The sequence below is a fragment of the Streptococcus gordonii genome, assembly GCF_001553855.1.
Classification (GTDB): Bacteria; Bacillota; Bacilli; order Lactobacillales; family Streptococcaceae; genus Streptococcus; species Streptococcus gordonii.
The window spans coordinates 57,672-109,123 of sequence record NZ_LQWV01000038.1 but is presented as its reverse complement, the minus strand read 5'-3'; the positions used below and the strand labels follow the sequence as shown (position 1 = coordinate 109,123).

52 protein-coding genes (1 of these 52 only partly in view) are annotated in these 51,452 nt (G+C 40.9%); 45 read left to right on the top strand and 7 right to left on the bottom strand.

Going from position 1 to position 51,452, the window contains the following annotated elements; genetic code table 11:
- Positions 1-93: 93 nt before the first annotated feature.
- Positions 94-1,746 (bottom strand): Rqc2 family fibronectin-binding protein FbpA, encoded by a 1,653-nt coding sequence (gene fbpA / locus AWH02_RS08500; protein WP_060553778.1) that lies wholly within the window; start codon positions 1,744-1,746, stop codon positions 94-96.
- Between the two features lie 566 nt (positions 1,747-2,312).
- On the opposite strand from fbpA, the gene trpX reads away from it, so the two are divergent.
- The 9 genes from trpX (at position 2,313) to AWH02_RS08455 (ending at position 12,546) form a co-directional block, all read left to right on the top strand.
- Positions 2,313-3,317 carry a tryptophan ABC transporter substrate-binding protein gene (gene trpX / locus AWH02_RS08495; RefSeq protein WP_060553777.1) on the top strand — a complete coding sequence of 335 codons (1,005 nt, stop codon included), beginning with the start codon at positions 2,313-2,315 and terminating at the stop codon, positions 3,315-3,317.
- Between the two features lie 66 nt (positions 3,318-3,383).
- A complete protein-coding gene (locus AWH02_RS08490; RefSeq protein WP_045773730.1) occupies positions 3,384-4,250 on the top strand; it encodes an ABC transporter permease in 867 nt (288 codons plus the stop codon).
- Entirely contained in the window at positions 4,247-5,005 is a 759-nt protein-coding gene (locus tag AWH02_RS08485) for an ABC transporter ATP-binding protein (protein ID WP_060553776.1), read from the top strand. The genes AWH02_RS08490 and AWH02_RS08485 overlap by 4 nt, the downstream gene beginning before the upstream one ends.
- A gap of 929 nt (positions 5,006-5,934) precedes the next feature.
- Positions 5,935-6,984 (top strand): phenylalanine--tRNA ligase subunit alpha, encoded by a 1,050-nt coding sequence (pheS, locus tag AWH02_RS08480; protein WP_048779733.1) that lies wholly within the window; start codon positions 5,935-5,937, stop codon positions 6,982-6,984.
- A 45-nt stretch (positions 6,985-7,029) separates the two neighbouring features.
- Positions 7,030-7,539, top strand: coding sequence for a GNAT family N-acetyltransferase (locus tag AWH02_RS08475; RefSeq protein ID WP_060553775.1), 510 nt, complete (start codon positions 7,030-7,032; stop codon positions 7,537-7,539).
- Between the two features lie 517 nt (positions 7,540-8,056).
- Positions 8,057-10,462 carry a phenylalanine--tRNA ligase subunit beta gene (gene pheT, locus AWH02_RS08470; protein WP_060553783.1) on the top strand — a complete coding sequence of 802 codons (2,406 nt, stop codon included), beginning with the start codon at positions 8,057-8,059 and terminating at the stop codon, positions 10,460-10,462.
- 112 nt (positions 10,463-10,574) lie between these two features.
- Entirely contained in the window at positions 10,575-11,288 is a 714-nt protein-coding gene (locus AWH02_RS08465; RefSeq protein WP_060553774.1) for a hypothetical protein, read from the top strand.
- Between the two features lie 147 nt (positions 11,289-11,435).
- Positions 11,436-11,828, top strand: coding sequence for a YbgA family protein (locus tag AWH02_RS08460; RefSeq protein ID WP_060553773.1), 393 nt, complete (start codon positions 11,436-11,438; stop codon positions 11,826-11,828).
- A gap of 259 nt (positions 11,829-12,087) precedes the next feature.
- Positions 12,088-12,546, top strand: a complete 459-nt coding sequence (locus tag AWH02_RS08455) for an SP_0198 family lipoprotein (RefSeq protein ID WP_060553772.1) — start codon at positions 12,088-12,090, stop codon at positions 12,544-12,546.
- 275 nt (positions 12,547-12,821) lie between these two features.
- Here AWH02_RS08455 and AWH02_RS08450 read toward each other — a convergent pair whose 3' ends face one another.
- Positions 12,822-13,547, bottom strand: coding sequence for a hypothetical protein (locus tag AWH02_RS08450; protein WP_060553771.1), 726 nt, complete (start codon positions 13,545-13,547; stop codon positions 12,822-12,824).
- A gap of 109 nt (positions 13,548-13,656) precedes the next feature.
- Between AWH02_RS08450 and AWH02_RS08445 the strand changes: the two genes are divergently transcribed.
- From AWH02_RS08445 to AWH02_RS08410, 8 genes are all read left to right on the top strand, one after another.
- A complete protein-coding gene (locus AWH02_RS08445) occupies positions 13,657-14,265 on the top strand; it encodes a TetR/AcrR family transcriptional regulator (protein ID WP_060553770.1) in 609 nt (202 codons plus the stop codon).
- Between the two features lie 67 nt (positions 14,266-14,332).
- Positions 14,333-15,394, top strand: a complete 1,062-nt coding sequence (locus AWH02_RS08440; protein ID WP_060553782.1) for an ABC transporter permease — start codon at positions 14,333-14,335, stop codon at positions 15,392-15,394.
- On the top strand, positions 15,395-16,060 hold the full coding sequence (locus AWH02_RS08435) for an ABC transporter ATP-binding protein (RefSeq protein WP_060553769.1): 666 nt from the start codon (positions 15,395-15,397) through the stop codon (positions 16,058-16,060).
- Between the two features lie 325 nt (positions 16,061-16,385).
- Positions 16,386-16,703, top strand: coding sequence for a hypothetical protein (locus AWH02_RS11205; RefSeq protein ID WP_223358693.1), 318 nt, complete (start codon positions 16,386-16,388; stop codon positions 16,701-16,703).
- A 225-nt stretch (positions 16,704-16,928) separates the two neighbouring features.
- Entirely contained in the window at positions 16,929-18,824 is a 1,896-nt protein-coding gene (locus tag AWH02_RS08425; protein ID WP_060553768.1) for an ABC-F family ATP-binding cassette domain-containing protein, read from the top strand.
- A 45-nt stretch (positions 18,825-18,869) separates the two neighbouring features.
- Positions 18,870-19,226 carry a hypothetical protein gene (locus AWH02_RS08420; protein WP_060553767.1) on the top strand — a complete coding sequence of 119 codons (357 nt, stop codon included), beginning with the start codon at positions 18,870-18,872 and terminating at the stop codon, positions 19,224-19,226.
- A 4-nt stretch (positions 19,227-19,230) separates the two neighbouring features.
- On the top strand, positions 19,231-20,094 hold the full coding sequence (locus tag AWH02_RS08415; protein ID WP_060553766.1) for an Rgg family transcriptional regulator: 864 nt from the start codon (positions 19,231-19,233) through the stop codon (positions 20,092-20,094).
- 78 nt (positions 20,095-20,172) lie between these two features.
- Positions 20,173-21,363, top strand: coding sequence for an MFS transporter (locus AWH02_RS08410; RefSeq protein WP_060553765.1), 1,191 nt, complete (start codon positions 20,173-20,175; stop codon positions 21,361-21,363).
- Between the two features lie 8 nt (positions 21,364-21,371).
- On the opposite strand, the gene AWH02_RS08405 is transcribed toward AWH02_RS08410, so the two are convergent.
- From AWH02_RS08405 to murT, 3 genes are read right to left on the bottom strand one after another with little or no spacing between them, the layout of a single operon-like run.
- Positions 21,372-21,629: a lipopolysaccharide assembly protein LapA domain-containing protein gene (locus AWH02_RS08405; protein WP_012000335.1), complete on the bottom strand. Its 258-nt coding sequence runs from the start codon at positions 21,627-21,629 to the stop codon at positions 21,372-21,374.
- An 18-nt stretch (positions 21,630-21,647) separates the two neighbouring features.
- Positions 21,648-22,433, bottom strand: a complete 786-nt coding sequence (gene gatD, locus AWH02_RS08400; protein ID WP_060553764.1) for a lipid II isoglutaminyl synthase subunit GatD — start codon at positions 22,431-22,433, stop codon at positions 21,648-21,650.
- Positions 22,433-23,776 (bottom strand): lipid II isoglutaminyl synthase subunit MurT, encoded by a 1,344-nt coding sequence (murT, locus tag AWH02_RS08395; RefSeq protein ID WP_060553763.1) that lies wholly within the window; start codon positions 23,774-23,776, stop codon positions 22,433-22,435. Before murT ends, gatD begins: the two co-directional genes overlap by 1 nt.
- 100 nt (positions 23,777-23,876) lie before the next feature.
- On the opposite strand from murT, the gene cdaA reads away from it, so the two are divergent.
- From cdaA to AWH02_RS08325, 16 genes are all read left to right on the top strand, one after another.
- On the top strand, positions 23,877-24,725 hold the full coding sequence (gene cdaA, locus AWH02_RS08390; RefSeq protein WP_060553762.1) for a diadenylate cyclase CdaA: 849 nt from the start codon (positions 23,877-23,879) through the stop codon (positions 24,723-24,725).
- Positions 24,722-25,468 carry a CdaR family protein gene (locus tag AWH02_RS08385; RefSeq protein WP_045502387.1) on the top strand — a complete coding sequence of 249 codons (747 nt, stop codon included), beginning with the start codon at positions 24,722-24,724 and terminating at the stop codon, positions 25,466-25,468. Before cdaA ends, AWH02_RS08385 begins: the two co-directional genes overlap by 4 nt.
- A gap of 36 nt (positions 25,469-25,504) precedes the next feature.
- Positions 25,505-26,857, top strand: a complete 1,353-nt coding sequence (gene glmM, locus AWH02_RS08380; RefSeq protein WP_045502390.1) for a phosphoglucosamine mutase — start codon at positions 25,505-25,507, stop codon at positions 26,855-26,857.
- Between the two features lie 170 nt (positions 26,858-27,027).
- A complete protein-coding gene (locus tag AWH02_RS08375) occupies positions 27,028-28,920 on the top strand; it encodes a Cna B-type domain-containing protein (protein ID WP_045502393.1) in 1,893 nt (630 codons plus the stop codon).
- A gap of 177 nt (positions 28,921-29,097) precedes the next feature.
- Complete coding sequence (locus tag AWH02_RS10750) at positions 29,098-29,229, top strand: DUF4044 domain-containing protein (protein ID WP_012000341.1); 132 nt, start codon at positions 29,098-29,100, stop codon at positions 29,227-29,229.
- A 75-nt stretch (positions 29,230-29,304) separates the two neighbouring features.
- Positions 29,305-30,615, top strand: a complete 1,311-nt coding sequence (obgE, locus tag AWH02_RS08370) for a GTPase ObgE (protein ID WP_045502396.1) — start codon at positions 29,305-29,307, stop codon at positions 30,613-30,615.
- 11 nt (positions 30,616-30,626) lie between these two features.
- Complete coding sequence (locus tag AWH02_RS11085) at positions 30,627-30,782, top strand: hypothetical protein (RefSeq protein ID WP_045502399.1); 156 nt, start codon at positions 30,627-30,629, stop codon at positions 30,780-30,782.
- A 125-nt stretch (positions 30,783-30,907) separates the two neighbouring features.
- Positions 30,908-31,489: a GrpB family protein gene (locus AWH02_RS08365; protein WP_045504782.1), complete on the top strand. Its 582-nt coding sequence runs from the start codon at positions 30,908-30,910 to the stop codon at positions 31,487-31,489.
- Entirely contained in the window at positions 31,486-32,100 is a 615-nt protein-coding gene (locus AWH02_RS08360; RefSeq protein WP_045502401.1) for a class I SAM-dependent methyltransferase, read from the top strand. The genes AWH02_RS08365 and AWH02_RS08360 overlap by 4 nt, the downstream gene beginning before the upstream one ends.
- A 12-nt stretch (positions 32,101-32,112) precedes the next feature.
- Positions 32,113-32,730 carry a Type 1 glutamine amidotransferase-like domain-containing protein gene (locus tag AWH02_RS08355; protein ID WP_060553761.1) on the top strand — a complete coding sequence of 206 codons (618 nt, stop codon included), beginning with the start codon at positions 32,113-32,115 and terminating at the stop codon, positions 32,728-32,730.
- 117 nt (positions 32,731-32,847) lie between these two features.
- On the top strand, positions 32,848-33,258 hold the full coding sequence (locus AWH02_RS08350) for a helix-turn-helix domain-containing protein (protein ID WP_060954923.1): 411 nt from the start codon (positions 32,848-32,850) through the stop codon (positions 33,256-33,258).
- 6 nt (positions 33,259-33,264) lie between these two features.
- Complete coding sequence (locus tag AWH02_RS08345; protein WP_081094152.1) at positions 33,265-33,591, top strand: AbrB/MazE/SpoVT family DNA-binding domain-containing protein; 327 nt, start codon at positions 33,265-33,267, stop codon at positions 33,589-33,591.
- A gap of 10 nt (positions 33,592-33,601) precedes the next feature.
- Positions 33,602-34,702: an alpha/beta fold hydrolase gene (locus tag AWH02_RS08340; RefSeq protein ID WP_060553760.1), complete on the top strand. Its 1,101-nt coding sequence runs from the start codon at positions 33,602-33,604 to the stop codon at positions 34,700-34,702.
- A gap of 139 nt (positions 34,703-34,841) precedes the next feature.
- Positions 34,842-35,339, top strand: a complete 498-nt coding sequence (locus AWH02_RS08335) for a GAF domain-containing protein (RefSeq protein WP_060553759.1) — start codon at positions 34,842-34,844, stop codon at positions 35,337-35,339.
- On the top strand, positions 35,339-37,009 hold the full coding sequence (gene dnaX / locus AWH02_RS08330; RefSeq protein WP_060553758.1) for a DNA polymerase III subunit gamma/tau: 1,671 nt from the start codon (positions 35,339-35,341) through the stop codon (positions 37,007-37,009). Before AWH02_RS08335 ends, dnaX begins: the two co-directional genes overlap by 1 nt.
- A 38-nt stretch (positions 37,010-37,047) precedes the next feature.
- A complete protein-coding gene (locus tag AWH02_RS08325) occupies positions 37,048-37,233 on the top strand; it encodes a DUF3272 family protein (protein ID WP_008808893.1) in 186 nt (61 codons plus the stop codon).
- A gap of 58 nt (positions 37,234-37,291) precedes the next feature.
- Here AWH02_RS08325 and birA read toward each other — a convergent pair whose 3' ends face one another.
- Complete coding sequence (birA, locus tag AWH02_RS08320) at positions 37,292-38,227, bottom strand: bifunctional biotin--[acetyl-CoA-carboxylase] ligase/biotin operon repressor BirA (protein WP_060553757.1); 936 nt, start codon at positions 38,225-38,227, stop codon at positions 37,292-37,294.
- A 16-nt stretch (positions 38,228-38,243) separates the two neighbouring features.
- The gene (locus tag AWH02_RS08315) at positions 38,244-39,245 is read right to left on the bottom strand and encodes a LacI family DNA-binding transcriptional regulator (protein ID WP_060553756.1); all 1,002 of its coding nucleotides are present in this window, start codon (positions 39,243-39,245) and stop codon (positions 38,244-38,246) included.
- Between the two features lie 165 nt (positions 39,246-39,410).
- On the opposite strand from AWH02_RS08315, the gene AWH02_RS08310 reads away from it, so the two are divergent.
- From AWH02_RS08310 to AWH02_RS08255, 12 genes are all read left to right on the top strand, one after another.
- Positions 39,411-40,067: a hypothetical protein gene (locus AWH02_RS08310; RefSeq protein WP_060553755.1), complete on the top strand. Its 657-nt coding sequence runs from the start codon at positions 39,411-39,413 to the stop codon at positions 40,065-40,067.
- A 381-nt stretch (positions 40,068-40,448) separates the two neighbouring features.
- The gene (locus AWH02_RS08305; protein ID WP_060553754.1) at positions 40,449-42,017 is read left to right on the top strand and encodes a 2-isopropylmalate synthase; all 1,569 of its coding nucleotides are present in this window, start codon (positions 40,449-40,451) and stop codon (positions 42,015-42,017) included.
- Between the two features lie 12 nt (positions 42,018-42,029).
- Positions 42,030-43,067, top strand: a complete 1,038-nt coding sequence (leuB, locus tag AWH02_RS08300) for a 3-isopropylmalate dehydrogenase (protein WP_060553753.1) — start codon at positions 42,030-42,032, stop codon at positions 43,065-43,067.
- A complete protein-coding gene (locus AWH02_RS08295) occupies positions 43,064-43,330 on the top strand; it encodes a DUF1294 domain-containing protein (RefSeq protein WP_060553752.1) in 267 nt (88 codons plus the stop codon). Before leuB ends, AWH02_RS08295 begins: the two co-directional genes overlap by 4 nt.
- A 1-nt stretch (position 43,331) precedes the next feature.
- Complete coding sequence (leuC, locus tag AWH02_RS08290; protein ID WP_060553751.1) at positions 43,332-44,714, top strand: 3-isopropylmalate dehydratase large subunit; 1,383 nt, start codon at positions 43,332-43,334, stop codon at positions 44,712-44,714.
- A gap of 9 nt (positions 44,715-44,723) precedes the next feature.
- Entirely contained in the window at positions 44,724-45,314 is a 591-nt protein-coding gene (gene leuD / locus AWH02_RS08285; protein ID WP_060553750.1) for a 3-isopropylmalate dehydratase small subunit, read from the top strand.
- A gap of 99 nt (positions 45,315-45,413) precedes the next feature.
- Entirely contained in the window at positions 45,414-46,193 is a 780-nt protein-coding gene (locus tag AWH02_RS08280; RefSeq protein ID WP_005590290.1) for an L-threonylcarbamoyladenylate synthase, read from the top strand.
- Between the two features lie 247 nt (positions 46,194-46,440).
- A complete protein-coding gene (locus AWH02_RS08275; RefSeq protein ID WP_060553749.1) occupies positions 46,441-48,114 on the top strand; it encodes an McrB family protein in 1,674 nt (557 codons plus the stop codon).
- A complete protein-coding gene (locus AWH02_RS08270; RefSeq protein WP_060553748.1) occupies positions 48,077-49,381 on the top strand; it encodes an McrC family protein in 1,305 nt (434 codons plus the stop codon). Before AWH02_RS08275 ends, AWH02_RS08270 begins: the two co-directional genes overlap by 38 nt.
- 134 nt (positions 49,382-49,515) lie before the next feature.
- Positions 49,516-49,959 (top strand): MarR family winged helix-turn-helix transcriptional regulator, encoded by a 444-nt coding sequence (locus AWH02_RS08265; protein WP_060553747.1) that lies wholly within the window; start codon positions 49,516-49,518, stop codon positions 49,957-49,959.
- 3 nt (positions 49,960-49,962) lie between these two features.
- Positions 49,963-50,727, top strand: a complete 765-nt coding sequence (locus tag AWH02_RS08260) for a nuclear transport factor 2 family protein (protein WP_060954922.1) — start codon at positions 49,963-49,965, stop codon at positions 50,725-50,727.
- Between the two features lie 14 nt (positions 50,728-50,741).
- Positions 50,742-51,452: the 5' portion of an ATP-binding cassette domain-containing protein gene (locus AWH02_RS08255; RefSeq protein WP_060553745.1), read on the top strand. 18 nt of this gene lie beyond the right edge of the window; the window shows 711 of its 729 coding nt (coding positions 1-711); it begins with the start codon at positions 50,742-50,744; the stop codon falls past the right edge of the window.

Genomic DNA, 51,452 nt, shown 5'->3' with positions numbered 1-51,452 from the left:
CTGAAGAAGATTAAGACAGAGATCAATATCTCCCCATTCGACAGATTGAGTTAAGTTTAAAAGCGATTCGGATATTCCGAATCGCTTTTTTGGTTATTGAGTTTTCATACTCTTGATTTTCTCTGCGTCAGGTGTAACGCGAAGGGTTTTCTGTCCTGTATAAGTGACAAATCCTGGCTTTCCACCAGTGGGCTTATTTAGCTTTTTAATCTCAATCATGTCTACTTGGACAAGATTGGAGAGTCTGGCCTTGGAAAAGTAGGCCGCGAGCTCGGCAGCGTCAGTCTTGACCTCATCGCTGGGCTGAAGATTGCCTGTGATGACCACATGACTACCTGGAATATCCTTGGCGTGAAACCAAAGCTCGTCCTTCTTGGCCATCTTAAACGTCAGCTCATCATTTTGTAGATTGTTGCGGCCAACCAGGATAATAGTTTGGCCATCTGTTGCCAAATATTTCTCTGGTTTCTGCCTTTTATGGATCTTCTCTCTCTGGCGCCGGCGGATAAAGCCAGTCTGGATTAGTTCCTCCCGAATTTCTGCGATTTCAGTCAGGCTGGCCTGAGCAAGGGCTGTTTCCACGCTCTCTAGGTAGAGAATCGTAGTCCGCGTCTCCTCAATCAAGCTAGTCAGGTGTTTGACGGCTTCTTTGAGCTTCTGGTAACGTTTGAAATAGCGCTGGGCATTTTGGTTGGGGGTTAGGGCCTTGTCAAGCGAGATGATAATCTTCTCACCTGTGTAGTAATTGTCCAATTCAACTTTATCTTGGTCGTTGGGAATTTGATGGAGAAAGGTGGTTAAGAGTTCCCCTTTTTGGCGGAATTCTTCTGCATTCTCCGTTGCTAGGAGTTCTTCCTCCTGCTTGCCCAACTTTTTCCGGTTCTTTTCCAACTCATTTTCTACTCGGCGGATAAGCTCGCTGGCCTGCTGGTTGACCCGATCGCGCTCAGCTTTGTCCTTGTAGAAAGTGTCTAAAAGCTCGGATAGCGTGGACATTTGGGTCTTGCTGTCGGAAAATAGCAGAGCAGAGAAGGATTTTTCGGTCAGGCTTGGCTGAGTCGGACTAGCAAAGAAAGCTCGGAAAGTTTTGAGCTTGTCAGCTGTCAGACGATCACTGAGTTCAGTAGCCGTATCCCGACCCAATCCCTGAAAAATTTGCTGCAGGCGTTTGGGCTCTAAATCCTCAGTATGTAGGATTTCAAAGAGTTTTTCATCGCCCACAGTGAAAGGGTTGAGACTGCTTGGCTGAGGTGGTGCAACATAAGTTGAACCTGGCAGGATAGTTCGGTAGCTATTTTGAGAAAATCCGACATGTTTGATGGCTTCAATAATCTTACCGCTAGCCTTGTCCAAGAGAATGATATTGCTGTGCTTGCCCATGATTTCAATAACCAGAGTCACAGCCACGCTATCGCCGATTTCGTTCTTATTGGAGACACTGATTTCCAAAATCCGGTCATTCTCCACCTGCTTGATTGCTTCAATGACAGCGCCCTGCAGGTATTTGCGCATAACCATGATAAAGGTATTTGGAACAGCTGGATTTTCAAACGTGGTATCTGTCAGCTGGACTCGCCCAAAGACCGAATGGGCTGATAGGAGCAGCTTGTGGCTTTGGCGGTTGCTACGAATCTGTAAAACCAGCTCCTGTTCAAAGGGCTGATTAATCTTCTGGATGCGGCCGCCCACTAATTCGTGGCGAAGTTCCTCAGTCATGTGATGTAAAAAAAATCCGTCGAAAGACATGCTTATCTCCTTGAAAGTTACTATAGAAAATTATAACAAAAAACTAAGGTAAAATCTCCCAATGAGATATCAAATTGTTCTAGTTTTAATTGGAAGTGGAATTGACAATCAAAATCCGAACATTTTATAAAAATCGTCAAAAAAGCCTTGACATATTATTAGGAAAAACTTACAATATAGGAAATTAGAAAAGTAGTAAATGAATTTGTTTTTAGCGAGCTTGTGGGTGGTGAAAACAAGTAGCAAATCTTTATGAATTGGGCTAATGATTAGAGTGTCTTTTAGTTAAATACAGATAATCTAGAAGAACAAACAAATGAATTCGAAACAATAAGAATTCGGTTGGCACACCTTACAGTGCAACTTGTTGGTAGACAAGACAGAGATATGGGAGAATGCTATCTATTTTTCCATAATTGAGGTGGCACCGCGATTTACGCCCTCACACAGAATACCTGTGTGAGGTTTTTTGTTGGAAAAAAGAGAAGGAGAGTTGCCCATGTTTAAACGATGGCGTCCCTAGGGATTGAAATGAAAAAGCTTAAAAATAGAAATGGAGAAAAAATATGAAGAATAAACGTTTACTCGCTGTTTTAGCAGTTTTAGTGGTCTTGGTTGGAGGATCTTTGATTTATTCCAGCTTGAATAAAGGTGGTGGGTCAAAGTCTACTACAGATAAGAAAACAGTCAAAGTCGGAGTCTTACAGTATGTCAGCCATCCTTCACTTGATTTAATCTATAAAGGCATTAAAGATGGATTAGCTGAAGAAGGTTACAAGGCCGATGATATTAAAATTGATTTTATGAATGCTGAGGGTGATCAGAGTAAGGTTGCTACCATGAGCAAGCAACTGGTGTCTAATGACAATGATGTGCTGATTGGGATTGCGACTCCGTCTGCTCAAGGACTGGCTGCAGCTACTAAGGACAAGCCAATCGTTATGGGAGCTATCACTGATCCAGTCGGAGCTAATCTAGTAAAAAATCTTGAAAAACCAGGTGGAAATATAACTGGTGTTTCTGACCACAATCCAGCCAAACAACAGCTAGAGTTGATTAAAAAATTGACGCCAAATGTGAAAACTATCGGTGCCCTCTATTCTAGCAGTGAAGATAACTCTAAAACTCAGGTGGAAGAGTTCAAAAAATTGGCCGAAGAGGCAGGTTACAAGGTGGAGGAATACTCTGTTCCATCAACCAACGAAATTGCTTCAACTATGAATGTTATGACTGGCAAGGTTGACGCTATCTGGATTCCAATTGATAATACCATCGCATCAGCGTTTGCGACTGTAGTATCTAGCAATAAAGACGCTAAAAAACCTATCTATCCAAGTGCGACTGCTATGGTAGAAGAAGGTGGACTTGCATCAGTTGTTGTTGATCAACATGACCTTGGAGTTGCAACAGGAAAAATGGCTGCTAAAATCTTGAAAGGTGCAAAACCAGAAGAAACACCAGTTGAAATTTTTAATAAAGGTAAGTCAGTCATCAATAAGAAGAATGCCAAAGAACTTGGAATTACTGTACCAGAAGATGCCCTCAAAGAAGCTGGACAAGTGATTGAGTAAGGAAGGAGACTTAAAAACTCAAGCCTTAGTTGAGTGGCAAGTTTTAATACAAAGTTAGGATAGAATATGATTATTTCGATTATTTCACAAGGTCTTTTCTGGTCCATTTTGGGTCTAGGAATTTTTATGACCTTTAGGATTTTGAATTTTCCTGATATGACGACAGAAGGCAGCTTTCCTCTGGGAGGAGCTGTCGCTGTCACCTTGATTACTAAGGGAGTCAATCCACTGTTGGCGACCTTGATTGCCATTCTAGCTGGATGTTTGGCTGGTTTTGCAACGGGTTTGCTTTATACCAAAGGAAAAATTCCGACTCTGTTGTCTGGGATTTTGGTTATGACCTCATGCCATTCCTTAATCCTTATGATCATGGGAAGAGCCAATCTGGGGCTACTAGGAGCAAAAAAAATTCAAGACTTTCTTCCTTTCTCAGAGGAAATGAATCAAATCTTTCTAGGCCTGATTTTTGTAGCTCTGGTTATTCTAGCTTTGCTTTTCTTTCTTGATACCAAGCTAGGCCAGGCCTACATTGCTACGGGGGACAATCCTGATATGGCCAGTAGCTTTGGCATCAATACTGGCCGGATGGAGCTGATGGGCTTGGTCTTGTCCAACGGAGTGATTGCCTTAGCTGGAGCTTTGATTGCCCAGCAAGAAGGTTATGCGGATGCTTCAAGAGGGATTGGAGTCATTGTTATAGGTTTGGCCAGCTTAATCATTGGAGAGGTTCTCTTTAAGAGTCTTACTTTGGCTGAAAGACTGATGACGATTGTGGTAGGAGCGATTGCTTATCAATTTCTGATTTGGGCAGTTATTGCTTTAGGCTTTAATACTAGCTATCTACGTCTCTACAGTGCGGTGATTTTGGCAATCTGCCTTATGATTCCCACGCTTAAAAATAAATTCTTTAAAGGAGTCACATTAAGCAAATGACAGTCATTGTAGAATTAAAAAATGCCACAAAAGTTGTCAGTAACGGTCTGGATGAAGAAAAAGTCATTTTGAATGATGTTTCTTTGCAGATTCATGAGCATGACTTTATTACTATTTTGGGTGGAAATGGTGCCGGAAAATCAACCCTTTTTAACGTAATTGCTGGGACCTTACCTTTAACCAGTGGCAGTATTCATCTCTTAGGTGAAGATGTGACTCATTACTCACCAGAAAAACGAGCAAAATACCTTTCTCGAGTTTTTCAAGATCCAAAGATGGGGACAGCGCCTCGTATGACTGTTGCTGAAAATCTCTTGATTGCAAAGTTTCGAGGAGAGAGAAGAGGTCTTTTTCCTCGCCGATTGAACCATTATAAAGAAGAATTCCAGGCGACTATTGATAAAATTGGCAATGGCCTAGAAAGGCATTTGGATACAGCAATTGAGTTCCTATCAGGTGGTCAAAGACAGGCCCTAAGTCTTTTAATGGCGACACTCAAACGTCCTGAACTTTTGCTACTGGATGAGCATACAGCAGCTTTGGACCCTAAGACTAGTGTGGCTTTAATGGAGTTAACAGACGATTTTGTCCAAAAAGACCGGCTGACTGCTCTTATGATTACTCATCATATGGAAGATGCGCTTAAGTACGGCAATCGCCTGATTGTTATGAAGGATGGTCAGATTATTCAGGATCTTAAGCAAGAAGAAAAAGCTCAAATGACCATTTCAGATTATTATAGTTTGTTTGAATAGAAAAATGCTGATTTGAGGCCTAAAAGGTTCTCCAATTAGCTTTTTATTTTGCAAAAAATATTATAAAAAAACAATGTAAACGCTTGCTTTTTTAAAGATAAAAGAGTACACTAATAGTGAATAAAAGATAGGTGGGAAATTAAGAATTTTGATATTCTTCTTTCCTTCTTTAAACGTTTCATTCCTTTGATAAGGAATGCATGGCTTAGCAAATAGAAAGGACTGATTCCAATGGGTTTCAGAAATTCAAATCTGTTTTAAGTTATCTATATTTTAGTTTATGTCCTTGTTTACTGATTTGTTGTTCGTCTTAGTTGGAGGTATTGTTAAAAAATATCTGAACCGAATTATCTCTTGTGACGATTGCAGATTGTTGCTATGGAAAATAAGAGTTTAAAATGAGAAAAAAACCCCAGAGAGCAACAATGAAGAGAGAAGCTTTTCAATGGTTTTCGGACTTCGAATTATACAATCGTCATTGCTTTTGTACGATAAAATATATTTTCTTATTAGATCGATATAAAAGAAAATCATTCTTTAGGGCTATAAAAGATTGAATCAATCATCAAGTAAATTGTTTGTCAGTAGCTTTTAGCTACTCAAGTTGCTTCGTTAATAATCAGTAAACAAGATGCACTCCTGGCTATTCCGTTTTAAATGGATGCCAGGAGCTTTTTATTTTTGTTGCCAAAATAGGGGAAATTTGCTAGAATATTAAGTAATTAAATAGCAATCCGCAAGACCAGTAACCTAGGGGAAGTTTAACAGGGAGGGGAGCCATCGACTGGAAGCTCTCTAGATGAAAGCTAGGCGAATTCACTTGCTCTAGGATTGATAAGTAAGGTCTGGCTTGCCAGATAAAAACGGATGGTACCGCGTGTCAACGCTCCGCTTATGGAGATTGGCGCGCTTTTTATTTTGGAGGGAAAATGACGAAAACGATTGAAGAACAACTAAAAAGCCTGCGCGAAGAGACTCTAGCTTCTCTCAAGCAGCTCAAGGCTGAGAATCAAAAGGAACTACAGGATTTGCGTGTAGCTGTCTTGGGTAAGAAGGGTTCGCTGACTGAAGTCCTGAAAGGAATGAAGGATATTTCAGCTGAAATGCGACCGATTATTGGAAAACACGTCAATGAAGCGCGAGACATTCTGACAGCAGCCTTTGAAAAGACTGCTCAAGAGATGGAAGAGCAATTAGTCGCTCTGAAACTGGCTGAGGAATCCTTGGATGTGACCCTGCCAGGCCGTCAAATTCCGGTAGGGAACCGTCATATTCTTAGCCAGACTAGTGAAGAAATCGAAGATATTTTCATCGGGATGGGTTATCAGGTCGTGGACGGCTTTGAAGTGGAAAAGGACTATTACAACTTTGAACGGATGAATCTGCCTAAGGACCACCCAGCACGGGATATGCAGGACACTTTCTACATTACAGAGGAAATCCTACTCAGAACCCACACCAGTCCGGTACAGGCGCGAGCTATGGACGCTCATGACTTTTCTAAAGGGCCACTTAAGATGATCTCACCAGGGCGCGTTTTCCGCCGGGATACCGATGATGCGACTCACTCCCACCAGTTCCATCAGATTGAAGGATTGGTGGTTGGAGAAAATATTTCCATGGCCAACCTGCAAGGAACGCTGCAACTGATTGTTCAGAAGATGTTCGGCCAAGACCGCAGTATCCGTCTGCGTCCGTCATACTTCCCATTCACAGAGCCGTCTGTTGAAGTGGATGTTTCCTGCTTTAAGTGTGGTGGTGCCGGCTGTAATGTCTGCAAGAAGACCGGCTGGATTGAGATTATGGGAGCTGGTATGGTGCATCCGCGCGTGTTGGAAATGAGCGGTATTGATGCAGATAAGTATTCTGGATTTGCTTTTGGTCTTGGTCAAGAGCGGGTAGCTATGCTTCGCTACGGTATCAACGATATTCGTGGCTTCTACCAAGGAGATATTCGTTTTTCTCAGCAGTTTAAGTAGAAACCTGTAATCATCAATGCAGCTTTTCTGAGAAAGGAGTGCAGTATGCTAGTCAGAGTCAAAAAAGAAGAAGCGAGCCTCTTGCGAGAGCTAGAGGTCGCGACTTATCAAGAAACTTTTGGTCCTTTTATCAAGGAAGCTGATATGGCTCATTATTTTGACAATGAGCTGTCGCTTGCAACTATCGAAAAGGAGCTGGAAGATCCTGAGTCAGAGACCTATTTTGTTGTCAAAGACGGTAAAATTGCTGGTTTTCTCAAGTTTAACTGGGGACAGGCTCAAACGGAGCAAGAACTACCACAAGCCTTTGAGGTTCAGCGAATCTATGTCTTAAAAGCCTATCATGGTAAAGGCTTGGGCAAGGAGATGTTTGAATTTGCCTTAGATGAAGCCGAGAAACGAGGCTTTGACTGTGTCTGGCTGGGCGTCTGGGAGAAGAACTTTAGAGCCCAAGATTTTTACTTCAAATATGGCTTTGAAAAGTTCAGCCAGCACGACTATATCACTGGTGAGACAGTAGACACAGACTGGATGCTGCGCAAGAAATTGAAATAAACAAGAAAATTTAAAGAGAGGAAATGAATACGACCTAAAAGCTTTAAATTTAGATGATTTGTCTCTGAAATTAGGATTTCAGAGACAAATCCCTAAAATTTGGCCAGTCGAGTTCCTCAGCGATAGAATTAGAGAAAGGAATTGAACCCGGGCTAAAAACTCGGAAAAAAGATAGATTTGCGATCATTCGTCGAATGCTTAGCAAATCTCCTATTTTTCAGTCGTTTTTGACGCCCTTGGTATCCTTTGTAGTAATGGCACAGCACAAGTGCAGAAAATTTAAAGAGAGGAAATGAATACGACCTAAAAGCTCGAAAATTAGATGATTTGTTTCTGAAATCAGGATTTCAGACAAATCCCTAAAATTTGGTCGGTCAAGTTCCTCAGTGATAGAATAGAGAAAGGAATTGAACCCGGGCTAAAAACTCGGAAAAAAGATAGATTTGCGAGCATTCATCGAATGCTTGAGCAAATCTCCTATTTTTCAGTCGTTTTTGACGCCCTTGGTATCTTAAATATGCTAGTAAGTTATAAGTGGTTAAAAGAGTTAGTTGACATTGATGTGGCGAGCGCTGAGCTGGCTGAGAAAATGTCAACGACAGGAATTGAAGTGGAAGGTGTGACATCACCAGCTGATGGCCTGTCGAAAATTGTTGTTGGTGAGGTGGTATCGTGTGAGGATGTTCCTGACACCCACCTGCATGTCTGTCAAGTCAATGTCGGAGAAGAGGAGAACCGTCAGATTGTCTGTGGTGCTCCAAATGTCCGCGCAGGCATCAAGGTCATGGTGGCTTTGCCAGGTGCTCGCATTGCGGACAATTATAAGATTAAAAAGGGAAAAATCCGTGGCTTGGAGTCACTGGGTATGATCTGCTCTCTCAGTGAGCTGGGTATTTCTGATTCTGTTGTGCCAAAGGAATTTGCGGATGGCATTCAAATCCTGCCTGAAGAAGCAGTGCCGGGTGAGGAAGTCTTCTCTTATCTGGACTTGGACGATGAGATTATCGAGCTTTCTATCACGCCAAACCGGGCAGATGCTCTGTCTATGAGTGGGGTGGCTCATGAAGTGGCTGCCATTTATGACAAGTCAGTACAGTTCAAGGATTTTCCGCTGGTGGAGAATGAAAAGCAAGCAGCTGACAGTCTATCAGTGGCTCTTGAAACTGACAAAGCCCCTTACTATGTGGCCCGTATCTTGGAAAATGTCACTATTGCCCCAAGTCCTCAGTGGCTGCAAAATCTCCTCATGAATGAAGGAATCCGTCCGATTAACAATGTAGTGGACGTGACCAACTACATCATGCTCTACTTTGGTCAGCCTATGCATGCCTTTGATCTGGATACGTTTGAGGGTGACCAGATTGTCGTGCGGGAAGCGCGTGCTGGTGAAAAACTGGTGACTCTGGATGGCGAAGAGCGCGAGCTGGAAGTCAGCGATTTAGTCATTACTGTGGCAGATAAGCCAGTGGCTTTGGCTGGTGTCATGGGCGGAGCAGCGACTGAAATTTCCGGTCAGTCCACTCGTGTTGTTCTGGAAGCAGCTGTCTTTGATGGAAAATCAATCCGCAAGACCAGCGGTCGTCTTAACTTGCGCTCGGAATCATCTTCCCGCTTTGAAAAAGGTATCAATGTAGCAACTGTTAATGAAGCTTTGGATGCTGCGGCAAGCATGATTGCAGACTTGGCAGGTGCAACTGTTCAGTCTGGTATCGTATCCGCTGGTAGCTTAGATACTAGAGATGTAGAAGTGGTGTCTAGTCTTGCGGATGTCAACCGTGTGCTAGGAACGGACTTGCTTTATACAGATATCGAGGATGTCTTCCGCAGACTAGGCTTTGGCCTATCAGGAAATGCTGAACAGTTCACTGTCAGTGTCCCTCGCCGTCGTTGGGATATTTCAATCGAAGCAGACCTCTATGAAGAAATTGCTCGTATTTACGGCTATGATAAATTGCCAGCTAGCCTACCAAAAGATGACGGGACTGCCGGTGAATTGACTGCAACGCAGAAACTGCGCCGCCAAGTGCGGACTTTAGCCGAGGGAGCTGGACTGACAGAAATCATTACCTATGCTTTGACGACACCAGAAAAGGCGATTGAGTTCACTCTCAATCCTAGCAACTTGACTGAGCTTATGTGGCCGATGACAGTGGATCGCTCCGTTCTTCGTCAGAACATGGTTTCTGGCATTTTGGACTCCCTAGCCTACAATGTGGCTCGTAAAAACAAGAATCTATCTCTCTATGAGATTGGAAAAGTCTTTGAGCAGACTGGCAATCCTAAGGAAGACCTGCCAAATGAAATCAATAGCTTTGCCTTTGCTTTGACAGGTCTGGTTAATGAAAAAGACTTCCAGACCAAGCCAGTAGCAGTTGATTTCTTCTACGCTAAGGGTGTAGTGGAAGCACTCTTTGCTAAGTTGGGCTTGACAGCAGAATACGCGGCTAGCAGCCAAATCAAGAGTCTACACCCTGGTCGGACTGCTTTAATCTCTATCAATGGCCAGCCTGTCGGCTTTGTCGGCCAAGTCCATCCTGCGACAGCCAAGGCTTACGATATTCCTGAAACTTATGTGGCTGAGCTCAACCTCTCTGCTATCGAAGAGCAGCTCCAGCCAGCACAGCCATTTACGGAAATCACTAAATTCCCAGCTGTCAGCCGTGATGTGGCCATCTTGCTCAAGGCTGATATCACTCACCAAGAGGTCCTTGATGCAATCCAAGAAGCTGGTGTTAAGCGCTTGACAGATATTAAGCTCTTTGATATCTTCTCTGGTGACAAGCTAGGTGTCGGTCTCAAATCCATGGCCTACAGCCTGACTTTCCAAAATCCAGAAGCCAGCCTGACTGACGAAGAAGTGGCTAAATATATGGAAAAAATCGAAAAATCTCTGACCGAAAAACTCGGTGCAGAGGTGAGATAGTACATAAAATATGAAGCAGTCTTTACAGGCTGCTTTTTTTATATAAGGAGCTTTATAAAAGGCTTGATTTATGATATTCTAGTCATATTAAAAATTTGTTAAGAGGTTTCTGATGCAGTATAAGAGAAGTTATGCAGGTGAGCTTGTTGGTATTGTCTTGATTACTATTTTTGTAATTTTTGTTGTTTGGTCGAACTCTTCTTCTACCTTTAGCGCGAGTAACTCTAAAGATCCTGAAGAGAGTTTTGATGCCAAGATGGATGAATACAAATTAGAAGAGACACCGATAACTATCCAAGATGCAAAACGATTGTTTGATTCAGAAGATGGTCCCAAAGATGAGACTCCTGAAGAAAAAGAAGCCCGGCTCCAAAGTTTTGTAGATCGTTATAATAAAGAATTAAAGCAAGAACAGGATGAAATAAAAAGGAAAAAAGAAGAGAAAAAGAAAAAAGATAATGATTTTGCTACAACTGTCTTGATTGGTTCAGCAGTTGGGATTTCTTTATTATTGATTTCTATTTTTATAAAGTCTAAACAACCTCCAGCTATGACAATCTCAGAAGGGAGACTGGATATTAAATCTTCAATTTTCCAAGATATGAATGAAATTGATCTGGACAAGGTCAAGAAGATTGAATATAAAATCAAAACCTATAGTTCTGATGATATGAAGAAAACCTATCGTTTGCTTTATTTTTATGATAAGAATGGTAGTACTCTAGACTCTATTGACTTAAATAACTTGTCTGGTGCTGATTTTAATGATATTTATAAGGAAATTAGTCGTCAGGCGCCTCATATTGAATGGATTTTCCCAGAATAAAAGAAAGACTAGTGAATCATCCTCCTTTTCAAATCATGTTGACTTTGTGGTAGAATTATATTTTGAAAATTTGAGAAGTAGGATACGACTAATGATTTGAATGAGGTTAAAAGAATTCAAAATGAAAAATCGGTAGGAAAAGTAAGTATGAAAGATTTAAACCAAATGTCTCTGTGTCAGACTCTTTGGGCTCGGAATAAATACCTAGTCCTCAGTCATTCCAGTAAGATCTATCTGGAAATTCGTCAATACTTGAAAAGTGAATCGGTAGAAGTAGCTCATGTTCAAGCCTTGATTGACCAAGCTATAGCCCTACCAGAAAACCGAGGTCAGGTCTGCAATGCCTTTCAGCATATCTGGGGCTATTTTAAGAAAAAAGCCAGCACGACTGAAAAAGAAGATTTTATGCATCTTTTGTTTCGTTACCAATCCGGTATGGCTGATCAGAAAGATTTGGTTGTGGCTGTAAAAGACCTGCTCCTCAAGTACCCCAACCCTTATCTGCAAAAATCGACTCTGTTATTTCAGCATGAAGAATGATACTCGGACATTAAGGAGACATCGCAAACCTGTTCTCTTAGTAGCTTTGTGATTTTATAGGATAAGAATATTAATCTATATCTCCAGTCAAATTAGACTGGGGATTTTTCTAATGTTTAAAAGAAAAGATCTAGATCTGATTGATTGCATCAGTAATATAGAATTCTTAATAGAAAACAAAATTCTTTCTCTTGACAAATAAAACAGACAAGTGTAGAATATAAGCATAAACTACAAATGTAGAAAAGGAGGAATCGATATGTCTATTCCGAAGAAAACAATTTTGGCAATTATATCTCTTACAGCAGCTGTCCTCTTAACAGCTTGCTCAGGAAATAACAACCAAGGGACTAATGCTAACTCTCAGTCTCCAGATGTCAAAAGTCAAAGTTCTCAGTCAGCAACTAGTTCTAATACAGAATCTTCTTCTAGTCAAGCAAACTCTTCTAAGCCAACCCAAACTTCCAATCTAGATGGTAGTTATAAGGCGACTGACCATGATGGAGATCAACATCTTCTTCAAATTAATGGAGCCTCTGGGACATGGACGGAGACAGAAGTAGATGGAAGTAAGGAAATCAAGCAAGTTCAGGTTGATACAGCTAATCAGCGTTTGATTGTTGGTGACGATGTTAAAACTTATCAACAAAATGGCAATCAGTTAACTGTTAGCGAACTGGATGACGATCCAGATACTCTAAACTTTACGAAGCAGTAAGTTAGACAACAATCTACTGTAGACATAAACGGATCTCAGGATAATTGCAAAGTGACATAAAAACAGTAGTCACAACCTATTGGAATTGTCGAAAAATAGGACTGAGGTGGACAACTGTTAAACCTGAAGATTTTGCTATTGATTCATTTACTCATGAGTAAGAGCAAGACCATTAAGATTAAGTCCATGATTATCTTTGATTAAATGTAGAAGAAAAACAGCCTTGCTGCGGTCTCTTTAAGATGGAAGTAGGCTGTTTTTGTTTGGAAGGAAATTCATTCTTTATGCTCTCTGCACCAAGCTATCCACCTTGACCATTCGGCAGCCAGGTGGAGCTGGTGTTCTTTAATAAGGCTGTCTGGACAAAGACTGGGGAATTCGACGCAGAATCGGGCTTCTAGGCCTTTTTCTGTGTCGCGAAACTGATGGCGAATACCACCTACATTGCAATCGTTCGCTAGTCTAGCGACACCGACAGATTGGAAGGGATAAGACGCATCACGAGGTTCCTCTATCTCAGCCTCACCACCAAGATCAAGAAAAAACTGTGTCGGCAGAGGACTGTTTCCTGCTGTCTCAATGACTTCAAGGATGCTACCGCGCGACTGCAAGGCATAATGGTCTGGACAGGCACCAAGATTGGCTCTTTTATGAGCATCTGTATTTTCTAACATCAACTTTTCTAGCCTTTTACTGAAAGAAGTGGCAGTCAGTCCACTTGCATAAATCGTTACAACAGCTCTTTTTCGTGGTTTCTTGGACCATTTTGCTACCCATTTCATCAAACATTGGCTCCATTTGAGTTTTGTTCCGATTTTCTGGATTAGCTCCTCGTATGTCAGCTTCATTTTTGCTTCCAGTAGGGCTTGGTCTAAAATCTCCGTCTTGTCAGTATTAGGTAGCTGCAGATTAAGCATCTTAGCTGCTTTAAGGATTCTTTGCTTTCGCCATTGCTCGATTCTTTCTTGACTGACTTCTTTTTGATTGATCATAATCTTCATCTTTTAATCCTCTTGTTCTTGTCTTCTGCTTATATTTATTATATAGTGGGAGCTGGATGGTAGACAAGCACCAATTTTAGAGAGACTGTTGCATTTTGAGGTGAATAGCATGTATGAGAAAAAAAGAAGAGAGACAGAAAAGCTTATAGAGACAAGCTTGCTACAGTCGATGAAAGAGCAGACTTTTGAGACTATCAGTATTCGCCAATTGATTGATTTGGCGGAGGTGAATCGCAGTACTTTTTATCGGCATTATCTGGACAAGTATGATCTGCTAGAGAAGATTGAAAACCGCTTGCTAGATGATTTGCAGGCCTATTATCAAGAGGCTCTAGATTCTGCCTGCTTGTTCAAGTTAGAAAAGGATTTTAAAGTGGAAGACTACATCCATGAGAAACAAAATCTTTTTCATTTTTTTGAGTCATACTTGGAAGACTTAGCCATTCTTTTGGGACCCAATGGTAGTCCTACTAGTTTGCGGCGATTGCAGGAAGCTCTGAGGGAGATTTTTTCGCAGAGTATTTTCTTGGCTGATCCACATTTAGAGGAGGTAGAAGCGGATTTACTGATGAATCATCAGGCGGCTTCCTTTATGGGAACCTTGACTTACTGGTTGGCTCATCCTCATTATAAGTCTCAGCAAATGAGTGATTTTCATACTAAGGTGACCACTGTCGGTCTAGCAGGCTTTGTTAGAGAGCACATGCGGGGAGACTGATGGGATATTTTCTGTATCTTGTTTTTTTATGATATAATAGTCTGGAATCTTTCAAAGGAGGATGGCTTTGTTTTTAGCTTTTAAAGAGATTGTCTACAGTCGCGGAAGGTACCGTATGGTTGTTGCCGTTGTTTTTCTCATTACCTATATGGTTTTCTTTTTATCCAGTCTTTCCGTCGGTTTGGCTCGTCTTAATCGCTTGGCAATAGATCAGTGGGGAGCGCAGTCAGTTGTTTTATCTGAGTATGCCAATAAGAATCTATCTGCTTCGATCATCAAGGAAGAAGAATATGGCCCTCATCTCCAAGGGGACTCAATAGCAGCTTTGGGACAGATGGCAGTAGTAGCCAACCGTGAAGATGGAACAGAAAAAATTAATGCCCAAGTCTTTGGTCTGGCATGGAATAGTTTTTTATCTCCGAAACTGAGTGAAGGTCGGTCAGCTGATAATGCTTATGAAATTATTGTTGATAAACGCCTACAGCAAAAAGGTGTAAAAATAGGCGACCAGCTTCAGCTCAATGGAAGCGAACGCCTCTATCAAGTTGTTGGTTTTACAGAGGATAATAGCTTCTTTACGCAACCTGTAATTTTTATGACTCTAGATGATTTCAGGGAATTAAAGTACGGCTCTAGTCAGGTTAAGAATATCAGCGCACTTATAGTAAAAGATGCTCAGAAGATTGAAGAAGCAGGTCTTAGTCAACTCTCTATGGGGGAATTGATAGAAAATATTCCGGGTTATCAGGCTCAGGTACTGACCTTTTCCTTTATGATTGGGGCGATGGTTCTGATTACATTTTTGGTATTGGGAATTTTCATGTACATCATTACCATACAAAAGACGCATCTTTATGGTATTATGCGCGCCCAAGGAATTGCTAGTAGAAAGATTATTGCTTCTATTTTCTGGCAGATTTTCATCCTGTCCACTCTGGGAATAAGTCTGGCTGTTTTGGCACTTTTGGGGACACAATTGGCCTTACCTGCCTCTGTGCCTTTTTACAGTGATTGGCGAGCTTATGGAGGACTGATTGCCTTGATTGTTCTCATGTCACTGGCTGGAGGACTCTTGTCCATTCGTCGGGTTCTAAAAATTGACCCTATTACAGCAATTGGAGGTGAGTAAATGTCAATCATAGAACTAAAAGGGGTTACAAAAGAATATGGTCAGGGGCATACGCTGGTTCAAGCCCTGAAACCAACTGATTTCCGATTGGAAGCGGGACAGTTTGTAGCTATTATTGGGCCATCAGGCTCGGGTAAAACAACCTTTCTGACCTTGCTGGGGCATTTACAAACTCCCTCAAAAGGACGGATTCTGCTGCATGGGAAAGATACTTCCCAGCTCAAGGAAAAGGAACGGGTGGCTCTGCGTTTCAATGATTTCGGCTTCATTTTGCAGGCCTCCAATCTCATTCCTTTTTTGAAAATCGAAGACCAATTCCAGCTGATTGACCGCTTATCTAAGAAGGAAAGAACGGATCTAGACAGTCTGATTGAGCTACTAGATCTAAAAGGAACACTCAAGCAGTATCCGAAAGAATTGTCCGGTGGGGAACGGCAGAGGGCTGCTATCGCTAGAGCCCTTTACAATAGCCCGGATATTATCTTGGCTGATGAGCCGACAGCTAGTTTGGATACGGAAAGGGCCAAGCGCGTGGTTCATTTGCTTAAAGAGGTTACTCAGAAATTCAATAAGAGTGTAGTCATGATTACCCACGATACCCGCCTACTGGATGAGGTTGATAAGATCTATGAAATGCAGGATGGTACACTAACTCAAGTTCGATAAAGCTTTAAAAAGCTTGTGAGATCTATTAAAACCATTTATAGGCAACCTGTTTTTCGTTGACAGGCTTGTCTTTTTTGTATAAAATCATCATAAGTGAAAGACAGTTTTGAAAGATGAATTATCGAATTTGTTGTAGTGGAATAGGAGAAATACTCATTAGAAATTTTGAGACAGAAATCATAAGTAAAGCAGTTTGTTTTGCTACTTAAATGGAGAGATGGGTTTAATAAGGTTTAATAAAGAATCTAGCTAGCCTTGACTAATCTTTGGAAGGCAAAAGTTGCTACTTTTATTTTTTAAAAGTAATAAATCAGAAAGGAACACAATGCAAAATAAGTCTAAGCTTACACTATGTCTTTTATTCTTGGCAATGTTTGCTCTTTCAGTTTTTCTCTATTTTTCCAGGCGCATTTACTGGAAATATGATGATCAGTGGATTATCGGGAAAAGAGAATGGGAGATAGTGGAGCGTTATGGTAAATTTGATTATGAAACGAAACCCGGCGCCCGAAAGGGATATTATATAGGACAAGAGAATCATTTTTTTGAGACTCATAGAAAAAAGTTGTATTATTTTATTCTTTTTGATAACAATAATAAAGCCAAAAAAGTCGTGATTGGTGGTCAGCCGGGAAAAGATTGAGTGATTTAAAAGTCAATATTGGAAAATGTTACTTGCTTATTACTTTCGAAAGTTTATGGTGCATCTTGAAGCTTAGTGGAAAGATCTAAGTTTTGAGATGTTTTTTTACTAGATTTTCCATATGGGAGCTATCAGTTTAGCAAAATCTCTAGGATAATGAATCTGCTGAAATTTTTAAATATCTAGTAGATAGCAGGAGAGAAGCAAATCTGCTATAATGGTTTTATGATTATTTTACAAGTAAGCAAGATTGAGCGCTCTTTTGCAGGGGAGCTTCTTTTTGACAATATTAACCTGCAGGTGGATGAGGGTGACCGGATTGCCCTCGTCGGTAAAAATGGAGCTGGGAAGTCAACCCTGCTCAAGATTTTGGTGGGCGAGGAAGATCCTACGTCTGGTCAGATCAATAAAAAACGCGACCTGTCTCTGTCCTATCTGGCTCAGGACAGCCGCTTTGAGTCGGAGAATACTATCTACGATGAGATGCTGCTGGTCTTTGATAGACTGCGTCAGCAAGAGAAGCGCTTGCGGCAGATGGAGCTGCAAATGGGAGAATTGTCAGGGGAAGAGTTGACTGCTCTCATGACCCAGTACGATCAGCTGTCAGAGGATTTTCGCCAGAAAGGTGGTTTTACCTACGAGGCCGATATTCGAGCTATTTTGAATGGCTTCAAGTTTGACCAGTCCACGTGGCAGATGAAGATTTCTGAGCTTTCGGGCGGGCAGAATACCCGTCTGGCTCTGGCTAAGATGCTTTTGGAAAAGCCAGAGTTGCTGGTACTGGACGAGCCGACCAACCACTTAGATATCGAGACCATTGCCTGGCTGGAGACTTACTTAGTCAACTACAGCGGTGCCCTGATCATCGTTAGCCACGACCGCTATTTCCTAGACAAGGTTGCGACCATCACGCTGGACTTGACCAAGCATTCCTTAGATCGATATGTGGGTAATTACTCTAGCTTCGTGGTCCAAAAGGAGCAAAAGCTAGCTACCGAAGCTAAGAACTATGAGAAGCAACAGAAAGAAATCGCTGCGCTGGAGGATTTTGTCAATCGCAATCTGGTTCGGGCTTCCACTACTAAGCGGGCTCAGTCCCGCCGTAAGCAGCTGGAAAAGATGGAGCGTTTGGACAGACCGGAGACCGGCGGCCGCTCGGCCAATATGACCTTCAAATCCGATAAGGTTTCTGGAAATGTTGTGCTGACCTTGGAAGATGCGGCTATTGGCTACGGAGAGGAAGTCCTGTCGGAGCCGATTAACCTTGATATTCGCAAGTTTAATGCGGTAGCTATTGTCGGGCCAAATGGGATTGGAAAGACGACCTTGATTAAATCACTAATCGGTCAAGTGCCCTTCATCAGAGGTAAGGAGCAGCTGGGGGCTAATGTGGAAGTGGGCTACTATGACCAGACCCAGAGCAAGCTGACTCCCAGCAATACGGTTCTTGATGAGCTATGGAATGACTTCAAGCTGACGCCAGAGGTCGAGATTCGCAATCGCTTAGGCGCTTTCCTCTTCTCAGGAGATGATGTCAAGAAGTCTGTCGGCATGCTATCAGGTGGAGAGCGAGCGCGCCTGCTCCTAGCCAAGCTGTCTATGGAAAACAACAACTTCCTCATCCTAGACGAGCCGACCAACCACCTAGACATTGACAGCAAGGAAGTGCTTGAAAATGCCCTGATTGACTTTGATGGCACCCTGCTTTTTGTCAGCCATGACCGTTACTTTATCAATCGCGTAGCCACCCAGATCATCGAGCTTTCTGAAACAGGCTCCACCCTTTATCTAGGTGATTATGACTACTATCTGGAGAAAAAGGCAGAGCAGGAAGCCTTGCGTGAGGAGACGGAGCGGGTTGATTCTGATAAGCCTGCCCCTGCCAATGACTATCAAATCCAAAAGGAAAACCAGAAAGAACAGCGCCGGCTGGCCCGCCGCTTAGAGCAATTGGAAGCGCAAATCGAGGACTTGGACAGCCAGATCAGTCAGCTTCAGGAAGCCATGGAGGCCACTAATGACGCCGGCGAACTCATGGAGAGCCAGCAGCAAATCGACCAGTTGACCGCCACCCAAGAAGAAGCCATGCTAGAGTGGGAAGAGCTGGCGGAGAAGGTCTAGTATTTTTAGGGGCAGTCAGTCCGCCCGCTTTGGAAGGAGCTACTGATGACGACAGAAAACGATTGGTTTATGCGGCAGATCAAGGGAGCGGCCAATATGCTTGGTTCGGCTCTGCGCCTAACAATCCAGCATTTGGATCTGGGGCAGTTTGAAGATGAGCAAGGCCGGCAGCTTGATGGAGCTGATTATTTGCAAGAGTTGCTGGAAAGCGAGCATTTTGCAGAGGCTGCTGATTTCGTTCAGGCCCAGATGAAGCACCTGCCTTTCCATCAATATGAAATACTGGCGGACCAGTTCTTGCTTTATCTGGCCAGTCTGGAAGCCCCAGCAAAAGACCGGAATGGCTTGGATGAAGCCTATTTACAGGATTTGGAAAAGCAACTGAAAGAATTTAAGTGGTAAACAAATGGAAAATTTAGGCAAGGTTTTTCGTGATTTTCGTTTAAATGGGCATTATTCTTTGAAGGAAGCGGCGGGTCAGGTTTGCTCGACTTCTCAGCTGTCTCGTTTTGAGCTGGGTGAGTCGGATATGACTCTCTCGAAATTTTTAGATCTCTTGGATAATATTCATGTGACCCTTGAAAATTTTATGGACAAGGCACGGAATTTCCAGCAGCATGAGCACGTGGCCATGATGGGTAAGATTATCCCTCTTTACTACTCAAATGACATCAAGGGATTTCAGGACTTGCAAGCGGAGCAGTTGGAAAAGGCCAAGGCCAGCAGTGTTCCTCTTTACTATGAGCTGAATTGGATTTTGATGCAGGGCTTGATTTGTCAACGAGAGAGTCAGTTTCGCATGAGGCAAGAGGATTTAGATAAGGTGGCTGATTATCTCTTTCAAGTGGAAGATTGGACCATGTATGAGCTGATTCTTTTTGGTAATCTCTATAGTTTTTATGATGTGGACTATGTCTACCGTCTGGGCAAGGAAGTTATGGAGCGGGAGGACTACTACAAAGAAATCGGTCGCCATAAGAGACTAGTCTTGATTCTAGCTCTTAATTGCTACCAGCACTGTTTGGAAAGTCGTTCTTTTGATAAGGCTAGTTATTTTGAGGCTTACGTAGAGAAAATCATTGGCAAGGGCATCAAACTCTATGAACGTAATGTATTCCTCTATTTCAAAGGTTTTGCGGCTTATCAGATGGGACAGAAGAAGCAGGGAATCAAGCAAATGCAGGAAGCTATGCATATCTTTGAAGTGCTGGAACTACCTGAGCAAGTTGCTTATTATCAAGAGCATTTCGATAAGTTTGTGAAAGTATAATTTCCCAAATATGGGAAAAACAAAGAACCTCCCTCCATTTCTGATACAATAGTTTCAGAAATGGAAGGAGGTATTTTTATGAATCGACAGGCAGCACAGCTGATTACACGGGCTGCTATTAATAAAATTGGGAATATGCTTTATGACTATGGAAATAGCATCTGGCTTGCTTCTTTGGGAGCTCTGGGACAGACGGTCTTGGGCATTTATCAGATATCAGAGCTAGTCACCTCCATCTTATTCAATCCTTTTGGTGGAGCCATTGCGGACCGCTTTTCCAGGCGTAAGGTGTTGATGGTAACAGATTTGATTTGTGCTGGTCTTTGTTTGCTGATTTCTTTTATCTCTAATGACCAGCTCATGATTGGAGCGCTGATTTTTGCTAATGTGGTTCAGGCTATAGCCTTTGCTTTTTCTCGACCAGCTAATAAGTCTTATATTACCGAAATTGTGGACAAAGAAGACATCGTGGCCTACAATTCTCATCTGGAATTGGCCTTGCAAGTTATCAGTGTCTCAGCTCCAGTTTTGTCTTTTATCGTGATGCAGTATGCGAATCTGCGCATGACCCTTCAGCTGGATGCCCTTAGCTTCTTTCTGGCTTTTGCCTTGGTTTACTTTCTGCCTAATCATGAGCCAAGCAAGCAGAAGTCTCCCATCAATCTTGGAAATATCCTGAGAGATATCAAGGAAGGTTTAGTTTATATCCGTCAGCATAAAGAAATCTTCTTTCTGCTCTTGGTAGCTTCGGCAGTCAACTTTTTCTTTGCGGCCTTTAATTATCTATTGCCTTTTACCAATCAGCTTTACGGCAAGACAGGCTCTTATGCGACCATTTTGAGTTTGGGAGCTATAGGCTCAATCATTGGAGCCATGCTAGCCAGCAAGGTTAAGGCCAGTATGGGCAACTTACTTGTAGCCCTGCTATTGACCGGTGTTGGAGTCGCAGTCATGGGCGTCTCTGCCTTGATACAGGTTCATCCCTATTTTTCTTATTCTGGTAATCTTATCTGTGAGCTCTTTATGACTGTGTTCAACATTCATTTCTTCAGCCAGGTTCAGACCAAGGTGGACAAGCAGTATCTAGGCCGCGTTTTCTCAACGATCTACACGCTGGCAATTCTTTTCATGCCTCCTGCGACTTTTCTAATGACTCTGCTGCCAAGCGTCCACACTCTTTCCTTTCTACTGATTGGCCTAGGGGTGATTGGACTAGCTTTTCTTTCCTATATCTATCAAATAAGAATACAAAAAACTAGGCTGGAATAAATTCCAACCTAGTTTTTTGAATGTGAGTTTTCAAGTACTTCCTTGGTTTTCTTAAGCTCTTTTTTCAGTGAGAAATTTTTTACCATGCTGATGAGAAAGGTCGTAATAGATCCTAGAAGTACTGAGATCAAAATCAATATAATCAAGGGAAGTTTGAAGCTAAATAGGATAAAGCTAACATTGACGCTCTGCATATTGGCCAAGGAAATACCAGCAACCAATAGAACGGTAATTAAAAGTAGGATATAGTGTAGTTTTTCTTTCATAATATTTCTCCAAGGTATTTATTCAAATTCAGCCTTACTTTTGACATCACCATATTCTTCCTGTTTTTCTAGTGCTAAGATGTCCTCATAAGCTGCCAATTTAAGATCAGAGCCATACTTCTTTTTCAGAGCTGTGGTCACCAGACGGTAGGCCAAGTTTGCATTGCGGGACAAGATGGGACCATGGAAGTAAGAACCAAAGACATTTTTAAAATGAACGCCTTCGCAACCATCATCTTGGTTGTTTCCATTTCCATAGACGACTTTTCCAAGAGGTTTTTCATCTTCAGAGAGGAAGGTACGTCCTTGGTGATTTTCAAAGCCATAGTAGGTCTCATTGAATTCTTCATTATGAATCTTAATATCACCAATATAGCGATTATTTGTCTGGTTGAGGGTGTAATGTCCCATGATACCTAATCCTTCGATCCGTCGACCGGATGCTTCGATATAGTATTTTCCCAAGAGTTGAAAACCACCGCAGATAGCTAACACTACGCCATTTTCGTTGATAAAATTTTCTAAGGCATCCTTTTTAGCTGGTAAGTCACGAGCTACGATCGTTTGTTCATAGTCTTGGCCACCACCAAAGAAGACGATGTCGTAGCTGTCCTTGTCAAAACCATCTTCCAGAGAGACAATATCCACTTGAACTCTAGCACCTAGCTTTTCTGCCACATATTTAAGCATGAGCACATTGCCATTATCTCCATAAGTATTCATGAGATCTCCATAGAGGTGGGCAATTTTAATATCGTAAGGGTAGTCCTGGTTATCAGGAGAAGTGAGGGATGTATAAACCATTAGTTCATCTCCTTTCTAACAACCTGACGCTCTGCCAGCAACTCTCGGAATTCCAGCATTGCAGTATATGTTGCTAAGATGTAGGCATGCTTGGTTTCTTGCTGTTCAATGGCCTTGAAAACTTCTTCTAAGTCTTTGACTTCACTAATCTGATCTGCTGGATAACCCGTTACTCGCAGTCGACGAGCTATTTCGGAGTGACGGACACCACCTGCGATGACATGAGGAATATTCATCGCTAAAATTTTCTCAAAATCAGCATCCCAGATCCAGCTGGTATCAATGCCGTCCGCATAATTAGCATTGAGCAAGACAGATAAGCTAAAGTCAAAAGGTGCAAGCTCAATCATTTCCAAGGCCTGGGTAGCACCAACTGGATTTTTAATCAAAACCAGGGTACACTCTTTATCTCCGATTTTGAAGGTTTCCTGACGGCCAAAGACAGCTCGGCTCTTATCAAAACCAGACTTGATTGTAGAAGGCTCAACTCCAAAGAATTGAGCCACTGACACTGCAGCCAAGGCATTGTAGATATTGTAGAGCCCACCGATATTAATCTGATAGTCTTGCCCATCAATGGTAAAGGCAGAGCGGTTATGCTCAAGAGCATTGAGGGCAGTCAGGCTGTAGTCTAGCTTAGGACGCTTGAAACCACATTCCTCACAGATATAAGCTCCTAGATTGGCATAGGTGTTGAGCTCATACTTGAGGATATGCTCGCACTTGGGACAGAGGATGCCCTCAGTATTATAGTGAGCTAGCTGGGCCTGGCTTTTTTCAGTGTCAAATCCATAGTAGCGGACAGGATTCTTTAGGCTAACTGAGTTAAAGAGAGGGCTGTCCCCATTCATTAGCACTGTCGCTTCAGGAACTTTTGCTGCAGCATCCAAAATCATCTGGTAAGTTGTGTAGATCTCACCATAGCGGTCCATCTGGTCACGGAAAATATTGGTAAAGACAAAGAGGCTGGGCTTGATATAGTCACAAATCCGAGATAGGCTGGCTTCATCTATTTCTAGCACAGCTATATTTTTACCAGATTTGCCTTTTTTAGCAGTCAGGAAGGTTGTGGTAATCCCTGTAATCATATTGGCACCACTGGTATTAGTAGTAACTTCTCCAAAAGCTTCCTTGAGAATGCCCACCGTCAAAGCTGTGGTCAGTGTCTTTCCGTTTGTTCCAGTAATAACCACGACTTCATAGTTATTAGCTAAGTTTTGTAAAATGTTTTTGTCAAAGGTTAAGGCAATTTTTCCAGGAAGAGTAGATCCACGTCCCATTTTGCTGAGGACAAAGTGGGAGGATTTACCTGCCAAGAGACCTAAAAGTGTATTTATCTTCATAAGAATTATTTTATCATAAAAAGTAAATTTGATTACAGAAAAAAACTACTAAAAATGATATAATAGAAAAGAACGTTTTCTTTGATAGGGTGGATTGATTATGAATTTTCAACAATTGTCTAATCTCCAGTACTGGTCAAGTTTGTTTGGCAGCCCCTGGAGTATTTTGATTAATATCATTGATATTGCTTTGGTGGCTTGGATCTTATATTTCTTTACTAAGGCTGTTGCAGGAACAAAAATTATGATTCTCCTGCGTGGAGTTTTTCTCTTTGTATTAGGACAAATAATTGCAAATGTTCTAGGCCTAGCAACGATCTCTTGGCTGATTAATCAAGTTATTACTTATGGGGTTATTGCAGCAGTAGTGATTTTTGCTCCAGAAATTCGAACAGGACTCGAACGCTTAGGTAGAGCAACAGATCTTTTTTCAGCAACTCCTATGAGCTCGGAAGAAAAGCTTATCCAAGCTTCTGTCAAAGCAGTTGAGTATATGAGTCCACGTAAGATTGGAGCTTTGGTTGCGATTCAAGGTAGCAGAACCTTGCAAGAATATATTTCGACTGGAATTCCCTTGGATGCGGATGTATCAGGTGAATTACTGATTAATATCTTTATCCCCAATACTCCTTTGCACGATGGTGCAGTCATTATCAGAGATAATAAGATTGCTGTATCATGTGCTTATCTTCCTCTCACAGAAAATTCAAGGATTTCCAAGGAATTTGGTACTCGTCACCGGGCTGCAATCGGCCTATCTGAGGTTTCTGATGCTTTTACATTCATTGTATCGGAGGAAACGGGAGGTATTTCTATCACTCACAATGGTGTCTTCAAGCATGATTTGTCTCTGCAGGAATTTGAAGAGGAGCTTCGTAAGGTTTTGGCTCCTGATCAACCTGATAAAAAAGGTTGGCATCAGCGTATACTGGGAGGGCATAGAAAATGAAAAACTATAAAAAAATCTGGTATATCCTCTCCTCTGTCTTTTTTGCTCTGGTTTTATTTGTTTATGCAACCTCAAACAATTTCCAAAACAATGCCAACATTCGCTTAAATAAGTCTGAAACATACACTAATACAATTACGAATGTTCCTATTGACGTTAAATACAACAGCGATGAATATTTTATTAGTGGTTTCTCTTCCGAAGCAACAGTTAGTTTGACGGGATCAAATCGCTTAACCTTGGCTAGTGAAATGCAGGAGAGTACACGAAAATTTAAAATAGTAGCTGATCTGACCAATGTTAAGACTGGAATCTCAGAGGTGAAACTAAGCATTAATAATCTACCTAGTGGCCTGACAGCAACAGTAAATCCTGATAAAATCACTGTAAAAGTAGGTAAGCGCGTGAGTAAGACATTTCCTGTACAGACCACTATCACAGAAAGTCAGGTTGCTAAAGGGGTTTCAATTTCAAGTGTCAATTTCGGTGATTCGAAGGTTACCGTCTTTACTGATGAAGATTACATGGAAAGAATTGACCATGTAGAGGCAGTCTTGCCAGAGAGTGATGTCATTAGTGGTAATTATACAGGCGTTGCAACTTTGAGAGCTGTAGACAGTACTGGGACTGCAATACCGAGTGTCATTAGTCCTTATGAAACGACGTTGAAGATTACGACTAAGACGTCAGGTTCTTCTTCGACAAGTACAAGCTCAACTTCTACGAGCTCTTCTAATCATTAATAAAACAGTTTATAACCTGAAAGGAAAAATAGAATAATGGGAAAATATTTTGGAACCGATGGTGTTCGCGGAGAAGCAAATGTGGAATTGACGCCTGAATTGGCCTTTAAATTAGGTCGTTTTGGCGGTTACGTTCTGAGCCAGCACGAAAGTGAAGTGCCTAAGGTCTTCGTTGGACGTGATACACGGATTTCAGGAGAAATGTTAGAAAGTGCCTTGATTGCTGGTCTTTTATCAGTTGGTATTCATGTTTATAAACTTGGAGTTATTGCAACTCCAGGTGTAGCTTATTTGGTTAAGTCAGAAAAAGCAAGCGCCGGAGTTATGATTTCTGCCAGCCACAACCCAGCACTGGATAATGGTATCAAGTTCTTTGGTGGTGACGGCTACAAGTTGGATGATGATCGAGAATTAGAAATAGAAGCTCTGCTTGATGCGACTGAAGATACTTTGCCACGTCCAAGTGCTGAGGGACTCGGAACTCTTGTTGACTATCCAGAAGGACTACGCAAGTATCAACAATACCTAGTTTCAACTGGTTTAGAGCTAGAAGGAATGCATGTTGCTCTAGACACGGCTAATGGTGCTGCTTCAACAAGTGCTCGTCAGATTTTTGCTGATTTAGGCGCTCAATTGACTGTTATTGGAGAAAACCCAGATGGTCTCAATATTAACTTGAATGTTGGTTCGACTCATCCTGAAGCTTTACAAGAGATTGTAAGAGAATCGGGCGCTGCTATTGGTTTAGCTTTTGATGGAGATAGCGATCGTCTGATTGCTGTGGATGAGAATGGTGAGCTGGTTGATGGTGATAAGATTATGTATATCATCGGTAAGTATCTATCTGAAAAGGGTCAGTTGGCTCAAAACACTATTGTCACGACAGTTATGTCAAACCTTGGTTTCCATAAGGCATTAGATCGAGAAGGAATTCAAAAGGCTGTAACAGCTGTTGGAGATCGTTATGTAGTAGAAGAGATGCGCCAATCTGGCTATAATCTTGGCGGAGAACAGTCTGGACATGTGATTATCATGGACTATAATACAACAGGTGACGGCCAGTTAACTGCTGTACAATTAACCAAAATCATGAAAGAGACTGGTAAAAAATTATCAGAACTTGCATCTGAAGTAACTATTTATCCTCAGAAATTAGTCAATATTCGAGTGGAGAATAGCATGAAGGATAAGGCGATGGAAGTACCTGCTATTAAATCAATTATCGAAGAAATGGAAGCAAAAATGGCAGGAAATGGACGGATTTTAGTTCGTCCAAGTGGAACTGAACCATTACTTCGCGTAATGGCGGAAGCTCCAAGTCATGAGGAAGTTGATTTCTATGTTGATACGATTGCGGATGTCGTTCGTGAAGAAATTGGTATTGAATAAATAACTATGAAAACAAAGAAGTAGCATTGATTTTGCTACTTTTTTGTATGAAATGAATCCATTTACATATATATCTTGTACTATAACTGATTTTTTTGTTATTTTTCTATAAAACATTTCCTACTTTTCTGTATTTTAGGTATAATAAAATATGAAGGAGGGAATAATGAATGAAAGAAAAAAATAATCTTGTTCTTAAATTCTTTATTTTGTTGTCGGCTATTGTTTTTGGTCTTGGTGTAACAAAATCAGCTCAAGCTGCTGAAGTTACTGACTATACAAACAATGTTACTATTACTAAAAATGGTAGTCCTTTAACTAGCGATACAACAGTTACGACAAATGAGACCTTAGCTGTGACAAGTGACATTACTTTTCCGGATTCACAAGCTATTAATAGCGGTGATACCCTTACTCTGAAGCTGCCTCAAGAGTTAACTCTTATTACAGTTTTGAATTTTAATGTCATTGATGTCAAAAATGATAAGGGTGAAGTTGTTGGTACCGCTCAAGTAGATCCGAACAATCAGACGGTGACAGTAACTTTCAGTGATTACTTCTCTCGTTTGCCTGAAAATAAGAGAATGTCTCTAAATTTCAATGTTCGATTAAATAATGACACAGTCAAAGAGTCTGGCCCTGTTTCATTCCGTTTTGGTCAAACTGACTTTTCTTTCCAATATAAAAAGGATGATGGTCAAGCTGGTGAGTACGAGATGAAATATGGTTACCAAGATAAATCAGATCCAAGTATTGTTAAATGGCGTATTATCTTAAACGCTCGACAAGACATGCTTCGTGGAATGGTTATTTCTGATAATTTTGGTGATGGCTTAACTCTTGTCCCAGGAAGTTTACGAGCTGTGCGCTATGCACCAGTTCAAGGGGGAATTCGTAATGAAGCCCATCTTTTAACTCTACCTGTTCTTGACAATTTTACAAAGAAAGCAGTTCTTTCTAAAAATGCAAATGGCGACGTAAATGGCTTCACAATCAACTTTGGTGATAATTACAATTGGCCAATGTATATTGAATACTCAACTCGTGTAGCGCCAGGAACTAAAGTAGGTGATACAGTAAATAATAAATTATCTTGGTCAGCTACAAACTTCCCAGGAGAACGAACAATCAATCGCTCACTTAGACTGGAAGCTGGTTCGGGAGATGGAAGTGCCGAACGCTCAAAAGATGTTGTAATCAAGGCTCAAAAAACTCTGGTCGGTAAAGAATTGACTAAGGGACAATTTAGTTTTGGTCTTTACGATGACAAGGGGCAACTTTTACAGACAGCTACTAATGAAGCTGATGGTTCTATTAATTTCGCAACAATCAACTATAGCCAAGCTGGTACATTCAACTATGTAATTAAAGAAATTCCAGGGCAGGAAGATGGCTACACTTATGACTCTAAAGAGGTTAAAGTAACAGTTAAAGTTGTTGATGTATTGGGTGAAAAATTTGGTTCAGTTTCTTATGATGGAGACGCGACTTTTACCAATACATACAAACCAGTAACCTCTGTATCAGGTCATAAAACATGGGTTAATGATACAAACATGACTCGTCCAAAGAGCATTACAGTTAATCTATATGCTAACAATCAAGTAGTAGCATCTAAAGTTGTCAGTGAAGCTGATGGCTGGAACTACACATTTAGTGGTCTTCCAGTAAATGATGAAAATGGTCAAAAAATTACCTATACAATTGGTGAAGATGCAATTGTAAACTATAGTTCAAAAGTTGAAGGTTATGACTTAATTAATACCTATGATCCGCCAACTATTCCATCAGACCCAGGAGAGCCTGGAAAGGATAAACCAAGCAATCCAGGTGGAGGCGATCCGAATGATCCTGGTCGTAAAACGCCAGATCCAAAGGTAGAAGATCCAAAGGGTTCAAATAAACAAGATCCAAAAACAACAGAAACCAAGAAATCTGACAATAAACCAACCTTGCCAAAGACTGGTGAGCAAGCGGCTATCTGGTTGTCAGCAGCTGGAGGTTCAATTTTGGTTATTCTTGGTGGTGTATTTGTACTCTTAAGAAAGAAAAATAAACAATAATTGATGGCTTAAAAAAATAAGAAGTATGTTTTTAAGTGATCAAAATAATTTGAAAGAAGATAAGGTTTATCATTTTCAAGCCTTTCTTCTTTCTTTTTTTATTTGAAGCGACTAGCATTTGAAAAATACTATCAATCATGTTAGAATAAGTCTATAAAAATATAAGAGGTAATTATTGTGGCTTTTGGAGATGAAGGAAAACGCAAAAAAACAGGATTTGAAAAATTAACAATGGTCGTTGTGGTAATCATGATTGTGGTAACAGTCGGAGCCATTATTGCTAGTGCAGTCAGCGCTATTTTGAGATAATTTTAAATCCGAAACGCTCTTTCAGCGTTTTTTTTAGGAATATGAAAGTGAAAGTTAAGAGAAGGTAGAGAAAGAATGAGTATGTTTTTAGATACAGCCAAGATTCAGGTTAAGGCTGGTAATGGTGGTGATGGTATGGTTGCCTTTCGCCGTGAAAAATACGTTCCCAATGGTGGTCCTTGGGGTGGTGATGGCGGTCGTGGAGGCAATGTTGTTTTTGTCGTTGACGAAGGCCTGCGCACTCTGATGGATTTTCGTTATAATCGCCACTTCAAGGCTCAGTCTGGTGAAAAGGGCATGACCAAGGGAATGCATGGCCGAGGGGCTGAGGACTTGATTGTTCGAGTGCCACAGGGGACAACAGTTCGTGATGCAGAGACGGGCAAAGTGCTGACGGACTTGGTAGAAAATGGCCAAGAATTTATCGTAGCGCGTGGTGGCCGAGGCGGTCGTGGAAATATCCGTTTTGCAACGCCTAAAAATCCTGCACCTGAGATTTCTGAAAATGGAGAACCAGGTCAAGAGCGGGAGCTTTTGCTGGAGCTCAAGGTCCTAGCAGATGTCGGATTAGTTGGTTTTCCATCTGTCGGAAAATCCACTTTGCTTAGTGTAATCACAGCAGCTAAGCCTAAGATTGGTGCCTATCATTTCACGACCATCGTTCCCAATCTAGGCATGGTTCGCACCCAGTCTGGAGAGTCTTTTGCAGTAGCAGATCTACCGGGGCTTATTGAGGGGGCTAGCCAAGGGGTTGGACTGGGAACACAGTTTCTCCGTCATATTGAGCGGACACGGGTTATCCTGCATGTCATTGATATGTCAGCTAGTGAGGGGCGTGACCCTTATGAGGACTATCTAGCCATTAATAAAGAGTTGGAATCCTATAATCTTCGTCTTATGGAGCGTCCGCAGATTATTGTTGCCAATAAGATGGATATGCCAGATAGCGCTGAGAATATCAAGGTATTTAAAGAGAAATTAGCGGCTAATTATGACGAATTTGCAGATTTACCACAAATCTTCCCAATTTCCAGTCTGACAAAGCAGGGACTTGCAACCCTCTTGGATGCGACCGCAGAACTACTGGATAAGACACCAGAGTTCTTGCTCTATGATGAGTCTGAAATGGAAGAAGAAGCTTACTATGGCTTTGATGAAGAAGCACCAGCCTTTGAAATTTCTCGTGATGATGATGCGACTTGGGTGCTGTCAGGTGATAAGCTTGAGAAACTCTTTAATATGACCAACTTTGACCGTGACGAAGCCGTCATGAAATTTGCTCGTCAGCTACGTGGTATGGGTGTTGATGAAGCCCTTCGTGCTCGCGGAGCCAAGGATGGGGATCTGGTCCGGATCGGCAAGTTTGAGTTTGAATTCGTTGACTAAGGAGGCTTGAAATGGGTGATAAACCAATATCTTTCCGTGATGAAAATGGAAACTTTGTCTCTGCAGCAGACGTCTGGAATGCAGAAAAGCTAGAAGAGCTCTTCACACGCCTTAATCCAAATCGGAAATTACGATTGGAAAGAGAAAAGGCTCAAAAAAAAGATTAAAATAAGCACTCTGAGGAAAATTCTCAGGGTGTTTCTATTTATAGTTAACTGTTAGTGCGCTTCTTTTGCTTCAGATAATGATATAATATGCTTAAGGAATATTCGAATCTAAAGGAGAGTGGATGATGACAAAATCATTAGAGGATATGACTTTAGAAGAGTTGTGGCAACTTTTTCCAATTTTTTTGAGAGAACATCAGGTTGAGTGGAAAGACTGGTATGAGGAGGAGCGACTTCGGCTCTTGAGTGTTTTGCCAGAACATCAGATCGTTCGTCTTAGCCATATTGGCTCAACATCAGTAGAGACCATCTGGGCAAAGCCTATAGTGGACATCATGCTGGAAATTCCAATAGAAACAGATATGGCTATTATACGGGACTTATTGCTACAAAATGGTTATCTCCTCATGTCAGAAAGCCAAGGACGGATGTCATTTAATAAGGGCTACACACCGAGTGGTTTTGCGAAGCGGGTTTTCCATCTGCATCTGCGCTATGAAGGTGATCATGATGAGCTTTACTTTAGAGATTATTTACAGGAGCACCCTACTGTAGCTAAGGACTATGAACAGCTCAAACTTTCTTTGTGGAAACAGTATGAGCACAATCGGGATGCCTATACAGATTCCAAGACGGATTTTATCAAGAAATACACCAAGGAAGCTAAAAGGCTTTATAATGGACGATATGAGAGGGAAGACAGATGATTTATCTAGCAATGATTGGCCTTCTGATTATTCTGGCTTTTCCTTACTTAATTTACCAATCAAAGAAACCCTCAGGCTTTATTGGACTATGGATGATGAAAATTTGGAATCGTGTTTATATGCCCATGGTTGTTTGGTCGGTCAGTCAGCTGGGTTATAAGAAACAATTTGATTCAATTTTGGATGTTGGAGTTGGAAATGGAGTATCCTCAAAATATTTGAAAAAGCACTTTCCTGATAGTCAAGTTTTGGGGATTGATATTTCAACTACAGCCATCAAATCAGCTGAAGAATTGTCTGAGCCTGGTCTATCTTTCGAGGTGAAAAATGTTGAGAAAACAAATCTTCCTGTTGAGGAATTTGATTTGATTACAGCCTTTCAGACGCATTTTCATTGGTCGGATTTAACTCAAGCGTTCCTAGAACTTAAGAGGATTCTTAAGCCTGATGGAATCATTTTACTAGCATGTGAATGGAGCAAATTAGCTTACTACCTACCAGACTTTACAAAGCGTGAAAAACTGGAAAGCTTCTTGTCAACCTTGGACCTACATCTCCTCAATAGTCAAAGAAATGGTCAATGGATTCTTTATCAAATCGTGAAAAACTAAGGGAGGTATCCTATGAAACAATTGTTTTTATGCTCTTATTTTGCGGGAGTCAAGGACTTGTTCAGACAATATGTATCTGAAAAGCAATTGGGCAAACAAATACTTTTTATACCGACGGCTGCAAATGTAGAAGAGTATAGGGGTTATATTGATGAAGCCCTGCAAACCTTTGAGGACTTGGGATTTCAAGTAGAGGTCTTGGATATTTCAGCTTGTGATAGAGAAACAGCACAAGCTAAGATTTTTCAAAGTAAACTCCTCTATGTCTCTGGAGGCAATACCTTTTACCTTTTGCAAGAACTTAAGAAAAAGCAACTTCTGTCCTTGATAAAAGAGCAGATCACTGACGGTATGATTTATGTGGGCGAATCCGCTGGTGCTATCATCACAGCTAAGGACATTGACTATAATAAGATCATGGACGATAAGGCAGTTGCAGAAGAATTGCACGATACAGCTGGATTGGATGAGGTGGATTTTTATGTTCTTCCTCATGTTGGCGAAGAACCCTTTGTCGAAAGCGCTCAGGCAACTCTGGATACATACAGCGACCAGCTGAATCTCCTTCCCCTCAATAATCACCAAGCTGTGCTTGTGGAAGGAGAAGAAGTGAAGGTTTTGGAGGAGTAATAAAATATTTTTGCCACGAATTTTAACAAAAGGTCTATAAAAAGTAAGAAAAGCTTGGTTGAAGCAACCAGCTTTTTTGCTATACTAACAGTGTAATCATAAAAAGGAGATTAAAAAATGATTTCTAAAAATATTGCTATTTTAAGAAAAAGAGAGAATATTTCTCAGGAAAAACTGGCCGAGGAAATAGGTGTATCAAGACAGACTATAGCAAAATGGGAAGCAGGAGAAAGCGTTCCAGATGTGATTTATTCCTCTCAATTAGCTGATTTTTTTGATGTGAGTTTGGATGAACTAGTACATTTAGAGAGCAATTTATTGACAACTCCTAGTATCAAAGGGAAATATATTTTTGGAACAGTAACGGTGGGGGAGCGTGGTGAAATCCACTTACCCCCTCGGGCGCGAAATATTTTTCAAATAAAAGCGGGAGATCAGCTTCTTTTGCTAGGAGATGAAAATCAAGGATTGGCATTATTAGATCCGAATTTTTTTCTAGAAACTCCTAAGTATTTTTCAGAAAAGTAGCAGGCGATGAATGAAAAGGACAATGATGTTAGTTATTTTGATATTGATAGCTCTTATATTAGTAAGTGCGCTGATTTTTTTGATGTGAGTTTGGATGAACTAGTACATTTAGAGAGCAATTTATTGACAACTCCTAGTATCAAAGGGAAATATATTTTTGGAACAGTAACGGTGGGGGAGCGTGGTGAAATCCACTTACCCCCTCGGGCACGAAATATTTTTCAAATAAAAGCGGGAGATCAGCTTCTTTTGCTAGGAGATGAAAATCAAGGATTGGCGTTATTAGATCCGAATTTTTTTCTAGAAACTCCTAAGTATTTTTCAGAAAAGTAGCAGGCGATGAATGAAAAGGACAATGATGTTAGTTATTTTGATATTGATAGCTCTTATATTGGTAAGTGCAGGGTGGTTTGCTTATCGTAATCTACACTATGATAAGGCTAATCTTGAATATATACGACAAGCTGGGATGATAGAAAAGCAAGTGACTTTACCAGATGGATCTCTTATTAATTATGGCGAAGGTCCAAAAAATGGTCCCCCTTTACTCCTGATCCATGGCCAGCAAGTATCTTGGGAGGACTACGCCAAGGTTTTTGGAGAATTGTCTAAGCGATATCATGTATATGCAGTAGATTGTTATGGACATGGTGGGTCTAGTAAAAATCCTGCTAAATATTCAGCACTAGAAAATAGTCAGGATTTCATTTGGTTTATTCATAATATTATAAAAGCTCCTGTGTTCATTTCAGGACATTCATCAGGAGGGCTTCTGGCAACAATGGTAGCTGCACTAGCTCCTGATACTGTTAGAGGACTATTGATAGAAGATGCACCGTTCTTTTCAACAGAGCCTAGTCGAGCACATTCTACTTTTTCTTGGTTAGGATTTAAAGATATGTATGATTTCTTAAAAAGCGGTAAAAAAAATTATACTGCCTATTTTTTAGAACATACTTATTTAAAAAAACTTTTTGGTGAGGAAAATTTTAATAAAATTGTCAAAAAACCAGCTCTGAACTATATGAAAAATCATCCAGGAAAGATTCCTAGAATTTGGTACTATCCGCCAGAATTACAAGTGAATCTCATCTATGACTTAACAGCTAATTTACAGGATGGAACAGGAGATTACGATCTTCGTTTTGGCTCAACATTTTATGATTTTTCTTGGTTCAAGGGATTTGAACAGGAAGAAATCTTGAAAAAAGTTCAATGTCCATCTATATTGCTTCATGTGGCTCGGCCTTTGAATCAGAAGAATTACTATGATAAAAATGGGATTCTTTTGAGTGCTATGGATGACAAAGATGCTAAGCGAATAGACAAACTTTTGTTGAACAATCATCTAATAGATAATATCAAGAGTGGGCATGATATTCATGTTGAAAAACCTGAGATTTTTATTCGGGCGATTGATGATTTACAAAAAAGGTGTAAATAGAATCTTAAAGGTGAGAGATGTTTTTACTTGATCTATTGGGATTTTCACTTGACGAAAAGTTTAAAGTCGATTTAAGTTGTGCTTCTTATTTTTATTTCAAAAACAGCCATCAGACTGTTTTTTTGATATAATAGACTCTATGAACACAAAAGATAAAATTTCAAATTATCAACTTTTATTAGCACAGCTGGAAACTTTGTTGGAGGGTGAGACTAACACTTTAGCTAATCTTTCCAATGCGAGCGCGCTGCTCAATCAAGCTCTACCTCATTCGGTTTTTACCGGTTTCTATCTTTTTGATGGAAATGAGCTGATTCTGGGGCCTTTTCAGGGCGGTGTCTCCTGTGTCCATATTACGCTAGGCAAGGGTGTCTGTGGGGAATCTGCGGAGAAAGAAGAGACGATTATCGTAGATGATGTGACTCAGCATGCCAACTATATCTCCTGTGATAGCCGGGCTAAGAGCGAAATTGTGGTGCCCATGGTAAAAGACGGTCGACTGCTTGGAGTATTGGATTTAGACTCGGCTTTGACGGGGGATTATGATAAGATAGATCAGGAATATCTGGAAAAGTTCGTACAGATTTTGCTTGAAAAAACGATTTGGAATTTTGAAATGTTTGGAGAAAAAGCCTAATGTATCAAGCTTTATATCGGAAATACCGCAGTCAGACCTTTGGTCAGCTGGTGGGTCAGCAGGTAGTGGCAACCACTCTGCGACAGGCTGTGGAGCAAGGGAAAATCAGCCATGCTTATCTCTTTTCTGGTCCACGTGGAACAGGGAAAACTAGTGTTGCTAAGATTTTTGCCAAGGCTATGAATTGTCCGAATCAAAAGGACGGCGAGCCCTGCAATGACTGCTATATCTGTCAGGCCATAACTGAGGGAAGCCTTGAAGACGTCATAGAAATCGACGCAGCTTCTAATAATGGGGTAGATGAGATTCGTGATATTCGGGATAAATCTACCTATGCACCTAGTATGGCCAAGCACAAGGTCTATATCATTGACGAGGTGCACATGCTCTCAACAGGGGCATTTAACGCTTTGCTCAAGACCTTGGAAGAACCGACTGAAAATGTGGTCTTTATCCTAGCGACGACTGAGTTGCATAAGATTCCAGCCACGATTCTTTCCCGTGTCCAGCGTTTTGAGTTTAAGTCTATCAAGACTCAGGACATTATTGCCCATATTGAGTGGATTTTGGATCAGGAAGGTATTGACTTTGAGCAAGAAGGTGTGCAGATTATTGCCCGTCGAGCAGAAGGTGGTATGCGGGATGCCCTGTCTATCCTTGATCAGGCTCTTAGTTTAACCCAGGAAAACCGCCTGACCACAGAAATAGCTGAAGAGATCACAGGCTCTATCAGCTTGGGAGCCTTGGATGCTTATGTAGCAGCCTTGATTGCGCATGATGCAGTTGCGGCCTTGGATAATCTTAATCTGATTTTTGACAGCGGAAAAAATATGGCCCGTTTCGTAACGGACCTCCTGCAATATCTGCGTGATCTAATCATTGTCAAAACTGGCGGGGAGAATCATCACGCCAGCGAGCTCTTTCTGGAAAATCTCAAAACACCGCAGGATACTCTTTTTGCCATGATTGATATGGCGACCAAGAGTTTGGCAGACATCAAGAACAGCCTGCAGCCTAAGATTTATACAGAAATGATGACCATTCGACTGGCAGAGACTAGCAGTCTTCCTACAGCGACAGCCATTCCAGATAATCTAGCTGATGAACTCAAGGGATTGAGGCAAGAGATTGATAATCTCAAGCAGCAGCTATCTAATGGCAATGGGAAACCAGTGGCAGCTGTCAAAACTTCAGATATTCGTCCACAGAAGTCAAAAGGTTATCGGGTAGATCGTCATAAAGTTAATGCTATTTTAGAAGAGGCTGTTGAGAATCCTAGTTTGGCTCGTAGCAATCTGACTAAGCTACAGAATGCTTGGGGAGAGGTCATTGAGAGTTTATCCGGGGCAGACAAGGCTTTATTGGCTGGCTCGCAACCTGTAGCAGCCAATGAAAGCCATGCTATCTTAGCTTTTGAGTCTAATTTTAACGCTGAGCAGACCATGAAGCGAGACAATCTCAATACCATGTTTGGCAATATTCTTAGCAACGCGGCAGGGTTTTCACCAGAGATTTTGGCTATTTCCTTAGAAGAATGGACCAAGATCCGAGCGGATTTCTCGGCTCGTAGCAGAAATGGTAAAGTTGAAGTCGAAGAGAAGAAGGAGGAAAATCTGATTCCAGAAGGATTTGACTTTTTAGCTGAAAAAATTACCGTGCAAGAAGACTAAGAAAAGATTTTTTGAATTTTTCATGATATAATACATTTATGAATAGAAGACAATTTATCACAGTGGCTCTCTTTACGGCTGTTGAAACATACTTTTTTAATGAATCCATAATGTCGGAACACTATTTCATGGCGATTTTCTGGGCCTTTCTGATTTTGCGAAATATTCAGATTTCCTATGTCATGGGTCGGATTGTTGATGAAATTGATAAACATTTAAAATAAATATAAGAAAAGGACTGAGAAAACTCAGTCCTTTTATCTTGTGATTTTAGTTGACCTATTACCAACTGCTTAGAGAAACTTCGCCACTATTGAGCCAGATTTCTTGACCATTTTCGAGCTGAACAAGGAGCTGACCACTGTCAGAAACGTCCTTAGCCAAACCCTTGTAGTCAGTATTATTTTGATTGAAGCTGACTTCCCGACCTAGCACCAAGGAATGTTGTTTGTAAAGGTAGATGAGTTCTTCTGGATCACTTTCGTAAAAGCATTTCCAAATCTCAGCGATGAGCTCATTACGACTAATTGGCGGTTTCTCATCAAATAATGATCCGGCCTTATTCTTGAGATCTGCAGGAAAATCCTTAATAGAGAAGTTAAAGCCAACTCCGATAATAACATCAGTTACCTGTCCATTCTCGATAGAAGTAGTAGCTTCTGTTAGAATACCGGCTATCTTTTTATTTTTAAAATAAATATCATTGACCCACTTGATGTCAATGTCCATAAGAGTTAAATTTTTTATAGCTTTATAGATGGCTCCCGCAGTTAAGATAGTATAAGATGGGATCTGGTCAAAGGGGAGGTTGGGCTTGAGGTGGAGAGACATGTAGAAGCCACCTTGGCTAGGGCAGAAGAAAACACGACTGAAACGGCCACGACCAGCTGACTGGGAGGTGGCTAGATAAAGGGTATCGGATGGGGCGCCAGCTTCCATCCCAGCTTTGGCATCGATTTGAGTGGACTTACAGTCAGGATTGAAGGAAACCTGAACAGGAGCGTGTTCTTCAATCCAAGAAGGAAGTAGCAAATCTCCATCAAGCAATCGATAGCCACGATTCTTGACAGATTCGATCTGGATGCCTTCTTTTTCAAGTTTTTGAATAGCTTTCCAAATAGAGGTCCGTGTGATCCCTAGGTCTTGGGCTATTTTTTCACCATTGACGTAATCATCGGCTTGGCTAAGAATATCATATAGCTTTTCATAGGTTTTCATAGTATGTCTTTCTAATTTAAAGGCTGCTTTCTCTAATAGTCAATCTTGTAGCTAATTTGACCATATAAGGAACTGAAGAACTATCTTTTTGGAAACTTTGCTCAAGAATCTGAATGGCTTGTTTTCCCATGTCTTCTGTAAAGACTGTCACAGTACTGAGTTTTGGATACATGTATTTGGCCAGAGAAGTATCGTTAAAAGAAATCAAGCTAACTCTTTCTGGGACAGGGATTTTAGCTTCTTGCAAAGCACGCAAGGCGCCTGAGGCCAAGGCATCATTTGCTGCAAAGAAGGCTGGAGGTAGATTGTCACCAAGCTCCATAATGAACTCTTTCATTATCTTATATCCAGCTTCTGAAGAAAAACTTCCAATTTTGATCAAGTTGGGATCATATAGCTTGAGTTGTGTGAGATAGGATTGAAAAGTGTTGAGTCGAGGGTCAGATAGGAGTGTGCTTCTATCTGAAGAGGTTTCTTGACCAGCAATCATGCCAATCTTCTTTAGGCCATTGTTGATAAAATAATCTATAACATTGATAACGGAGTTTTCAAAGTCGGTCGTGACGCAAGAATGGCCATAATTTAAGGTATCGCTATCGACAAAAACTAAGTTGTCACTGTAAGCTTCCAGTTCTTTTATCTTATCAGGACTAAACTTACCGATAGCAACGATTCCGTCAATATTTTCTAGTTGAGCCATAGAATCATTGTTGAAAATTCTAATGATCTCATAGCCTAATTCTTGAGCTCTTTTTTCAGCTCCTAAACGAATAGAGTAGTAGTAGAGATCATCTAGTTCTTCTTGTTCTGTATACCATTCGATTATGGCAATTCTGTGAGAAGACTTAGAACGTTTATTTGTTTTCTTTGATTTTTTATAACCAAGCTGTTCAGCGATGGTAAAAATTTTGGTACGTGTTTCATCACTGACAGACATGGCTTGATCTTGGTTTAAAACTCGCGAAACAGTTGCAGATGAAACACCAGTAGCATGGGCAATATCTTTGATAGTAACCATACGATTCAATCCTTTTTCTTTACTATCCTTTCATTATACATCAAAAATTAGTAAATCACAAAGTAGAATTTAGTAAAACATCCCAGCATATTTGTCATAGTTATTAGTGGGCAGATTATAGTATGTGGTATAATAAAATAAAGCTTTGAATGAGGAGGATAAAAGATGAAAAGACATGGAATAACTTTTCTTGCATTAACCACTATTTTATGTGGTTTGTTTTTCCTAACAGCCTGTAAGAAAGGACCGCTAAGTCTTGACCAACAATTTGATGTTTATTCAAAGGCTAAACCGGTCTCCATTTCTGATGGAGAAACCTATTATCTTTGGGTTAAAGATAGTCAAGATAAGACAGTGGATAGCCTGAAGTATATGATTCCAAAAGAATGGGAACTAGATCTTGAACAAAGTCTAAAACCTAATGAAGATGTGGCTTATACTGCTAAAGAAGATGGTCGTTATTTTTTAGTACAAATTTATACTTTGCGTATTCAAGATAATCAGAAACTTTCTGAAAAAGCTCTAAAGCAAACTATGATTGATGACGGTCATCATTTTTCTAAAGAAGGAAAGGTCACTATCGGAGATAAGGAGTGGCTGACAGGATATGAGCGTTCAGAGCAAGCCAACAAGGCTTCAGCTATCTCTTTTTATCGTCTAGAAAAAGACTCGTCTGGAAAACCCATGATTTTAGTGGGGAATTTCCTGTATCCAACTTATCCTGAAAAAGCAGAAGATGATGTAGATGCTTTGGTAGAGAGGGGAATTGGACACTTAAAGACAATTTTAAAGCAGTTGTCTAGTCAAGATCAATTTTCTTAATATTTAAGATTTGATCTAATCTTCCTTTTCCTAATAACAAAAAGACTTGGCTGGGTAGAAACAGAGTGCAGTATATTAAAAATTTTCAGAAAATATCGACTTTTTCTTGACAAGACAAAAATACTGTGTTAGAATCCTAAACAATAAGAAATCATCTCAAAAGGAGTTAGTCAAACATGAAGTCAAACCAATCTTCAAACTTTGCTTTGTTGTTGCGTTACTCGGGCTAGTGCAAAAGCATTAGTCCTGTTTGGCTTACCAAGCGGGAGTAAATCAACATCTCGCTTGTTCCTCAAGTGAGATGTTTTTTTATACCTATGTTAGTTTACATTTTGATGCCTTGATTATAAGAGCTCTTGTGTATTAGAAAAGGAGTTGTCTATGACACGAAAAATTGAGTTTCTTGATACCAGCCTTCGGGATGGTGAGCAGACACCTGGAGTGAACTTTTCCGTTAAGGAAAAGGTTGCTATTGCTAAACAACTTGAAAAATGGGGAATTTCGGCCATCGAGGCTGGCTTCCCAGCTGCTAGTCCAGATTCATTTGAAGCAGTACGGGAAATCGCCAAAGCAATCACCAAAGCTTCAGTCACTGGCCTAGCGCGTTCGGTTAAGTCTGACATTGATGCCTGCTATGAGGCACTCAAGGATGCCAAGCACCCTCAGGTACATGTTTTCATTGCAACCAGTCCCATTCACAGAGAGTTCAAGCTGAAAAAGTCCAAGGAAGAGATTTTAGAAGCCATTAAGGAGCATGTTTCTTATGCTCGCTCTAAGTTTGAGATTGTCGAGTTTTCACCTGAAGATGCGACACGGACAGAGCTGGATTTTCTGCTTCAAGTTGTTCAGACAGCAGTTGACGCAGGTGCTAGCTACATCAATATTCCAGATACGGTTGGTTTTACTACACCTGAAGAGTTTGGTAATATCTTCAAGTATCTGATTGACAACGTAAAAACAGATCGTGAAATTATCTATAGTCCTCACTGCCATGATGATTTGGGAATGGCAGTAGCCAACAGCTTGTCTGCGATCAAATATGGTGCTGGACGTGTGGAAGGCACGATCAACGGTATTGGTGAGCGTGCTGGTAATGCGGCTCTGGAAGAAGTAGCGGTTGCCCTAGAGATTCGTCAAGACTATTATCAGGTTGAGACAGATATCGTCCTTAATGAAACCATTAATACTTCTGAACTTGTGTCTCGTTTTTCAGGTATTCCAGTGCCTAAGAACAAGGCTGTCGTTGGTGGCAATGCCTTCTCACATGAGTCTGGTATCCATCAGGATGGCGTTCTTAAGAACCCACTGACTTATGAAATCATCACCCCAGAGTTGGTCGGTGTCAAGAGCAACTCACTCCCACTTGGTAAACTCTCTGGTCGCCATGCCTTTGTCGAAAAACTCAAAGAATTGGCTCTGGACTTTGCTGAATCTGAAATTAATAATCTCTTTGCTAAGTTTAAGGTTCTGGCAGATAAGAAAAATGAAGTTACAGATGCTGATATTCGAGCTCTGATTGCTGGAACGACGGTTGAAAATCCAGAAGGATTCAGATTTGATGATCTGCAGTTAACGACCAATGATGACCAAACTATCACAGCTGATGTGCAGTTGGTTAATGGAGATGGTGAGACAGTCACTTGTGTGGCAGAAGGCAAGGGAAGTGTTGAAGCTATCTTTAATGCGATTGACCAATTCTTTAACCAGTCTGTCCAGCTTTTGTCTTATAACATTGAAGCGGTAACAGATGGTATTGACTCTCAGGCTCGCGTCTTGGTAGCTGTAGAAAATACGGATACAGATACGATCTTTAACTCCTCTGGTATTGACTTTGATGTTCTTAAGGCTAGTGCTATTGCCTATATCCATGCCAATACCTTTATTCAAAAGGAAAATGCCGGTGAAATTGGCCGTCGCGTTTCTTACCATGATTTACCCGCTAGTGAATAGGAAGGAGTACCTATGACAAAAGAAATTGTAGCTCTGGCGGGTGATGGTATCGGGCCAGAAATCATGGAAGCAGGTCTTCAAGTACTGGCTGCCATTGCGGATAAGTTCGGTTTTACTTATCATGTTACGGAGAAGGCTTTTGGGGGTGCTGGGATTGATGCAGCAGGTCATCCTCTGCCTCAGTCTACTCTAGAAGCAGCCAAGGAAGCAGATGCTTTACTCCTAGCAGCTATCGGTAGTCCCCAGTATGATAATGCTCCGGTTCGGCCGGAGCAAGGTTTGCTTGCTCTACGCAAGGAGCTTGAACTCTATGCTAATATTCGTCCAGTTAAGATTTTTGATGCCCTAAAACATTTGTCGCCTTTGAAGGCAGAGCGAATTGCTGGCGTGGATTTCGTGGTTGTGCGCGAGTTGACTGGTGGGATTTACTTTGGCGAGCATATTTTGGAGGACAAATCTGCGCGAGATATCAACGACTACAGCTATGAAGAGGTAGAACGGATTGTCCGTAAGGCCTTTGACATTGCGCGTGGTCGCAGAAAGCGCGTGACCAGTATTGACAAGCAAAATGTGCTAGCAACATCCAAACTCTGGCGCAGAGTAGCAGATGAAGTCGCCAAGGATTATCCAGATGTGACCTTGGAGCATCAGCTGGTGGATAGCGCTGCGATGCTTATGATTACCAATCCTGCTAAGTTTGATGTTGTGGTAACGGAAAATCTCTTTGGAGATATTCTATCCGATGAGTCCAGCGTCTTATCAGGAACGCTAGGAGTTATGCCATCTGCCAGTCATTCGGCTGATGGACCAAGTCTTTATGAGCCCATTCATGGTTCGGCTCCAGATATTGCAGGGCAAGGCATTGCCAACCCTATCAGTATGATCCTTTCTGTAGCCATGATGTTGAGGGATAGTTTTGCAGAGCTCGAAGCTGCAGAAGCCATTGAAGTAGCGGTTGAAAAGACTTTGGCTCAAGGAATTTTAAGCCGTGATTTGGGAGGACAGGCGACAACAACTCAAATGACGGAATCGATTATTAACAACTTATGAAATGGATTTTAACAGGTATTTGCCTGCTATGGAACCTTATCGTTTTCCTGCTTTATGGCTGGGATAAGCGAAAGGCAAAGAAAAATCACTACCGCATTCCAGAGAAGGCCTTGCTGCTGTCAGCTTTGGTAGCTGCGGGTTTGGGCGCTTTATTAGGCGGTCAACTCTTCCATCATAAGACCAGAAAATGGTATTTCTGGTTGGATTGGATTTGTGGAATAATAATAGAAATTGTAGTTTTATATTACATATGGAGAAGCTAGTATGGCTGGAAAATCGATTTTTGATAAGCTGTGGGAAAGGCATGTAATAACAGGTCAAGAAGGCCAGCCCCAGCTTATGTATGTAGATCAGCATTATATTCATGAAGTAACCAGCCCTCAGGCTTTTCAAGGTCTTCGAGATGCAGGGCGCAAAGTTAGACGGCCGGACTTGACATTTGGTACCTTTGACCATAATGTTCCTACGGTCAATATTTATGATATCCGGGATGTGATTTCCAAGGCTCAGATTGATAAGCTTTCTGAGAATGTCAAGGATTTTGGCATCGAGCATGCGGCTCACGGATCAGAGTTGCAGGGGATTGTCCATATGGTTGGACCTGAAACAGGCAAGACCCAGCCGGGCAAATTCATTGTCTGCGGTGACAGTCACACAGCCACTCACGGAGCTTTTGGAGCCATTGCTTTTGGAATCGGTACTTCAGAGGTGGAGCACGTCTTTGCTACACAGACCATTTGGCAGGTCAAGCCCAAGAAAATGCTGGTCAAATTTACCGGAGTGCCACCTAAAGGTGTCTATTCCAAGGACTTTATCCTCGCTCTGATTGCCCGATATGGTGTGGCTGCAGGTGTTGGTCATGTGGTCGAGTATGCTGGTGATGCGATTGATCATCTGACCATGGAAGAGCGTATGACCATCTGCAATATGTCTATTGAGTTTGGCTCCAAGATGGGCATTATGAACCCCGACCAGAAGACTTATGATTACGTTAAGGGTCGGCCGGGCGCTCCCAAGGACTTTGAGGCAGCAGTAGCTGATTGGAAGACTCTGGTCAGTGATCCCGATGCTGTCTATGATAAGGTCATTGAGATTGATGTTTCCACGCTTGCACCAATGGTGACTTGGGGAACCAATCCTTCTATGGGAGTAGAGTTCGGTGCTGCTTTCCCAGAAATACGTGACATGAACGACGAGCGAGCCTATAATTACATGGACCTCTCCCCAGGTAAGAAAGCAGAAGATATTGACCTAGGTTATATCTTTATCGGATCCTGTACCAATGCTAGACTCAGCGATTTGCAGCTGGCAGCTAAGTTTGTCGCTGGTAAGCACATTGCTCCCAATCTAACAGCTATCGTCGTACCAGGCTCTCGTCCGGTCAAGCGGGCTGCTGAAAAGATGGGACTGGATAAAATTTTCATGGATGCAGGATTTGAGTGGCGCGATCCTGGTTGCTCTATGTGCCTGGGAATGAATCCAGATAAGGTGCCAGATGGAGTTCACTGTGCCTCTACTAGTAATCGGAACTTTGAGGATCGTCAGGGATTTGGTGCTAAGACTCATCTTTGCAGTCCTGCCATGGCTGCAGCGGCAGCTATTGCCGGACGCTTCGTAGATATTCGTCAGCTACCGGAGGTTCAGTAAGGAAGGTTTATGGAAAAATTTACAATCTATACAGGGACAACAGTCCCACTCATGAACGATAATATTGATACGGACCAAATTTTACCTAAGCAGTTTCTCAAGTTGATTGATAAAAAAGGCTTTGGCAAGTATCTCATGTACGCTTGGCGTTACCTAGACAATCAGTACACCGAAGATCCTGATTTCGTCTTTAATAGACCTGAGTATCGCAAGGCGACTATTCTGATTACAGGGGACAATTTCGGAGCTGGTTCCTCTCGTGAGCACGCTGCCTGGGCCTTGGCTGACTACGGCTTTAAGGTGGTTATTGCCGGATCTTTCGGGGATATTCACTACAACAATGAACTTAATAACGGCATGTTACCTATCGTCCAGCCACTGGAAGTTCGGCAAGCTTTGGCGAAACTGAAACCAACGGATCAAGTGACTGTGGATTTGGAACTGCAGAAGATTTTTTCACCGGTGGGAGAATTCTCCTTTGACATTGATGGAGAATGGAAGCACAAGCTCCTCAACGGGTTGGATGATATCGGTATTACCCTGCAGTATGAGGATTTGATTGCAGAATATGAAAAGAATCGTCCATCTTATTGGCAGTAACCATATTTTTGATATATTCAGAAAATTCTAAATATATCTTGTCTCTGATAAGAATATATGGTAAAATAAATCTTAATTTAATAGAAAAGGAATAAACTTATGACAAAACACATTCAATGGAACGGAACTCTTTCACAAGAAGGTTATGACATTCTTAAAGGCGATGGGGGCTGTATCGTTTGTCCGACTAAGGTAGGTTACATCATTATGACCAGCGATAAGGCAGGTTTGGAGCGTAAGTTCGAAGCTAAGGCACGTAACCGTAATAAGCCTGGTGTTGTCCTCTGTGGCAGCATGGATGAGCTCCGTGCTTTGGCTCAGCTCAATCCTGAAATTGAAGCCTTTTATCAAAAGCATTGGGATGAAGATATCCTCTTGGGCTGTATCCTTCCATGGAAGCCAGAAGCTTTCGAAAAGCTCAAAGCCTATGGCGACGGTCGAGAAGAGCTGATGACAGACGTTCGTGGCACTAGCTGTTTTGTTATTAAGTTTGGTAAGGCGGGCGAGCAGCTGGCAGCTAAGCTTTGGGAAGAAGGCAAGATGGTCTATGCATCCTCAGCTAACCCATCCGGTAAAGGAAACCGCGGCAAGGTCGAAGGAATTGGCGAGCGCATCGAAAACGCAGTTGACCTAGTCATTGAAGCAGATGACTATGTAGCCTCTATCCAGCCAGACAAGACCATTGAAACTCGCTATGAGCAGGGCGTTATGGTCTCAATGGTTGACAAGGATGGAAAACTAATTCCAGAACAAGGTGGCCAACGTTCCATCTCACCAGCACCAGTGGTCATCCGCAAAGGCTTGGACATTGACAAAATCATGATGCACCTGTCCGATACTTTCAACTCATGGGATTACCGTCAAGGTGAATATTACTAAGATAAAAAGAAGCTCAGTGCGAGAGGGGGATTTCCTCTTTACACTGGGCTTTTTATTTTATAATTTCTTTTATTTTTCCTATAATCATGCTATGATAAAGAAAAGCTACATTATCCTTTTAAAATTAATTTTTTTAATTCTTATATCATAATGTAGAGCGTAATCTATATTGTTTTCGCAACAACGCAAAGGATTAGAAAATGAATATAAGATTTTAAAGGTTAGGTTAAAAAGTTAGAGGTTTTTTATGGCAGATAAAGTAAATTATTGGATGATAGTTGCTGGTGGTGGAGGTAGCAAATGGTCTTTATTTAAAAAAGAAAAGATAGCTTGTATAGATTTTAATGCTAATTTAAAAAATATTTTAAGTTATAAGAACTTGCAAGACTTGAAGCAAGGAATTCACAGGAATAAATTCATTTGGCAATTTGCCCACGACATAAAAATAAATGACTATATAGTGGCTACTTCAGGATTTAAAAAGATTTTAGGAATTGGTCAGTGTGTGAAAACATATTACTTTGACGAATCAAAAAAAGAGTTTAAACATTGTATTGGTGTTAATTGGTTGAAAGTTGACGGTGCATGGGAATATCAGGGTAAAAAAGGAGCTAGACAAACTATCAACTGGGATAGAAATACGGAACGTATCAATTTATATAAATCTATTTTAAATGATACATATGGAAACGATACAGAGAAAAAAGTTATGAATAAAAATATAGATAATTATATAGAAAAACTAGAAAAATCCAAAAATCTCATCCTCCGTGGTGCTCCTGGTACGGGAAAAACCTATCTTGCTAGACAAATTGCAAGGGAGTTGACTGGAGGAAATGAGGAACAAATCGATTTTGTACAATTCCATCCCTCTTATGACTATACGGATTTTGTTGAGGGGTTACGACCTGTTTCTAATGATAATAGCCAGATAAGTTTTGAGTTACAAGATGGTATTTTTAAGAAATTTTGTCACAAAGCTAACGAAGCTCAAAAAACAGGAGGACAAGATAATTTTGATGAAGCCTGGAATGATTATCTTGAATATGTAAATAATAGAGATGAAAAAGAGCGTTTGACAGATTTTTCTTATCTTACTGTTAATAGCCGGAATAATTTTAATGTCAATTATGAGAGCAAAAGTCAAGGGACAGTTTTGACTAAGTCCTATGTCTATGAACTCTATAAAGATGAAAATTATTTAAAACAGACTTATTATCGTGGTCAGGGAAAAAAAGTTCTTGAAACGTTAAGAAAAAAATTTGGTCTAAAAGACTATATTTCTCCAATAGAAATTGACACAGACAAGAAATTCGTATTCATCATCGATGAAATCAATCGTGGGGAGATTTCTAAGATTTTTGGTGAACTTTTTTTCTCTATTGACCCAGGCTATCGTGGTGAAATGGGGAGTGTTTCTACCCAGTATTCTAATTTACATGAAACTGATGAGAAATTTTATATCCCTGAAAATGTCTACATCATCGGAACGATGAATGATATTGACCGTTCAGTGGATACTTTTGATTTTGCCATGCGCCGTCGTTTCCGTTTTGTAGAAATTACGGCTGAAAGTCAGCTGGGAATGCTTGATGAACCTCTTGGAGATGGAGCTGAAGAAGCGAAAATTCGTCTAAGAAACTTGAATGCTTCCATAGAAAAAGTAGAAGAGCTCAGTAGTCATTACCATGTTGGACCAAGTTATTTCCTTAAGTTGCAGGAAGTAGACTTTGACTATGAGTTGCTATGGTCTGATTATATTAAGCCGCTTCTAGAAGACTACTTGCGAGGTTCTTATGAAGAAGTTGAAACTTTGGAAACTTTGAAAAAGGCATTTGATAAAACAAGCAATGAGCAAACCGATCAGTCAATAACTAGTGACAATGAAAGCGATGGAAATGACGATACGGATAACAGATAACCAGCAACTTATAAAAAAAGAGGATTTTGTTGAAATTTACCCCAAAATTAGTCAGGTACTTTTAGATAGAACTTTAGAAAGTCTTTCTAAAGAGGATGGTATTTTCATTTTTCCAAATGACTTGAAAAATACTTCGGACTTGGACAAGGGACATAAAATTTTTGAAACTGTCAATCAGAACATTAAGACAGGAAATGTGATTGGTTTTCTGGGTTACGGTCAGGAAAGATTAACGATTTCCTCTCGTTTTTCAAATGCTAATAACGACTATTTTTTACATTATCTCTTGCAGAAGGTCCTCAATATCAATCTCACTAACTTGGATGTTGGTTTATCTAGCGAAGATAAACTATATCAACTACTGGTTTACCTCTTTCCAAAATATCTGCAAGCGGCTTTGAGAAAAGGGCTTTATAAAGAATACCAGCGATTTTTCCATAATGATAGCCATGTAAAGGGAGCGATTGATGTAGGAAATCATCTTAAGAAAAATGTTCCTTTTATGGGAAATATTTCCTACACTACTAGAGAGTTTGCTTATGATAATCCATTGATGCAGCTGATTCGACACACCATTGAGTATATTAAAAATCAGAAAACAATTGGAAGTGGAGTGTTTGATGCTAATCGTGAAAATGTAACAGAAATTATCCGCGTGACTCCGTCTTATAAACTAGCTGATCGTGTTAAGATTATCAGACTAAATCAAACTAAACCTGTCCGTCATGCCTATTTTCGAGAATATAGAAAATTACAGGAACTATGTCTGTTGATTCTAAGTAGAGAAAAGCACGGTTTAGGACTTCAAGAGCAAAAAATACACGGTGTTCTTTTTGATGTAGCTTGGCTTTGGGAAGAGTATGTCCAGACATTGTTGCCAGAAGGTTTTATTCATCCACGAAATAAAGAAAAGACGGGTGGCATTTCTGTATTTAGCAGTCATGTTCGAAAGGTTTATCCAGACTTTTATCATAAAGATTTAAAAATCGTACTAGATGCCAAATATAAAAAGCTAGAATTTACTGAAAAAGGAATCAATCGTGAGGATTTATATCAACTGATTTCCTATGCATACATTTTAAAAGCTAAAACAGCCGGTCTTATTTTCCCAAGCGTGGAGAAGGTTGTTGATAACGACATAGGTAAATTATCAGGTTACGGAGCGCTCTTGAAAAAGTGGTCCATTCTTATTCCTCAAGAAGCTGAAAGTTATGACCATTTTGTTCAACAGATACATCAATCGGAAACAATAAATTTTAGATTTTAAAGCAGGTTCAACCTGCTTTTTTCTTTACCCCAGTCTAAAACTATTTCCAAATCGAACAAAATTCTTGACAGATGTAATTCTAGATGTTACAATCAATGAAGATCGATTCGATATAGAAATAAATTGGAGGGAGTATGAAAGACAGTCATTTAGTAGCCTATCATATTCATTTATTGAATGGGCGGATTTTTCAAAAGTTACTGAATCAGGATCCTGAAGCCCTTTATCGAAGTGAGCAGGGCAAAATTCTCACAGTTTTATGGAATAGTGAAACGGGCTGCGCGACGGCGACAGATATTGCGCTGGCGACAGGACTTGCCAATAATACGCTGACGACTATGCTGAAAAAGTTGGAAGAACAGGGTTTGGTGACCTTTAGTCAGTGTGGTTTAGACAAGCGAAAAAAATATGTAAAGTTGACAGAGCGGGGTTGGTCTCAGAAAGAAGTGGGCCATCGTATCAGTCAAAAATTGGATGCTATTTTTTATAAAGGCTTCTCAGAGGAAGAAATTCGCCAGTTTGAAAGTTATCAGGAACGCATTTTGGACAATCTGAAAGAGAAAGCAAATGAGGAATAAATCATGTCAAAACAAGTTGAAAATGCCCAAAATCTATATATTCATGCTATTCAAGACGGACGAGTTGCTGAGGCTCAAGCTCAGTCTGTAGGGGATACTTATATCCAACACTCGACAGGTGTGCCAGATGGGAAAGAAGGGTTTGTGGCTTTCTTTGCAAATTTCTTTGAGCGCCATCCCGAGCGTGAGATGAAAATTGTTCGCACTATTGAAGACGGCAATCTAGTCTTCGTCCATGTTCATCAGTATCTCAATGGTGGGGAAGCTCAATGGGTGACGACAGATACTTTCCGTGCGGATGAGAATGGTCGTATCGTGGAGCATTGGGATGTGATTGACTACTATCGAACACCTGAAAATGACCAATTAGACCAGATTTTTGGAGATTTTGAGATCAAGGATTTGGACAAGACAGCAGAAAATAAAAAGTTAGTTCGCCGTTTCTTGACAGAAATCTTCCAAAACAAGGAACTTGATCTGTGGGAAGATTTTGTGGCAGACGATTTGATTCAGCATAATCATGAGATTGGACAAGGAAGTGATGCTTATAAAAACTATGTGGCTGAGCACGGGGTTACTTTCGACTTTGTTTTCCAGCTTTTAGGACAAGGAAACTACGTGGTTAGCTATGGTCAGGCTCAGATTGATGAAGTTGCCTATGCCCAGTACGATATCTTCCGTTTGGAGAATGGCTTGGTTGTGGAGCATTGGGATAGTAAGGAAGTTATGCCTAAGGTAGAAGACTTGACTAATCGAGGGAAGTTTTAAATTGAGGACAAAGAATGATTGAATATAAAAATGTAGCGCTACGCTATACAGAAAAAGATGTTTTGAGAGATGTCAATTTACGGATTGAGAATGGGGAGTTCATGGTTTTAGTTGGACCTTCTGGGTCAGGTAAGACGACCATGATTAAGATCATTAACCGTCTTTTGGAACCCACTGATGGAAATATTTATATGGATGGCAAGCGCATCAAAGACTATGATGAGCGTGAACTTCGTCTTTCTACTGGTTATGTTTTACAGGCCATTGCTCTGTTTCCCAATCTAACTGTTGCAGAAAATATTGCTCTCATTCCCGAGATGAAGGGCTGGACTAAGGAAGAAATTGCTCAGAAAACAGAAGAGCTTTTAGCTAAGGTTGGTTTACCGGTAGCTGAGTATGGGCATCGCTTACCTAGTGAATTATCTGGTGGAGAACAGCAACGGGTCGGCATTGTCCGTGCCATGATTGGTCAGCCTAAAATTCTCCTCATGGATGAGCCCTTTTCGGCCTTGGATGCTATTTCGAGAAAACAGCTACAGGTTCTGACGAAAGAATTGCATAAAGAATTTGGAATGACAACGATTTTTGTGACCCATGATACGGATGAAGCTTTGAAATTGGCGGACCGTATTGCTGTTTTGCAGGATGGAGAGATTCGTCAGGTGGCGAATCCTGAGACGATTTTAAAGGCGCCTGCAACGGACTTTGTAGCAGACTTGTTTGGA

What these genes read in the sequence shown, in the direction of transcription:
- fbpA (WP_060553778.1), bottom strand. Translation starts at nt 1,746, where the DNA reads ATGTCTTTCGACGGATTTTTTTTACATCACATGACTGAGGAACTTCGC.
- trpX (WP_060553777.1), top strand. Translation starts at nt 2,313, where the DNA reads ATGAAGAATAAACGTTTACTCGCTGTTTTAGCAGTTTTAGTGGTCTTG.
- AWH02_RS08490 (WP_045773730.1), top strand. Translation starts at nt 3,384, where the DNA reads ATGATTATTTCGATTATTTCACAAGGTCTTTTCTGGTCCATTTTGGGT.
- AWH02_RS08485 (WP_060553776.1), top strand. Translation starts at nt 4,247, where the DNA reads ATGACAGTCATTGTAGAATTAAAAAATGCCACAAAAGTTGTCAGTAAC.
- pheS (WP_048779733.1), top strand. Translation starts at nt 5,935, where the DNA reads ATGACGAAAACGATTGAAGAACAACTAAAAAGCCTGCGCGAAGAGACT.
- AWH02_RS08475 (WP_060553775.1), top strand. Translation starts at nt 7,030, where the DNA reads ATGCTAGTCAGAGTCAAAAAAGAAGAAGCGAGCCTCTTGCGAGAGCTA.
- pheT (WP_060553783.1), top strand. Translation starts at nt 8,057, where the DNA reads ATGCTAGTAAGTTATAAGTGGTTAAAAGAGTTAGTTGACATTGATGTG.
- AWH02_RS08465 (WP_060553774.1), top strand. Translation starts at nt 10,575, where the DNA reads ATGCAGTATAAGAGAAGTTATGCAGGTGAGCTTGTTGGTATTGTCTTG.
- AWH02_RS08460 (WP_060553773.1), top strand. Translation starts at nt 11,436, where the DNA reads ATGAAAGATTTAAACCAAATGTCTCTGTGTCAGACTCTTTGGGCTCGG.
- AWH02_RS08455 (WP_060553772.1), top strand. Translation starts at nt 12,088, where the DNA reads ATGTCTATTCCGAAGAAAACAATTTTGGCAATTATATCTCTTACAGCA.
- AWH02_RS08450 (WP_060553771.1), bottom strand. Translation starts at nt 13,547, where the DNA reads ATGAAGATTATGATCAATCAAAAAGAAGTCAGTCAAGAAAGAATCGAG.
- AWH02_RS08445 (WP_060553770.1), top strand. Translation starts at nt 13,657, where the DNA reads ATGTATGAGAAAAAAAGAAGAGAGACAGAAAAGCTTATAGAGACAAGC.
- AWH02_RS08435 (WP_060553769.1), top strand. Translation starts at nt 15,395, where the DNA reads ATGTCAATCATAGAACTAAAAGGGGTTACAAAAGAATATGGTCAGGGG.
- AWH02_RS11205 (WP_223358693.1), top strand. Translation starts at nt 16,386, where the DNA reads ATGCAAAATAAGTCTAAGCTTACACTATGTCTTTTATTCTTGGCAATG.
- AWH02_RS08425 (WP_060553768.1), top strand. Translation starts at nt 16,929, where the DNA reads ATGATTATTTTACAAGTAAGCAAGATTGAGCGCTCTTTTGCAGGGGAG.
- AWH02_RS08420 (WP_060553767.1), top strand. Translation starts at nt 18,870, where the DNA reads ATGACGACAGAAAACGATTGGTTTATGCGGCAGATCAAGGGAGCGGCC.
- AWH02_RS08415 (WP_060553766.1), top strand. Translation starts at nt 19,231, where the DNA reads ATGGAAAATTTAGGCAAGGTTTTTCGTGATTTTCGTTTAAATGGGCAT.
- AWH02_RS08410 (WP_060553765.1), top strand. Translation starts at nt 20,173, where the DNA reads ATGAATCGACAGGCAGCACAGCTGATTACACGGGCTGCTATTAATAAA.
- AWH02_RS08405 (WP_012000335.1), bottom strand. Translation starts at nt 21,629, where the DNA reads ATGAAAGAAAAACTACACTATATCCTACTTTTAATTACCGTTCTATTG.
- gatD (WP_060553764.1), bottom strand. Translation starts at nt 22,433, where the DNA reads ATGGTTTATACATCCCTCACTTCTCCTGATAACCAGGACTACCCTTAC.
- murT (WP_060553763.1), bottom strand. Translation starts at nt 23,776, where the DNA reads ATGAAGATAAATACACTTTTAGGTCTCTTGGCAGGTAAATCCTCCCAC.
- cdaA (WP_060553762.1), top strand. Translation starts at nt 23,877, where the DNA reads ATGAATTTTCAACAATTGTCTAATCTCCAGTACTGGTCAAGTTTGTTT.
- AWH02_RS08385 (WP_045502387.1), top strand. Translation starts at nt 24,722, where the DNA reads ATGAAAAACTATAAAAAAATCTGGTATATCCTCTCCTCTGTCTTTTTT.
- glmM (WP_045502390.1), top strand. Translation starts at nt 25,505, where the DNA reads ATGGGAAAATATTTTGGAACCGATGGTGTTCGCGGAGAAGCAAATGTG.
- AWH02_RS08375 (WP_045502393.1), top strand. Translation starts at nt 27,028, where the DNA reads ATGAAAGAAAAAAATAATCTTGTTCTTAAATTCTTTATTTTGTTGTCG.
- obgE (WP_045502396.1), top strand. Translation starts at nt 29,305, where the DNA reads ATGAGTATGTTTTTAGATACAGCCAAGATTCAGGTTAAGGCTGGTAAT.
- AWH02_RS11085 (WP_045502399.1), top strand. Translation starts at nt 30,627, where the DNA reads ATGGGTGATAAACCAATATCTTTCCGTGATGAAAATGGAAACTTTGTC.
- AWH02_RS08365 (WP_045504782.1), top strand. Translation starts at nt 30,908, where the DNA reads ATGACAAAATCATTAGAGGATATGACTTTAGAAGAGTTGTGGCAACTT.
- AWH02_RS08360 (WP_045502401.1), top strand. Translation starts at nt 31,486, where the DNA reads ATGATTTATCTAGCAATGATTGGCCTTCTGATTATTCTGGCTTTTCCT.
- AWH02_RS08355 (WP_060553761.1), top strand. Translation starts at nt 32,113, where the DNA reads ATGAAACAATTGTTTTTATGCTCTTATTTTGCGGGAGTCAAGGACTTG.
- AWH02_RS08350 (WP_060954923.1), top strand. Translation starts at nt 32,848, where the DNA reads ATGATTTCTAAAAATATTGCTATTTTAAGAAAAAGAGAGAATATTTCT.
- AWH02_RS08345 (WP_081094152.1), top strand. Translation starts at nt 33,265, where the DNA reads ATGAATGAAAAGGACAATGATGTTAGTTATTTTGATATTGATAGCTCT.
- AWH02_RS08340 (WP_060553760.1), top strand. Translation starts at nt 33,602, where the DNA reads ATGAAAAGGACAATGATGTTAGTTATTTTGATATTGATAGCTCTTATA.
- AWH02_RS08335 (WP_060553759.1), top strand. Translation starts at nt 34,842, where the DNA reads ATGAACACAAAAGATAAAATTTCAAATTATCAACTTTTATTAGCACAG.
- dnaX (WP_060553758.1), top strand. Translation starts at nt 35,339, where the DNA reads ATGTATCAAGCTTTATATCGGAAATACCGCAGTCAGACCTTTGGTCAG.
- AWH02_RS08325 (WP_008808893.1), top strand. Translation starts at nt 37,048, where the DNA reads ATGAATAGAAGACAATTTATCACAGTGGCTCTCTTTACGGCTGTTGAA.
- birA (WP_060553757.1), bottom strand. Translation starts at nt 38,227, where the DNA reads ATGAAAACCTATGAAAAGCTATATGATATTCTTAGCCAAGCCGATGAT.
- AWH02_RS08315 (WP_060553756.1), bottom strand. Translation starts at nt 39,245, where the DNA reads ATGGTTACTATCAAAGATATTGCCCATGCTACTGGTGTTTCATCTGCA.
- AWH02_RS08310 (WP_060553755.1), top strand. Translation starts at nt 39,411, where the DNA reads ATGAAAAGACATGGAATAACTTTTCTTGCATTAACCACTATTTTATGT.
- AWH02_RS08305 (WP_060553754.1), top strand. Translation starts at nt 40,449, where the DNA reads ATGACACGAAAAATTGAGTTTCTTGATACCAGCCTTCGGGATGGTGAG.
- leuB (WP_060553753.1), top strand. Translation starts at nt 42,030, where the DNA reads ATGACAAAAGAAATTGTAGCTCTGGCGGGTGATGGTATCGGGCCAGAA.
- AWH02_RS08295 (WP_060553752.1), top strand. Translation starts at nt 43,064, where the DNA reads ATGAAATGGATTTTAACAGGTATTTGCCTGCTATGGAACCTTATCGTT.
- leuC (WP_060553751.1), top strand. Translation starts at nt 43,332, where the DNA reads ATGGCTGGAAAATCGATTTTTGATAAGCTGTGGGAAAGGCATGTAATA.
- leuD (WP_060553750.1), top strand. Translation starts at nt 44,724, where the DNA reads ATGGAAAAATTTACAATCTATACAGGGACAACAGTCCCACTCATGAAC.
- AWH02_RS08280 (WP_005590290.1), top strand. Translation starts at nt 45,414, where the DNA reads ATGACAAAACACATTCAATGGAACGGAACTCTTTCACAAGAAGGTTAT.
- AWH02_RS08275 (WP_060553749.1), top strand. Translation starts at nt 46,441, where the DNA reads ATGGCAGATAAAGTAAATTATTGGATGATAGTTGCTGGTGGTGGAGGT.
- AWH02_RS08270 (WP_060553748.1), top strand. Translation starts at nt 48,077, where the DNA reads ATGAAAGCGATGGAAATGACGATACGGATAACAGATAACCAGCAACTT.
- AWH02_RS08265 (WP_060553747.1), top strand. Translation starts at nt 49,516, where the DNA reads ATGAAAGACAGTCATTTAGTAGCCTATCATATTCATTTATTGAATGGG.
- AWH02_RS08260 (WP_060954922.1), top strand. Translation starts at nt 49,963, where the DNA reads ATGTCAAAACAAGTTGAAAATGCCCAAAATCTATATATTCATGCTATT.